The organism is Homoserinimonas sp., assembly GCF_056262345.1.
In genome coordinates this window covers 1-42,707 of the sequence record NZ_JBACFR010000003.1, presented here as the reverse complement: position 1 = coordinate 42,707, position 42,707 = coordinate 1, and the positions used below count along the sequence as shown (strand labels likewise).

40 protein-coding genes and 1 tRNA gene are annotated in these 42,707 nt (G+C 63.6%); 16 read left to right on the top strand and 25 right to left on the bottom strand.

Annotation, left to right across the window (positions count from 1 at the left end; translation table 11 throughout):
- Nucleotides 1-63: 63 nt before the first annotated feature.
- Nucleotides 64-137: transfer RNA gene (locus AC062T_RS00300), tRNA-Gly, on the top strand.
- A gap of 308 nt (nucleotides 138-445) precedes the next feature.
- Here AC062T_RS00300 and AC062T_RS00295 read toward each other — a convergent pair.
- From AC062T_RS00295 to AC062T_RS00275, 5 genes are all read right to left on the bottom strand, one after another.
- Nucleotides 446-3,616 carry a hypothetical protein gene (locus tag AC062T_RS00295; RefSeq protein ID WP_476026281.1) on the bottom strand — a complete coding sequence of 1,057 codons (3,171 nt, stop codon included), beginning with the start codon at nucleotides 3,614-3,616 and terminating at the stop codon, nucleotides 446-448.
- Between the two features lie 528 nt (nucleotides 3,617-4,144).
- Entirely contained in the window at nucleotides 4,145-5,362 is a 1,218-nt protein-coding gene (locus tag AC062T_RS00290) for an acetyl-CoA C-acyltransferase (protein ID WP_108997637.1), read from the bottom strand.
- Nucleotides 5,359-7,416 carry an acetoacetate--CoA ligase gene (locus AC062T_RS00285; protein WP_476026279.1) on the bottom strand — a complete coding sequence of 686 codons (2,058 nt, stop codon included), beginning with the start codon at nucleotides 7,414-7,416 and terminating at the stop codon, nucleotides 5,359-5,361. Before AC062T_RS00285 ends, AC062T_RS00290 begins: the two co-directional genes overlap by 4 nt.
- The gene (locus AC062T_RS00280; RefSeq protein WP_476026277.1) at nucleotides 7,413-8,261 is read right to left on the bottom strand and encodes a fumarylacetoacetate hydrolase family protein; all 849 of its coding nucleotides are present in this window, start codon (nucleotides 8,259-8,261) and stop codon (nucleotides 7,413-7,415) included. The genes AC062T_RS00285 and AC062T_RS00280 overlap by 4 nt, the downstream gene beginning before the upstream one ends.
- 4 nt (nucleotides 8,262-8,265) lie before the next feature.
- A complete protein-coding gene (locus tag AC062T_RS00275) occupies nucleotides 8,266-8,961 on the bottom strand; it encodes a VOC family protein (RefSeq protein WP_199220434.1) in 696 nt (231 codons plus the stop codon).
- Between the two features lie 263 nt (nucleotides 8,962-9,224).
- On the opposite strand from AC062T_RS00275, the gene AC062T_RS00270 reads away from it, so the two are divergent.
- The 5 genes from AC062T_RS00270 (at nucleotide 9,225) to AC062T_RS00250 (ending at nucleotide 14,226) form a co-directional block, all read left to right on the top strand.
- Entirely contained in the window at nucleotides 9,225-10,553 is a 1,329-nt protein-coding gene (locus AC062T_RS00270; protein ID WP_158268802.1) for an acyl-CoA dehydrogenase family protein, read from the top strand.
- A 126-nt stretch (nucleotides 10,554-10,679) separates the two neighbouring features.
- On the top strand, nucleotides 10,680-11,378 hold the full coding sequence (locus tag AC062T_RS00265; protein WP_108518406.1) for a TetR/AcrR family transcriptional regulator: 699 nt from the start codon (nucleotides 10,680-10,682) through the stop codon (nucleotides 11,376-11,378).
- A gap of 107 nt (nucleotides 11,379-11,485) precedes the next feature.
- Nucleotides 11,486-12,271: an SDR family NAD(P)-dependent oxidoreductase gene (locus AC062T_RS00260; protein ID WP_108518408.1), complete on the top strand. Its 786-nt coding sequence runs from the start codon at nucleotides 11,486-11,488 to the stop codon at nucleotides 12,269-12,271.
- Between the two features lie 11 nt (nucleotides 12,272-12,282).
- On the top strand, nucleotides 12,283-12,825 hold the full coding sequence (locus AC062T_RS00255) for a VOC family protein (RefSeq protein WP_476026272.1): 543 nt from the start codon (nucleotides 12,283-12,285) through the stop codon (nucleotides 12,823-12,825).
- A gap of 24 nt (nucleotides 12,826-12,849) precedes the next feature.
- Nucleotides 12,850-14,226: an NADP-dependent succinic semialdehyde dehydrogenase gene (locus AC062T_RS00250; RefSeq protein ID WP_476026270.1), complete on the top strand. Its 1,377-nt coding sequence runs from the start codon at nucleotides 12,850-12,852 to the stop codon at nucleotides 14,224-14,226.
- 36 nt (nucleotides 14,227-14,262) lie between these two features.
- On the opposite strand, the gene AC062T_RS00245 is transcribed toward AC062T_RS00250, so the two are convergent.
- The gene (locus AC062T_RS00245; RefSeq protein WP_158268804.1) at nucleotides 14,263-15,450 is read right to left on the bottom strand and encodes a flavin reductase; all 1,188 of its coding nucleotides are present in this window, start codon (nucleotides 15,448-15,450) and stop codon (nucleotides 14,263-14,265) included.
- A gap of 252 nt (nucleotides 15,451-15,702) precedes the next feature.
- Between AC062T_RS00245 and AC062T_RS00240 the strand changes: the two genes are divergently transcribed.
- On the top strand, nucleotides 15,703-16,344 hold the full coding sequence (locus tag AC062T_RS00240; RefSeq protein WP_108518415.1) for a TetR-like C-terminal domain-containing protein: 642 nt from the start codon (nucleotides 15,703-15,705) through the stop codon (nucleotides 16,342-16,344).
- On the opposite strand, the gene AC062T_RS00235 is transcribed toward AC062T_RS00240, so the two are convergent.
- The 8 genes from AC062T_RS00235 to AC062T_RS00200 all read right to left on the bottom strand — a co-directional run bounded on the left by AC062T_RS00235 (nucleotide 16,341) and on the right by AC062T_RS00200 (nucleotide 25,382).
- The gene (locus tag AC062T_RS00235; RefSeq protein WP_108518417.1) at nucleotides 16,341-17,153 is read right to left on the bottom strand and encodes an ABC transporter ATP-binding protein; all 813 of its coding nucleotides are present in this window, start codon (nucleotides 17,151-17,153) and stop codon (nucleotides 16,341-16,343) included. The genes AC062T_RS00240 and AC062T_RS00235 overlap by 4 nt on opposite strands.
- 1 nt (nucleotide 17,154) lies before the next feature.
- Nucleotides 17,155-19,083 carry a dipeptide/oligopeptide/nickel ABC transporter permease/ATP-binding protein gene (locus AC062T_RS00230; protein ID WP_476026266.1) on the bottom strand — a complete coding sequence of 643 codons (1,929 nt, stop codon included), beginning with the start codon at nucleotides 19,081-19,083 and terminating at the stop codon, nucleotides 17,155-17,157.
- Entirely contained in the window at nucleotides 19,080-20,021 is a 942-nt protein-coding gene (locus AC062T_RS00225) for an ABC transporter permease (RefSeq protein WP_108518421.1), read from the bottom strand. Before AC062T_RS00225 ends, AC062T_RS00230 begins: the two co-directional genes overlap by 4 nt.
- Nucleotides 20,018-20,677 carry a nuclear transport factor 2 family protein gene (locus AC062T_RS00220; protein ID WP_108518423.1) on the bottom strand — a complete coding sequence of 220 codons (660 nt, stop codon included), beginning with the start codon at nucleotides 20,675-20,677 and terminating at the stop codon, nucleotides 20,018-20,020. Before AC062T_RS00220 ends, AC062T_RS00225 begins: the two co-directional genes overlap by 4 nt.
- A gap of 13 nt (nucleotides 20,678-20,690) precedes the next feature.
- On the bottom strand, nucleotides 20,691-21,866 hold the full coding sequence (locus AC062T_RS00215) for an acyl-CoA dehydrogenase family protein (RefSeq protein ID WP_158268806.1): 1,176 nt from the start codon (nucleotides 21,864-21,866) through the stop codon (nucleotides 20,691-20,693).
- Between the two features lie 25 nt (nucleotides 21,867-21,891).
- The gene (locus tag AC062T_RS00210; protein WP_108518425.1) at nucleotides 21,892-23,178 is read right to left on the bottom strand and encodes an acyl-CoA dehydrogenase family protein; all 1,287 of its coding nucleotides are present in this window, start codon (nucleotides 23,176-23,178) and stop codon (nucleotides 21,892-21,894) included.
- Nucleotides 23,179-23,244: 66 nt separating this feature from the next.
- Nucleotides 23,245-23,790: a nuclear transport factor 2 family protein gene (locus AC062T_RS00205; RefSeq protein ID WP_108518427.1), complete on the bottom strand. Its 546-nt coding sequence runs from the start codon at nucleotides 23,788-23,790 to the stop codon at nucleotides 23,245-23,247.
- A complete protein-coding gene (locus AC062T_RS00200) occupies nucleotides 23,775-25,382 on the bottom strand; it encodes an ABC transporter substrate-binding protein (protein WP_108997650.1) in 1,608 nt (535 codons plus the stop codon). The genes AC062T_RS00205 and AC062T_RS00200 overlap by 16 nt, the downstream gene beginning before the upstream one ends.
- A gap of 217 nt (nucleotides 25,383-25,599) precedes the next feature.
- On the opposite strand from AC062T_RS00200, the gene AC062T_RS00195 reads away from it, so the two are divergent.
- A complete protein-coding gene (locus AC062T_RS00195) occupies nucleotides 25,600-26,457 on the top strand; it encodes an ester cyclase (RefSeq protein WP_199220435.1) in 858 nt (285 codons plus the stop codon).
- Between the two features lie 65 nt (nucleotides 26,458-26,522).
- Here AC062T_RS00195 and AC062T_RS00190 read toward each other — a convergent pair whose 3' ends face one another.
- Nucleotides 26,523-27,674, bottom strand: coding sequence for an acyl-CoA dehydrogenase family protein (locus AC062T_RS00190; RefSeq protein ID WP_476026261.1), 1,152 nt, complete (start codon nucleotides 27,672-27,674; stop codon nucleotides 26,523-26,525).
- A gap of 113 nt (nucleotides 27,675-27,787) precedes the next feature.
- On the opposite strand from AC062T_RS00190, the gene AC062T_RS00185 reads away from it, so the two are divergent.
- Nucleotides 27,788-28,648: an NAD(P)H-binding protein gene (locus tag AC062T_RS00185; protein ID WP_476026259.1), complete on the top strand. Its 861-nt coding sequence runs from the start codon at nucleotides 27,788-27,790 to the stop codon at nucleotides 28,646-28,648.
- 27 nt (nucleotides 28,649-28,675) lie between these two features.
- On the opposite strand, the gene AC062T_RS00180 is transcribed toward AC062T_RS00185, so the two are convergent.
- The 4 genes from AC062T_RS00180 to AC062T_RS00165 are packed head-to-tail and all read right to left on the bottom strand — an operon-like array spanning nucleotide 28,676 to nucleotide 33,006.
- The gene (locus tag AC062T_RS00180) at nucleotides 28,676-29,656 is read right to left on the bottom strand and encodes a DUF5050 domain-containing protein (protein ID WP_108518434.1); all 981 of its coding nucleotides are present in this window, start codon (nucleotides 29,654-29,656) and stop codon (nucleotides 28,676-28,678) included.
- 5 nt (nucleotides 29,657-29,661) lie between these two features.
- Entirely contained in the window at nucleotides 29,662-30,558 is an 897-nt protein-coding gene (locus AC062T_RS00175) for a DUF5050 domain-containing protein (RefSeq protein ID WP_476026256.1), read from the bottom strand.
- A 32-nt stretch (nucleotides 30,559-30,590) separates the two neighbouring features.
- Nucleotides 30,591-31,163, bottom strand: a complete 573-nt coding sequence (locus AC062T_RS00170) for a COG4315 family predicted lipoprotein (protein ID WP_476026254.1) — start codon at nucleotides 31,161-31,163, stop codon at nucleotides 30,591-30,593.
- 16 nt (nucleotides 31,164-31,179) lie between these two features.
- The gene (locus AC062T_RS00165; RefSeq protein ID WP_108518440.1) at nucleotides 31,180-33,006 is read right to left on the bottom strand and encodes a peroxidase family protein; all 1,827 of its coding nucleotides are present in this window, start codon (nucleotides 33,004-33,006) and stop codon (nucleotides 31,180-31,182) included.
- Nucleotides 33,007-33,263: 257 nt separating this feature from the next.
- On the opposite strand from AC062T_RS00165, the gene AC062T_RS00160 reads away from it, so the two are divergent.
- From AC062T_RS00160 to AC062T_RS00150, 3 genes are all read left to right on the top strand, one after another.
- Entirely contained in the window at nucleotides 33,264-34,160 is an 897-nt protein-coding gene (locus AC062T_RS00160; RefSeq protein ID WP_476026252.1) for a virginiamycin B lyase family protein, read from the top strand.
- A complete protein-coding gene (locus AC062T_RS00155) occupies nucleotides 34,160-34,744 on the top strand; it encodes a flavin reductase family protein (RefSeq protein WP_476026250.1) in 585 nt (194 codons plus the stop codon). The genes AC062T_RS00160 and AC062T_RS00155 overlap by 1 nt, the downstream gene beginning before the upstream one ends.
- 66 nt (nucleotides 34,745-34,810) lie before the next feature.
- Nucleotides 34,811-35,437 carry an NADPH-dependent FMN reductase gene (locus AC062T_RS00150; RefSeq protein ID WP_108518444.1) on the top strand — a complete coding sequence of 209 codons (627 nt, stop codon included), beginning with the start codon at nucleotides 34,811-34,813 and terminating at the stop codon, nucleotides 35,435-35,437.
- Nucleotides 35,438-35,518: 81 nt separating this feature from the next.
- Here AC062T_RS00150 and AC062T_RS00145 read toward each other — a convergent pair whose 3' ends face one another.
- Together AC062T_RS00145 and AC062T_RS00140 are read right to left on the bottom strand one after the other, a co-directional pair.
- Nucleotides 35,519-36,352 carry a fumarylacetoacetate hydrolase family protein gene (locus AC062T_RS00145; protein WP_108518446.1) on the bottom strand — a complete coding sequence of 278 codons (834 nt, stop codon included), beginning with the start codon at nucleotides 36,350-36,352 and terminating at the stop codon, nucleotides 35,519-35,521.
- Between the two features lie 31 nt (nucleotides 36,353-36,383).
- Nucleotides 36,384-37,259 (bottom strand): VOC family protein, encoded by an 876-nt coding sequence (locus AC062T_RS00140; protein WP_476026247.1) that lies wholly within the window; start codon nucleotides 37,257-37,259, stop codon nucleotides 36,384-36,386.
- 195 nt (nucleotides 37,260-37,454) lie between these two features.
- On the opposite strand from AC062T_RS00140, the gene AC062T_RS00135 reads away from it, so the two are divergent.
- Nucleotides 37,455-37,748, top strand: a complete 294-nt coding sequence (locus tag AC062T_RS00135) for a putative quinol monooxygenase (protein WP_108518449.1) — start codon at nucleotides 37,455-37,457, stop codon at nucleotides 37,746-37,748.
- Between the two features lie 3 nt (nucleotides 37,749-37,751).
- A complete protein-coding gene (locus AC062T_RS00130) occupies nucleotides 37,752-38,708 on the top strand; it encodes a fumarylacetoacetate hydrolase family protein (protein ID WP_108518451.1) in 957 nt (318 codons plus the stop codon).
- Here the strand turns inward: AC062T_RS00130 and AC062T_RS00125 are convergent.
- The 4 genes from AC062T_RS00125 to arsB all read right to left on the bottom strand — a co-directional run bounded on the left by AC062T_RS00125 (nucleotide 38,705) and on the right by arsB (nucleotide 41,706).
- On the bottom strand, nucleotides 38,705-39,406 hold the full coding sequence (locus tag AC062T_RS00125) for an IclR family transcriptional regulator (RefSeq protein ID WP_159078247.1): 702 nt from the start codon (nucleotides 39,404-39,406) through the stop codon (nucleotides 38,705-38,707). The two genes, AC062T_RS00130 and AC062T_RS00125, sit on opposite strands and share 4 nt — an antisense overlap.
- A 31-nt stretch (nucleotides 39,407-39,437) precedes the next feature.
- Nucleotides 39,438-40,121: a GntR family transcriptional regulator gene (locus AC062T_RS00120; RefSeq protein WP_158268809.1), complete on the bottom strand. Its 684-nt coding sequence runs from the start codon at nucleotides 40,119-40,121 to the stop codon at nucleotides 39,438-39,440.
- A 92-nt stretch (nucleotides 40,122-40,213) separates the two neighbouring features.
- Nucleotides 40,214-40,621, bottom strand: coding sequence for an arsenate reductase ArsC (locus AC062T_RS00115; protein WP_108518457.1), 408 nt, complete (start codon nucleotides 40,619-40,621; stop codon nucleotides 40,214-40,216).
- A complete protein-coding gene (gene arsB, locus AC062T_RS00110; protein WP_108997662.1) occupies nucleotides 40,618-41,706 on the bottom strand; it encodes an ACR3 family arsenite efflux transporter in 1,089 nt (362 codons plus the stop codon). Before arsB ends, AC062T_RS00115 begins: the two co-directional genes overlap by 4 nt.
- Before the next feature lie 97 nt (nucleotides 41,707-41,803).
- Between arsB and AC062T_RS00105 the strand changes: the two genes are divergently transcribed.
- Both AC062T_RS00105 and AC062T_RS00100 read left to right on the top strand, forming a co-directional pair.
- On the top strand, nucleotides 41,804-42,154 hold the full coding sequence (locus AC062T_RS00105) for an ArsR/SmtB family transcription factor (protein WP_108518460.1): 351 nt from the start codon (nucleotides 41,804-41,806) through the stop codon (nucleotides 42,152-42,154).
- A 154-nt stretch (nucleotides 42,155-42,308) separates the two neighbouring features.
- The coding region (locus AC062T_RS00100) for a hypothetical protein (protein WP_476026241.1) at nucleotides 42,309-42,707 on the top strand (399 nt) is incomplete at its 3' end.

The following is a 42,707-nucleotide window of genomic DNA, read 5'->3' as shown; positions in this document are numbered from 1 at the left end:
CCCGGTGTGGACGCCGCCGCGGGTCGCTAGTATGGACGAGTTGACCCGCCCACCGGGTCACGCGCGGATGTAGTTCAATGGCAGAACTTCAGCTTCCCAAGCTGATAGCGCGGGTTCGATTCCCGTCATCCGCTCCACTAGTCGGTAATCATCCATCATTGGAATTGATCACCGATGATTGGACTCGTCGCTACTCCAGAACGCTGCGTATCGAGCGGCCTTCTCTGTATCTACATTGTCGGTCGGCAGGTTGAAGTCGCGCAACAGGCCTCCTGCACCAAGAGCCGTGAGGTGGAGCCGCACGACTGGCCCTGCCAGGTGAAGTTCAGGCCGCGCTGCGGGGAAGCGACCAATCAGTTCGCCCACAGTAGGCAGGGCTTTCGTCGGGGGCAAGCGAGGGCCGCCCCGGATCAGTCCGGGACGGCCCTTCGCTTGTGATGTCGTGCTAGCCGTTCAGTGCCCCACGACGGCGGCTGACCATGGTCAGCCATGCGCCGCTGAGCAGCAGTGCAAGCGCTCCGCCCACGGGGAGCAGCAGCTCGGCGCCGGTGAACGGCAGCTCATCAACACCTGCGTCGGCGACATCGCTGGTGCCCGTGATGTCCGTGGCGCCCGTTGAGTCGGCGGCGGCAGGTGTGCCCAGGATGGCAGCAGGAGCCGCGACCAGACCGTCGATGGCGGCCAGCAGTGCGGCTACCACATCGTCCGTCTCCGACCGTGTGACCGGTGCGACCGTGCTGGCGTCCGCGGAGCGAGCCGCGACTGCCTCAGCATCCGCGAGAGCAGCAGCGAACGCAGCCCACGAACTAGCCGTGTACTTCGCCTCAACCAGTCCGGAGCCACCAGCGATGGCGTCTGTCAGGTTGCCCGTCGACACCAAGGTGAATGCCGCGGGGAAGATTCCGTTGACCGCGTCGTTCACCTGCGCCTCGGTGATGATGACGGTCGGGTCAGCGGACTGGGTGAGAAGCGCACGTGCCGCGGTGACGGCAGCGGCGAACGGCGCAAACGACGCCGCCGAGTACTCGGCCTTCATCGCATCGAGGTCGAGCGACGCCATAAACGCCAGGTCGACAATGGACACCAGGGCGTCCTTCGCTGCGTCGACGGCATCGACTGCGTCCGACAGCTGACCGGCTGTGACTGGCACGGTCGCATCGGCGTTGACCAGCGCGGCCAGCGCCGCGAGGGCGGAGCCCATCACGGACGCCGACGCTGCCGTGTAGTCGGCGGCGTCGAACGCGGCCGTCTCCGCAGCGAGCTTCGACGCAGCGGCTTCGGTGTTCACGAGCCCGTTTACCGCGTCGTTCACGGCTGCGTACGCGGCGTCGACCTCGGCCTGAGTGACCGGGTCAGTGGCGTCCGTCGCCCGGTCTAGCAGAGCCGCCGCCGCGGCACGGGCGGAGGTCAGAGCAGCGAACGATGAGGCACTGAACTGAGCCTCGTCGACGTTTGAAGTGCCGTAGATGGTCTTCAGCGGGCTAATGGCGACCAGTGAGTCGATGAACTGGTTGAATGACGAAACGGAGTTGACGATGTGGGAGGCGGAGATGCTGACGTTCGGGTTGTTCAGCGTTGTGCGGAACCCGTCTAAGCCCCTAAGCCAGGGGGCGACATCCGCCCATGAGTGGGCGGTGTAGTCGCTCTCATCCAGGTCCTGTGCCGCAGCGTACGCAGCGTAGAACGGCGCCGCTGAAACTAGGTCGGCGATCGCGGTGCGCAACTGGCTCGCTGCGGCACTGACCTGCAACGCCGTTGCATCGTCGTCACCGAGGACCGCCAAAGCCGTTGCCTCAGCAGAGTCGAACACTGCGACAGAGTATGCCGTGTGATCGGCGAGGTCAGTGGCCGCAGCCGCGTCGACGGCGGTGCGGAGCAGCGACAGGTCAACGAGGTTTGCCGTTGCTGTGTTGAGGTCCGACGTCACCGCCAGAACCTCGGCGGCTGTCACCTCCTCATCAGCGTCCCGCACCCGGTTGAGAAGGTCATTCGCTGAGGCAACTGCCGTGTCGAACGCCCCCTGGGTAGAGACGGTGTTGTCCTTCGACGCGCCGGCAGTAGCGGCGAGAGCGGCGGTCAGCGACGACGCGTCTACGAGAGCGCCTCGGGCTGCGACGGAAGTGCTTGTCGCGCCGATCAGCCCCGACTCGGTGGGTGAGGCGATAGCTGCGGCCAACCGGTCGATGGCGGCGTCCAACTCCGCGACGCTGTACGCCGTGAAGTCGGGGCCGACGTTGCCGAGGGCATCCTCGGCAAGCGCCAGCTCCGCTACTGCGGTGGCCTTCAGCGTGGAGAGGTCCTCAAGGCCGGCCATCGCATCCGTGAGTGCTGCCAACGTCGTTGCGAGCTCGGCATCGGTGACCGTGATGCTCGGGGTGGACGCCGCAGCGAGGAGAGCGTTCGCGTCAGCCAGAGCGGACTGGAACGTGGGCCAGCTGGCAGACCGGTAGTCAGCCTCGTTCAGTGCCTCAGCTTCGGACACCTTTGCTGTCAGCAGTGCGGTGGAGATCAGGCCATTTAGCTCCACAGCGAGGCCAGATGCACTGGTGTCGACATCCCTCTGTGAGACGGGGTCCGCAGCGTCGGCGGTGCGAGCCAGCGTCGCCTCCGCACGGCTGAGCGCGTCAGGGAGGCCGACCCATGACGATGCGGTGAACCGGCTGGCGTTCAGGGTGACGGCCGAAGCCACCATCTCCGCGAGCACCCTCTTCGACACCATGTTCGCCATCGCCGTGTGGTACAGCAGATAGGCCTGGTCGATTCGCGCCTGTGTCACGTTCCAGTCACCGAACCGGTCGTCGGCGAGCAGGAGCTCGGCGTAGTCAAGGTATTCCGACATCGACACCCGAGAGTGGGACGTGAAGTCGGACTCCGAGAGGGTGATGAAGTGGTTGTAGTTGGCCTTCATTCCGGAGATGTCGATCAGTAAGGACGCCGAGAATGTCACACTGTTCGACAAACGATTCACCTCTGACTGCGGCGCATCAGGGGTGTTGAGCACCGTCTGTGCACCCTGCACGTAGGAACGCGTGTTCGACGTGCTGTTGTTGGTCCACACACCGAGAGCGATCTTGGCCTCGGCCGCAGCGATGGACGCGCGGAGTCCACTGAGATCCACCAGTTGCGCCTCGGCGTTTCTCAACTGTGTGACCTCCGAGTCGATCTCGGCCTCGGTCACTGGGGTGGCTGGGTCCTGGGTTTTGGCCAGAAGCGTTTTCGCCCGAGTGGTCTCCGTCAACAGCCATTCCTTGCTGGAGGCGGTGTAGTCCCCGTATTGCTTCGACTCGGCGTCATAGATGGCCGAGGTAAGTGAAGAGGTGCTGACAAGGTCGTCTATCGCCTGTTCAACCGCTGCCTGCGCTGCGAGCTCCCCGGCGGCGTCCTCGGGGAGGACTGCCTCAAGTGCTGCGATCGCTGCATCGGCAGCTGCGAGGCTGTGCGCCGTGCTGGAGGGGCGCAGCGATTCGAGCTGCAACTGCGCGCTATACGCGGATGCCGGGTTGGCATGGGCGACCATAGGTGTCGCCACGGAGGCGACGAGACTGAACGCGAGCGCTACGCCAGCGCAGGCTGCGGCTCGGCGGTGGAGCGGGCGCGGTGCTCTGGAGCTTTGCATGTTTCCCATTTCGATGGCGTAACTGAGGTGCGGCGCTGCGCGCTGGGCCCTCGAAGGGTACGAGGGCAGAGCAAGAAAGGTTCCATTCCCGGCTGCGCTATGCGCGGCAAGCACGACCCCCGTGCGAATTGCGCAAGATCTTTGTCCCCAGACACTTCGGTGCGTACTCACGGCGATCAGTGACGATGCGATTTGCTGGCCAGGCACTGGGTTGAGCTACCGTACCCGGTTCACGCAGACCCTATCCATGTCTCGCCGTCTCCCACGCTGCTGGCTTTTCGGCGCAAGAGCTGGGGTTCACTCGACCATCTGAACACTACCGGGTACCACCGCTGTTGGTGGCCCCAGAAAGGGGGTGCGAACCTTCCGGTCGGGGCGGGGTGTGACGACGAAGACTGCGATCCCGAATCCTTGAGCGAACTCACCAGGCAGTCAAGGCGGGCCGGATGTCGCGCTCCAACTTCTCACCAACCAGGTCGATGCCCGATGCTTCACTGCGCAAGCCCCTGCCCGAATCCCGATGAGCGATCAGGCGAGGCGCTCGATCACAATCGCCATGCCCTGCCCCCCGCCGACGCAGAGCGTGGCCATGCCCAGCGACTGATCGCGCGTGCGCAGGCCATTCACCAGGGTTCCGATGAGCCGGATGCCCGTGGCGCCGAAGGGGTGACCGATGGCGATCGAGCCACCGAAAGGATTAAGTTGTGAGTCCTCATCAACGCCCAATATGCGCGCGCTGGCCACCACCTGGGCGGCGAACGCCTCGTTGATCTCGACGATGTCGAGGTCGGCGACGGAGAGGCCAGCGCGGGAGAGCGCCAAGCGGGATGACTCGACCGGCCCCAGTCCCATGATTTCGGGAGAGAGGCCGCTCACTCCCGTTGAGATGATTTTCGCGAGCGGGGTGAGGCCCTTTCGTTTGGCATAGGCGGCCGAAACGACGACCGCGGCGGAGGCCCCATCATTGAGCGGGCAGGCGTTGCCCGCCGTGACGGTTCCGACGGGGGAGAACACGGGGTCGAGCCCCGCGAGGCTTTCGACGGTCGTAGAGGGCCTGAGGCTGTCATCCGCCGAGAAAAGGGAGCCGTCGGGACGCACGACGGGAACGATTTCGCGCGCGAAGAATCCATTGGATGCCGACTCTGCGGCGAGCCGCTGTGATCGCGCCGCGAAGGCGTCTTGGTCGGCGCGGGACGTGCCCGTCCTGCGCGCGACGTGCTCGGCCGTATGACCCATCTGAATGTAGGCATCGGGAACAAGGCCCCCGTCTCGAGGGTCGGTCCACTCCGCATCCGTGGCCATCAGCTCAGCAGTTCTGAGCGCCGGGGCATCGAACGCGGGGTTGCCGGCGGGCGCGATGAGCCCGAACCGCGACGTCGACTCGACTCCGCCGACGACGTAGGCGTCCCCCTCGCCGGACCGTATGGCGTGGAACGCCATCCGCATCGTCTGAATCGACGACGCGCAGAAGCGATTGACGGTGGTGCCGGGCAGGCTGTCGTGACCGAGCAGCACCGCCACCATGCGGGCGAGGTTGTATCCCTGCTCCCCCGTGGGCTCTGCGGTGCCCAGCATGAGGTCCTCGATGTCAGCAATCTCGACATCCGGCACCTTCGCGAGCACCGCCTCAATAACCTGTCGCGCTAGTTCGTCGCCTCGCACATCGACGAGCCCGCCCTTGCGGGCACGACCAATGGGCGTGCGGCCGAGGGAAACGATGACGGCGTCGTTGTCGTTGAGACTCATGGAGTCACCTTTCGATCAGGGGGCGGTGTCGGTAAATTGCGGTTGTCGATGTCGGCGAGATCGATGCCAGCACCAGCGCGAAACCGTGATGCTCGGGCCACGAACCAGTCGACGGCCTCGGGATTCACAAGCGAGCCTCGATTGACTGCGTCATCCTCTGTGCGCCCGAGAAAGAGCTTCTTGAGGGGAACTTCGATGCGCTTGCCGGCGTGGGTGGTCGGGATGCCCGGGACCTGTTCGATCGTGTCGGGGACATGCCGGGCGCTTGCTCGACCGCGAATCGCGTCCCTAATCTTCTGTTGCATTGCTTCATCGAGTTCGACACCCTCCGATAGCTCGACGAAGAGGGGCATCCAGTAGCCGCCACCGCCAGTCTCGATTCCCAATACGACGGAATTGCGCACACCATCGACCGTGTGCACTGCGGCATAGACGTCGGCGCTGCCCATGCGCACGCCATCGCGGTTGAGGGTCGCATCGGAGCGCCCGTGCAGGATGAACCCGCCGCGCGGAGTGCGGCTGATCCAGTCACCATGCGTCCACACAGAGGGGTCGGATGCGAAGTATGCGGCCTTGTAGAGCTCGCCTTCTCGATCGTTCCAGAAGCCGACCGGCATCGACGGCATCGGCTGGGTGATGACCATTTCGCCGATTTCGTTTACGGCGGCCTCGGTCCCGTCTTCTCTGCGAACCTCAATGGCCGCTCCGAGCGTCGATCCCTGCAGCTCACCCACATAAACGGGCTGCCACGGGTTGCCGCCAATAAATCCGCTGCAAATGTCAGTGCCGCCCGAGTCGCTGCTCAGGTGAACGTCGGACTTTACCGCGTCATGAACCCAACGCCACGTCGCAGGCGAGAGAACAGAGCCCGTCGACATCAGCGTGTGAAGCGGGGCGAGGTCCCAGTCGTGCGCGGGCGCCATCCCAGACTTCTCGACCAAGGACAAGTAGGCCGCGCCGGTGGAAAACATGGTCACGCTGGCAAGCGACGCCACCTCGAATTGGCGATCGGCCCTCGGCCACGTCGGGGCTCCCGAATAGGTGACGACAGCCGCGCCGACGGACAGTGTGTTGACGAGAGTGTTCCACACCATCCATGCCGTGTTGGCTGCGGTGAAATAGCGGTCGCCGGACCCCAGCCCAAATTGGAGCCCCATGGCCTTAGACGCTTCAAGCAGGATGCCGCCGTGCCCGTGCACGATGCCCTTGGGGGCACCCGTTGTGCCGGAGGAGAAAAGCACCCAGAGAGGGTCGGAAAACCCGACCCTCTCGAACTGCAGCTCGGCGGTGGGGAGGCCATCGAGGTCGACCACCTCAGCAGCTGAACCCGGCCGAAGTGCGCGACCCCCTCCCACCAGCAGCACGGAGCGAACACTGGGCAGCTCTGCGGCGATGGTGTTCAGCGCCGGTGTTGTATCGATCCATTTGCCCTTGAAGGTGTATCCAGGGGTGCCGATGAGAACGACGGGTTCCAGGCTACGCAGCCGATCAAGCGTCGCGCTCGGCGCCAAGTCGGGCGAGCTTACCGTCCAGATGGCACCAATACTTGCCGTCGCCAGCATCGCGACAATCGTCTCGGGAATGTTAGGGAGGACGGCTCCCACCCTGTCGCCCCGGGTGACGCCGAGAGCCCTCAGACGTTCAGAAAGAATGGCGACGCGAGAAGCGAGCTCCCGCCACGTCCACTCCTGCACCGAGCCGTCTTCTGAGACGTTGATTACCGCCGCGTGCTCCTCGCGCCCGATCACGTGCCTCAGCACATTCTCGGCGAAATTGAGCCTCGCCTGCGGATACCAGACTGCGCCGGGCATCCGATTCTCCACAAGGGCAGGGGAGTCGTCGAAGCCGTCACCGACAATGCCGAAAAACTCGCGCAGAGCGCCCCAGAAGCCCGCGAGGTCGGTTGTCGACCAGCGCCACATCTGCTCGTAGTCGGCGATCTCGATTCCGCGATGAAGGCGAACCCAGTCACGAAACTGCGTGAGACGAGTGTTCTCCAGCTGCTCTTGCGTGGGAACCCAGGTGACCTCGGGTGCTGGCGAGTGTGCGCTCATCGCGCGATGAAGGAATTTCGCATCGAGCCGATTCCGTCCAGCTCCGTCGTCATGACGTAGCCATCGCGCATGAGGATGCCGCGCGACAGGCCGACACCCGCAGGGGTTCCCGTGAAGATGAGGTCACCCGGCAGGAGCGTCAGCACCTGGGAGAGGCGATGAATGATCTCGGCGACACCGAAGAACATGTCGGAGGTGTTTCCCTCCTGCACGACGAGTTCTCCATCGATGCCAGGGCCCGTGAGAACGGCCCTGAACTCGATGGCGTCGCGGTCGGCAAACTCATCCGGCGTCGCGACAACGGGGCCGAATGGCCCGAACCCGGGGAACGACTTGCCCATGCTGAACTGCGGCACAGGGGGTCGACGCTGCACCGTGCGCTCGGAGTAGTCCTGGCCGATGGCGATACCTGCGACGTGATCCCAGGCGTCCTCGGCGGCAATGCGGTGACCCTCGACGCCGATGACGACGACGACCTCAGTCTCGTAGTCCACGTCATCGCTCGGCAGCTCGATCGTGGCGTTGGGAGCGGCAAGGCTGGAGCGGAACTTGGTGAAGACCATGAGCTCTTCTGGCGCGGGAATGCCCGCCTCTTCGGCGTGAGCCTTGTAGTTCACGCCGATGGCAATGATCTGCGGGGGACGCGGAACCGGGATGCCCAGGTCTGCCTCGTCATAGGCCGAACCCTCTGTCGGGGCGGTCTGTGCCCAGGCGCTGAATTCTTGCCACCGCTCGTAAACATCCATGGGGTCGGGGCCGAAGACACCGCCGCTTGCGCTGGCGATATCAACCGCTCCCGACTCCGTGATGAGTGCGACACGGCCGTTCAGGTTTGCAATGCGCATGGGTTTAGCCTTCCTGGGGCATACCGGGGAAAGGAACACCGTTTGCGAGCGACGGGTTTGCGGCGAGCTTGGCGACCCACACGTCGGGGAACGAAGGATTGGGCACCTCAACAGCGGGCCGGAACTCACCCGCATAGGCGCGCTCGTGGATCTCATCGGGCGATGCGCCCTGTGCGCGGGCTTCGAGGAGCAGGTCGGGGTCGAACTGCGGGCCGAGCTGATCCTCAGCAAACTCTCGCGATGCCCACATCCACTCGGTCGACTTGCCCCAGTCGCGAAAGTTGTCGATCTGGATCTCGATGCCGTTGCCATCGGGGTCGTTGTAGTAGATCGACATCGTCATGCCGTGGTCCATGCAGAACGCGGGCATGATGCCCATGTCACGCAGGCGAGCGTAGTTGTCGAGCCACGCGTCGAAGTCTTCGTATTCGAATGCCGTGTGGTGCAGTCCAGCCGTGTGCGGCTTGTCCACGGGAGGCTTGGTGCCGGGAATGCGCAGCAACGCGATGCGGTGGTTCGCTTCGTCGTTGGTGAGCCACGCAGCGTGCTCCGAGTAGAACACGGGCTGCAGGCCGCAGACCGCTTCATAAAAGCGAACCATCGGGTCGATCTCCATGGTCATGAAGGTCGCGTGATGCAGCTTCGGAACACGGATCGGACGCGGGCGGGGGGTTCGTGAATAGACGGACAGCTCTGTCACTGGTTTCTTCTCTCTGTGATCGGGATGCAACCGGTCAGGCTGCGAAGGTGAGTGTGTCGACGCGAGGCACCCCGTAGGCATCGCGGTGGAAAATCATGGGCTCACGCTCAGAATCGACGTCTGCCGATCAAGCATGGTCCCTCCAATGTCGCCGGTTCCCTTTTCTTAAGCTGAACTGTACCGTACAGTTTGAAAGATGCAAGGTCAACACGTGTACCCGTGCCGACCGCGCATCCGCGGAGACAACTCAAAGGAGACCAGCCGTGCCCAGCCAGACCCCGACAATCCCGACTGAAATGGACGTCGAAATCGAGCCCATCGCCGGTCGATATCTGACACCCGTGGGCCTGGCGATGGCGGAAGGCGTGAGTGCCCTCCTCCCCACTATCCGCGCGCAGGCCCCTCAGGCAGAGCGCGATGGCAAGCTGTCGGCCGAGGTCATCCGCGGACTTACCGACCTGGGCATCTATAAGGCAGTTGCCCCCATCGAACATGGCGGATTCGCCCTCGGCGCGCGCGATCTCGCCGAGATCGCAATGGCCCTCGGGCGAGCCGACGCGTCTGCAGGATGGAGCTTCTTCGTAGCCTGCAGCCTGCGCATGGTGAGCTCATTCCCCGCACCCCTCGTTGAAGACCTCTACAGTCGCGCCGCCGACCACTCGGGCCCCACGGCCGCGGGCGGCTCAACGTTCGCCGCCATCACCGGCACCGCAAGCCGAGTAGAGGGAGGGTGGCAGGTGGAGGGCAAGTGGACCTACACCTCCGGCAACCATGACGCCGCCTGGATATTCGGCGGGGTCTCGTGGCACGACGGCGAGCGCGGCGGCCACGCCATCGTCATGATGGACCCCGCAGGACTCGAGCACCTCGACGACTGGCACGTCTCCGGAATGGGCGCCTCCGACTCAAACTCCGTGGTCACTCGCCAGCCAATGTTCGTTGCTGACAAGCACTTCGTCGATCTAGCAGACCTTCCCCTCCACATGAACTCGGTAGCTTCACGATTCACTGGGCTCGCCTACCAGGCGCGGGCCCGTGCGTCGATGCTCACGGTCGCTACGCAGAACATCGCGATCCTCGTCGGCATGGCCGAGGGTGCCTTCGATGTCTTCGCCGACCTAGCGCAGAAGCGCAAGCCCTTCAGCCCGCCCTACCCAACGATCGCCGAAATGCCGTCGGCGCAGGTGGCCGCGGGCAAGGCGAAGGCGAAGGTCAATGCCGCGAAGGCGATCCTCCTGCAGTACACCGACCAGATCGACCACTTTGCAACTCACGGCGGCGACTTCAGTGCGGATGCCGAAGCCCAGGGGTCGATGGACCTCGCATTTGCCGGGAACCTGTGCCAGGAGTCAATCAATCTCGGCCTTCAGATCATTGGCTCGTCGGCGATGGCCCTCTCGAACCCGCTCCAGCGCTTCTCTCGCGATGCCCAGGTCATCCTGTCGCACGGGGCACTGCGCATTGAGTCGCTAGCCGAAATCACGGGCCGCCGCCTCCTGGGCCAGGCACCGTTCGACATGTTCGCAGCCGGCCTGCAGAATAAGGCTCCGACGCCGCCGACACCTTCTTCTCATTCCATACGTTCCGAGTGAGCGGGGCGAGGGTGCCGGCGCGTCTTTTGGCCGCCGGCACCACCGCTAGAGGCGGTCACGTACGTGCGCTTCATCCCATGGCCCTCCGCCTCATAAACTTGGACTGAACTGTACAGAGGAGAAGTCATGCCGCAGGTACGCTCGCACGGCAAGAGCACGAAGCGGGATGCGATCCTTGCCGCCGCTGCAGAACTGCTCCTTGCCAACGGCTTCGATGGCACGTCAATGGATGCTGTCGCAGCGAAGGCCCAGGTCTCGAAGACCACGGTCTACGCCCACTTCTCCGACAAGGTCAAGCTCTTTCACGCCGTCATGGTGCACGCCTCGTCCACCCTCATTCCGAGCCTTCATGATGCGCTGGATCTGATCCCCAATGTCAGCAACGAACAGCGGCTGACGGTTGCGCTGACAGAGGTCGTGCGCGCGGCAACCGCCGCGGAACTCATCGCATTCTTTAGAGTGCTCATCGCCGAGCACGAGCGACGCGTAGAGCTTCACGGCGTTCTCGACGTCGCCCGGGTCGACTCAGGCACGCCAACGGTGGTCCAAATTCTCTCGCCGTTTATTGTGGCCGTGGCAGAAGAACGCAATATGAAGCTCGCCGATGCAGACCAGTGGTCGATATTCCTTCTCCGGCTCGCGGCCCCCACACTGCAATTCGACATTCTCACCTCCGATTTCACGCCCAGTGACGACCTGATTCGAATTCATGTCGAGTTGGTCGTGCGCGTCTTCTTGAACGGGGCGTTCCCTGCAGGACAATCCGAGGCCACACTGCCCGCGGGGTACGACGCGTATCCGTGGGGCCCGGCCTTCGAACGCTGATCCGCCCAGTTGAGCCACAAGGCCTGCGCTCATCGGCGGAAAAACCCCGGCTTCCGCTATTCGGAATACCCACCCACGTCTACCGCCCGCACGGTGGAATATGAGATATGCCTGAAACCGTCACCGCCGCGGACCTCTTCTCCCTAAAGGGACAGGTGGCGATCGTGACGGGCGCCGCATCGGGAATCGGCCGGGCATCCGCCGAACTGCTCGCCTCAGCAGGCGCAACCGTAATCGCAGCGTCACTGCCCTCCGACCATCCGGAGGTGGCCGCCGAAGAAGCTCGGCTCCGCGGTCTCGACGTCGAATCATTTGCCTGCGACGTGACCGACCAGAAACAACTCTCGGCGCTCGTGAAGCATGCTCTCGACCGACACGGCCGCATCGACACGGTCTTCTGCAACGCGGGTGTCGCTCTCGATACCGGGCCGCACACCGTCGGAACCGACACCGAGCTCGACCTCATGTTCGACATCCACGTGAGAAGTGTCATCAGACTCGCTAACCTCACGCTCCCGGTAATGGCCGATCAAGGCGGAGGCACATTCCTCATCATGTCGAGTCTTTCGGGGGTTCGAGGCAACAGCTTCCTCGGCCAGTATGGGGTCACCAAGGCGGCCAACGCTCAGCTCGCGCGCAACCTCGCCGTGCAGTGGGGTGCCCAGAACATCCGCGTGAACTCGCTCTCCCCCGGGGTCATCGCAACCGCCTTCGCCGAGCCCATTACCTCGAACCCGGATGCTGCGGCTCGTCGACTCGCAAAGACACCGATGCAGCGCTTCGGAGAGCCGTACCATGTCGCCGGAGCCGTCGTATGGCTCGCATCCAAAGCCGGGTCATTCATGTCAGGGCAGAACATCATCATTGACGGCGGGACGGTCATCAGCGATTGACCGGATCACCCTTGGCACCGCGACCCCCGCTGCCGATACAGCCCGTCGGCTCGGTTTTCCAGGTCGCCTATACGTGCGCGGATGCCCGCGAGACGGCACTCGCATGGACCGCGAGTCTCGGCATCGGGCCGTGGACCGTTCGGGGGCCATTCACCGCACCCGGTGCGCTCTACCGAGGCGAGCCCTACCGCGCCGAGTTGACGGTCGCCCGCACATTTGACGGCGCTCTGATGATCGAACTAATCCAGCAGCACGACGAAGAGCCCTCGATCTTTCGCGACAAAACCACCGCAGAGGGATATGGCTTTCACCACGTCGCCGTCGCCACGAATGATTTCGATACCCGAGCCCGATCTCTGAGCGAGGCCAGCGGGCAGGCGGTGTTCGAGGATGTGCTTCCCACGGGCGCGCGCGTAGCCTTTTTCGACGGTGCGCCGGGCCAGCCGGGCATGGTGGAGCTCGTAGAACTTACGTCGGCGCAGTCCGCGTCGTACGACAGCCTCCGGGAACTCTGCCGCACCTGGGACGGCACAGACCCCTGGCGCAGGCTCTGACCTCCACGAACAGAAAGAACCTCCATGGCGATCAGCACCATCAACCCCACAACAGGGCGAATCGAAGCCGAATTCGCCGCCCATGATGCCGCCGAAACCTCGCGGCGCATCACCGAATCGGCGGCAGCATTCGCAGCACTGGGCGAAACATGCTTCGACGAGCGCGCCGAGTGGATGCGGGCAGCGGCTTCTCTGCTCGAGGCGGAGTCTGAGGCGACTGCGCGGCTTCTCACCAGCGAGATGGGAAAACCGATCTCGCAGGCCAGAGCCGAGGTGCTCAAGTGCGCCCGCGCTCTTCGGTTTTACGCCGATAACGCGAGCACCTTTCTCGCCGATGAGCCGGTCGCCGACCCTGCCATCGTTGCGGCCCAGCGTGCCGTAGTCACCTACCGGCCGCTTGGGGTAATCCTCGCGGTCATGCCATGGAATTTTCCACTGTGGCAGGCCATACGCTTCGCCGCTCCTGCGCTCATGGCCGGCAACACCGCCCTTCTCAAACACTCATCGAACGTTCCCCAAACCGCTCTCTACCTCGACGCCCTGTTCGAGCGCAGCGGGTTTCCTTCCGGCTCCTTTCGTGTTCTGTTCATCGGCGCCGGCGACGTTGAATCTGTCATCCGGGATGCACGAGTGAAGGCTGTGACACTCACGGGCTCGGAGGGTGCCGGTCGCGCCGTCGCCGCCATCGCCGGGTCTGAGGTCAAGAAAAGCGTGATCGAGCTGGGCGGATCGGATCCATTTATTGTCATGCCCAGCGCAGATGTGGAAGCCGCGTCGTCGATCGCGGTGAAAGCGCGCTTCAGTAACACGGGGCAAAGCTGCGTCTGCGCCAAGCGCTTTATCGTGCACACCGATATCTACGACGAGTTCACGCGCCTATTCGTTGAGAAGACACGAGCGCTGAACGTCGGAGACCCGATGGACGAGTCGGTTGAGATCGGCCCACTGGCCACGGAACAAACCCGCGAAGATATAGCGGCGCTGGTCGACGACGCCATGGCCAAGGGCGCGAGCCTGCTTGCGGGAGGGCATCGTCCCGACCTCCCGGGATGGTTTTACGAACCGACCGTGCTGAGCGATCTGACGGATGATATGCGCATCGTGACCGAGGAATCGTTTGGTCCCGTTGCATCCCTCTATCGGGTAAACGATCTCGACGAAGCGATCACAATCGCTAACCAGACAGAATTCGGGCTCAGTTCCTCGGTATGGACGAACGACGCCGCGGACGAGGCGGCGTTCATCTCACGCATCGAGGCGGGGGCCGTCTTCGTCAACGGGATGACCGTCTCGTTTCCGGAGCTGCCCTTCGGCGGAATCAAAAACTCGGGTTACGGTCGCGAACTGGGGCGCCACGGCATCCGGGAGTTCACGAACGTCAAAACCGTCTGGAAAGGCTAACGGCGCTGCCGCACGGCCGAATAGCGCGCGCTGTCGTCAGGAGCGGCCTCGTGGCCCTCTGGCGATGACGTGCGAAGCCGCATCAGCCGCGGCGATGAGAGTGTCGGCGAAGGCGTTGAGAGCATCCTCGTCGGCAAAGGGGCCAAGATCGCTCACGGTGAGCACGAGCGCAACCTGGCCGTGTTCATCGAAGACGGGAACCTGCACGGCGGCGATGTCGCTGAGCGTCAAGATTGAGCTCGTGCTCACAATCGTCTGGGCTGCGTATTCGCTCCAGATCTGCGCGTACGACTCGCGCTCGGCGCTCGGATCTGTAATTGTGCCGATAAATCGGGCCGTGAGGTCTTGATCGACTGATACGCCAAATCCTCGGCGGCGTATTGCTTCGAGGCGAGCTTCAACCTGGCGGCGGTCGACGGCACCAACCAGGTGCCGCGCACGTTCCATCCAGAACGATCGCACCCGCTCGTGCGCCCACGCCGCGAACAGTGGCTCAACCGGTGCGGCGAAGGGAAGGGATATTCCTATGGCTCGCAGCGGGCCGGTACCCGGGGGGCTCTCGCCGGGCGCGACCGGCGCACTAGGCACCATTCCAACGACGACAACCGAATCACCGACCAAAGCCGTGACGGCGATGTCACGGCTCAACCGACTGGCGATGGGCGCGAGCACCTCCGCCGCCGCCTGCGCTGCCGCCAGCCGGTCACCGATCAACCGCGCGTCAACCGCCTCCGCAGGGATGGCGAAGGCGCCGAAGCCTCCGCGACGATAGAGAAGCGGAGAACCGATATCGGATGTGCTCACGCCGAAATCCACGACGGCACCGACAACGAGCTGGTGGTCTCCGTGACGTTGCACAGACTGCGTGCGAGCCTCAAACCAGACGACCGCGTCGTCGAGGCGGATCAGGCCGCTGTCTGTCGTCGTCAGACCCGATTGTTCATAGCGACCCTCGTCTTTTCGAACGAAGGAGCGCAGGAGGCTGTCGTGGGAGTCGGCGAAGACGCTCACCGCGAATCGGTCGGCGCCAACAATCGACTGAAAGGTCGACGACGAGTCGTCGCCGAAGTAACCCACGAGCGGTGGATCCTGGCTGATCGCCGTGAAACTGCCGACGACCATGCCAACGGGAGAGCCGTCGGGCAGTTGTGCGGTGACGAGCGCGACACCGGTCGGGTATTCGGCGAGTACTGCCCTCCATAGCTCCGATGCTTTCAGCGACATCGTCATGCCTTTCGCTCGCGCCCCATCCGGCTTTTTCCGAGGATGACGCTGCGCCGCGTATCAGTCGCTCAAGCATCGTCTATTGCCCGCGTGCATCAGGCAGGCGTTTTCTAAACTGATCAGTACAGCGTCACACCTCAGGTTCCATCAGTGTATTAGACAAATACTAAACCGTTTCGTTTTGCATGTCCCGTGGTGCACGAATGCGACAGTGGGGCTAGTGTTGAAAGAAATCGACACGAAGGGCTCCCGATGACTGCTGTGCAACCGACTCCGAAGCGCGCCGCGCCGCGGTCTCGAGGAGCGGAGCGTAAAGAGGACATCCAGCGCGTCGTTCTCGAGCTCGTTGCCGCCCGAGGCATCGAGGGGGTTACCGTCGACGCGATCGCGGCGGCGGCGAAAGCCTCCAAAGCAACGCTGTATCGCCGGTGGCCCACAAAAACCGATCTCATCCGCGAGGCAATCGAGATGTCATTCGGCGGCGATCGGCCGCACGATCCGGGCGACCTGGGTTCCCTTCGACTAGAGCTTCACGCGGTGCTCAGCGGCGCCGCTCGGATGCTCCGCGACAATCGCCGGCTCATCATCGCTCTCATGGATGGCGCCCAACGCGACGCAACCGTTTTTCGGCTCATGCGCCAAGAGACTCAAGAAAACGTGCGCGAGGCAACCCAGCGCCCGCTCCTCCGCGCAATCGCCCGCGGCGAGGTCGGCCCCGACGTGAACCCTGACCTCGTCACCGATATCGCCTTGCCGATCATGCACCATCGCTCAATCTGGAATGAGCCGATCGACGACCGTTTTCTTGATCACCTGGTCGACAACGTGTTGATGCCCCTCGCGAAGGCAGCCATGCCTGCTGCCTCCCGCAATGAAGCGCCCTCCGCGGTCTAGCCCACCCCGTGCAGTGAGCTGAGACTCTCTGCGCGCCCGACTCCGGGGTGAGCGGTTGCGAGCATCGCCGCAACGAGCTGCTGCGTGTAGGGCTGTGAAGGATTCCGCACGACGTCATCTGCCGGTCCGCACTCCACGAGTCGACCCTTCTCGAGCACAGCGATGCGCTCCGACATATAGCGAACGACTTCGATGTCGTGACCGATAAACAAATACCCCAGCCCCGTGTTGCTCTGCACCTCACGGAGCAGGTTGAGCACCTGGGCCTGCACAGATACATCTAGCGCCGTCACCGGCTCGTCGCACACGACGAGGGACGGCTGGCTCATCATGGCCCGTGCGATGGCTATGCGTTGCCGCTGTCCGCCCGAAAATGCCGCAGGAAAGTTGTCTTCTGTTCCCGCGGGCAGGCCCATCCTGCTCAGCAGGCTCAGCATCCGTCCCGTGCGTGCGGCGTCACTGCGCGGGATCCCTTCGAGAAGCGTGGCCCCGATGCGTCGCACGGGGTTGAGCGTGCTGTTCGGATCTTGGAACACCGCGCGAATGTGCGAACCGAAGGCACGGCGACCCCGCGCACTTAGGGCCGTCAGCTCGGTGCCGCGAAAGAAGATTCGGCCTGACGTCGCGGGAACCAACCCCAGAATCGCCCGGCCGATCGTTGACTTGCCCGACCCGGACTCGCCCAGAAGGCCGAGCGTCTCTCCTTCAGCAATCTCGAAGCTCACATCATCCACGGCACGGTGACGGCGAGCGCCCGACCCGTAGTCGACAACGAGGTTCTCAACCACGATCAGCGGCACATCTGACATCTCAGATCCTCTCCGTCAGCACGACGCTGACCGGCGCGACATACAACTCTTCGGCGAAAAGACAGCGACTCTGCTGGTCGACCCCGACCTGCACCAGCGGAATGTGAGATTGGGTGCACACGGGCTTCGCAATAGGGCACCGATCAGAAAATCGGCACGCAGCGCGGTGGGAGCCCGGGGCGGCAACCTGGCCCGCAATCGATGGCAGCGGCTTCGACCGATCAGAGTCTGCCTTCGGCCTGCATTCGAGCAGCGCGTGAGTGTAGGGATGGGCGCTATTCACGAGGAGATCTTCAAGCCGACCCGATTCTGTGATCTGACCCGCATACATAACGATCGCGCGATCGCACAGATAGTCGACAACATCCCAGTCGTGGCTCACAATCAGCAGCGCCATCCCCGTCTCGCGCTGCAGAGAACGGAGCAGGTCGAGAATGCCCAGCCTGATGGAAGCATCGAGCGCTGTCGTCGGTTCATCGGCGATGAGCAAAGCCGGCTCGCCCGCGATAGCACGAGCAATGGCGACTCGCTGGGCGAGGCCGCCCGAGAGTTCGTGCGGGTAGCGCCGGCCGACCACCTCGGCGTCTGCGATCTGCACCCTGCGGAGCAGCTCAAGAGCCCGGGCCTTCGCTTCGGCGCGGCTGACCCGATGGTTGAGTCGCACGATGTGGGCGAGCAGATCACCGACACGCATCGACGGCTCCAGTGTGCCCATCGGGTCCTGAAAGACGTAGGCGACGGATCCGCCCCGATACGACTGCAGGGGCTTGCCCTCAAGGTCCAGAACGGCCTGATCGCGAAAACGAACGCCGCCACCAACTGTTCTGCCTGCGGCCGGCAGGATGCGCGCGATCGCGCGGGCCACGGTCGACTTGCCGCAGCCGGATTCCCCGACGAGCCCGACCGCTTCACCCGGGCCGATGTCGAAGCTCTCGCCGTCGACGACCAGCACGTCACGGCCACCCGCCGAATACTCGACTTTCAGGTCACGCACGGCGACGAGGGCCGATCCCGGCTCAACCGGCAGAGATGGTTCCGTCTTTCTGCGACGCCGAGACACCCCGGTCCACGGATCGACCGTCGCCTCACGCACGGTGTCACCGAGCACGGTGAGCGCCAACACGGAGATCGCGAGCACAACCCCGGCGACAAACATCGGCCACTGCGAGCGAGAGAGCACGAGCACTGCGTCTTGAATCATGCCACCCCACGTGGGGTCTGGCGGCTGCGGTCCGAATCCGAGGAATGCGAGGCCCACAGTGAAGGAGATGCCCAACGCGGCTATGAGAGTCGCCTGCACGAGCAAGGGGCCGACAATGCGGGCGAGGATATGGGTTGCCATAATCCGCACGGGCGAAAGCCCCGCTACGCGTGCCGCATCCACGAAGTTCTCATGTCGGACAGCAATGACGGCACCACGAACGTTGCGGATGACGGGAGGGCACATGAGCACACCCAACAGCGCCATCGCCACCCAGAACAGGCCGTCGAAGACGCTCAGGATCACGATCGTCATGATGAGAACGGGCATTGCAAGGCCGATGTCGGCGATCGTTGCGATGGCGCGATCCCACCAACCCCCCAAGTACCCGGCACAAATGCCGAGCGGGATGCCGAGAGCGAGAGACACAAAGAGAACGATTCCGGCGTACCCAAAGGAGGGGATGCCCCCGAAGAGCAGCCGGCTCAACAGATCGCGGCCCAGCTGGTCTGTGCCGAGCAGGTGCTCAGGGCTCGGGCCGGCGAGAGACCGCACAAGATTGATCTCGTTCGGCCCGGGAATCGGCAAGAACGGCGCCATGAGGCATGCGCCGATGATGACGAAAAGCACTGACGCGGCCGCGACGGCCAGCGGTCGGCGCATGAGCCGCGAAAACGGCCCACGAACGGGCTTCGGTCGCGGGAGGGCAAGCGATCGGGTCGTCATCATGTTGTCCGCGCTTTCGGGTTGAGCCAGCCATATGCGATCTCTACGAGAAAGTTGACGATGACGACCCCGAGGCAGAGCACGACGACCACGCCCTGGATGACGGGAAAGTCACCGGTCTGCGCCGAACTCACGACAAGGCTGCCGAGCCCGGGGAGAGAAAATACCGTCTCGGCGAAGACCGTGCCGCCGAGCATTGCGATGAAAAACACTCCGACGAGCGTGACGATAGGGATTGCCGCATTGCGCAGCACATGCCTCCAGATAATCCGCCTCTCGGACATGCCGTCAGCGCGAAGGGCCGCCACGAAATCCTTAGCAAGCGATTCCTGCATGGAATCCTTTGTCTGCTTCGCGATGCCCATCATGGGGGCGGCAACGAGCGTAGCGACGGGGAGAACGAGCGAGTGCAGCCATCCCTGAATCGAGTGTGCTGGAGTGATGTAGCCGGTGGCCGGAAACAGCGGTGCTTGGATCGCGAACCACGTAACGAGAAGGAATCCGAGCCAGAACGGGGGAACAGCCGAAGCAACCACTGCCACCCACTCGAGCACGCGACTAACCCAGCCGCCTCGCAGCGCCCCCACCATACCGATCAGCAGGCCTCCAACGGTGGAGACGATCAGGGCGAAGACAACGAGGCTCATCGTGACCCCGATGCGCTGGCCAATCGTGGCCATCACGGGTTGTGAGGTGAGCAACGACTTGCCGAGATCGCCCTGAAATGCCGAAGATACCCAGTTCCAGTACTGCACAAGCAGTGGCTGGTCGAGGCCGAGCTGGGCCCGGACTTCGGCAAGCCGCTCGTCAGTGATCGAGTTACCGAGAACCGTCGCGGCGGGATCCCCCGGCGCGACCGCAATGAGAAGAAAGGTGAGAAGCGAGACGATTACGAGCAGCGGCACCGCAAGCGCAAGGCGCCACAGGAGCAGACGGATCACGGAATTGGCACCTCGTCATCCCCAACCCAGGTGGCATAGGGCTTCGGCGGCACCGGCACGAGCTGCGGTGCTCGCTCCACACTGTACTTCGTCTCGAACGAGATGGGTTCGTCGGGGCGGCCCGGCCCGTTGGGGATGGGTGGCTCCGGCGGAACAGGGCTGTCGACGACGCTCTTGCCGACTTCACTCGCCCACGTCTGATAGACGTGAAGATGCCAGATCTTCCACCCTTCGCTCGTGCGAAGGAAGTCGACCGAGTAGGTGCACCAGTACCAGAACTCGATGCGAGGGTTGCCCTCCACCCAGAAGAAGCGATGCACCTCGTGGCCGGGGGAGTTCCACACGGCCTTAGCCGTCTTCGCGTCGCCCGCGACCTCGATAATCGGCGTCGTGAGCGTGTGTTCGACGAGCTCACCTCGGCGGTCGGGCCTGGTGAGTTCCTTCTCGAAAGTCACGCCGAAGCAGCGGTGGGCAGCATCCCGCCCACGCCAGATTCCCGCGGGCATTTCGATGAGCACGTCGTCGACGTCTGCGAAGAGCTCCACAATGTCAGCGTTGCGGTAGGCCGAGTGGAGGTACTCGTAGGTGCTCATCACGTTCTGTATGGCCTGGGCGGCTTCGAGCCGTTCGATGCGCAGGCGGAGATCTTCGTCCACAAACAGCTCCTTCTCAGTACATCGCCTCGGCGTGAGCCCCGAGGCCCTGACCGAGAAGAACCCGACCCGCGAGCACTTGAGCGTGCCGCCAGTCGAGGGTCGTGTGGTTGCGCATGACGAGCGTGTTTCGCGCAATTCTGTCGTAGTCGGCGCCGTCGCGAAGAACGCTCGCCCCCGCCGCCTGAATGAGCGTGTCAACAGCCTTGAATGCCTCAACACCGCTTGCCGCAACATCCAGGTTCAGCTTCGCTCGCTCATCCATGGAGGGCTCTGCTGTGCCGGGAGCGTAGAGCCGCTCGGTGCGGCTTACCGCGTCATCGAGCAGGAGTCCGGCAACCAGGGCCTCCTGTGCTGCGCGGCCATAGGCTGCGTGCGCCTCAGGCTCCTCAAGGTACGGAACCCCGCTGGCCGGTCGGATGCGCTTCGCCATCAACTGAGGGAAGAGCTCAAGCGCTCCCTCAGCAGTGCCAACGGCGACGGCGCCGTGAATGAGGGACAGCACGCGATACATCGGATATTGCAGGGCCGCATAGGAGGGGTAGAGGGCAGCCCCGTCATTCTCCCGCGACGAATACTTGATGAAGTCGGTCACCCGATGCTGCGGTATGAACACATCGTCTAGTACGAAGTCGGTGGAACCGGTCGCTTTCATACCCGGAACGTGCCAGGTGTCGAGAACCTCGCCATCCGCAACTTTCGAGATCACAGCGAGAGGGCCTTCGGCGCCCGCCGCAGCGACGACTATCCACTTCGAATGCAGCACCGCTGATGCGAAGCGCCATCTACCCGTGACTCGGTAGCCGCCGTCGACGGGCACCGCGGTACCCGGGGGCGCTGCAACGGCCGCGGCGAGCGCGGGACCGTCGGCGAATACCTCAGCCTGAGCAGAGGCGTTGAGCCGAGAAAGCAACCATTCGTGGGACATGAGAAATGCGGCAACCCACCCAGCCGATGCGTCGCCCCGCGAGAGAGCGCGCACAATGTCGATGAAGGCGCTGAAACCAATCGCCGAGCCGCCTGTTTCTTTCGGCCGCATGGCCGTAAAGAACCCCGCATCGCGAAAAGCCTCGATCTCTACGTCGGGAAGCCTGCCGATGCGCTCGGCCTCGTCAGCATGTTCGCGCAGAAGCGGCACGAGCGCCACGGCTCGAGACACAAGTGTGGCCTCATCGACTGCAGTATCAATCACAACAAATCCTCTGTATCGGACGAAGCTACGGGATGCTCGGCAGACCACCGGAGAACGTCGGATCAAGGTTGCGACCGAGAGCATCCTTGCCGGTGAGTTCTGCGAGCGGATCGAAGCGGATAGCACCGTGTGACGCGAGCACCCGCAGGTCTCGATGGGCTCTCTGGATCGGGTTGCTCAGCAACGCGACAGACGAACCGAGCGCCTCTTCGAGGTCGGCGATCGCGTCGCGGCACAGACGAATCGCAAAGATGAGGTCCATATGCGTGCGCGATGCCTCGGTCGCTGTGAAGTCGAGGCCCTCGAGGCTGTTCCTGTCGATGCCATCCGCGATGCTCTGCACAACGGAGCGGGCTGCATCGATGGCAGCCTGCGAGCGCCCGACAACGATCTGGGTGCCCGGTGAGTCTGCGATGGTCGCGTACGGAAGGTTGAACGGTGTGCGCTTGGGCGCCGAGCTGAGGAACGACTCCAGCGCCCCCTCCGCGAGGCCCAGCGCGACTGAGGCAAGGTTAAGAGTGATCGCAACGATGCGGGCTTCGCTCGGCCAGCCGAACGCGAGGCCGGCAAACCTTTCGTGCAGTCCGTTCATGCGGTCGGGCATCTCGTGCAGGTCGAAGAACCGATCTGTGGGGATGAACACATCATCGTCAGCGACAATCGAGTTGCTTGCCGTGGCCGACATGCCGGTGACGTTCCAGTCCTCGATGATGCGACACGTCGAGGTCGGCAACAGGGCAAGGCCGCGGCTGGGCGTGCCGTCGGGTTTCACATAGTCGGCACCAACCATCGCCCACGTCGCTGTTCGGCATCCGGTCGCAAAGCCCCACTTGCCTTTGACCTTCCACCCGCCCGAAACGGCGTGAGCGGAGCCGACCTGACGGGCAAACACGGAGGCCCCGACGAGACGCGGCCCGGGAACGTCGGCGGACGACGCGAAGACTTCTGCCACAGCTTCGTCTGAGTAGGCCGAAACTAGGTTGTGGTTCGTCGCGGCAGCCTGCGCGAGCCAACCGGCCGAGCCGTCACCGCGGCCGACGGCCTCAAGCACCTCAACGAGGTCGCGGGCACCGGATGCTGTTCCGCCATATTCGATCGGTGTGCCGAGATCCCACACACCGATCTGCTTGAGCTGACGGTTCACTTCGTCGGCGAGCCCGCGCCCCTGTTCTGCTGCGGGGCCGAGCTTCTGCATTTCTGGCACAAACTCGAGCACCTCGTCGCGCATACGGCGCCCGGTGTCGGTGAGCATCGAGCTCGGCGTCAGCGTGTCGCGAGCCGACAGCTGCTCAACCTTGACTGCTTCAGTCACGTTCTTGTCCTTCTTGCTTGAGGTGCGGTGAGATCTCTCGACCTCGCGCCGGTCGGTGGCGCGGGTTCAGTCTTGGATGGCGCCGGGGGGCGGTGAAGCTGCGCTCCAGTGCTCGGTCATCCGCCCGCCTCCCACTCGAAACATCGTGGGGATGTTGCGGCGGGAGCCATCTGGGTTGCTTGCTTCGAGCAGAAGCGCCGCAATGTCGCCCTCGACGACAACACAGACGGGCATGGGCGGCCAGAGGTCGATGCCGGCCGCAGCTGCCCCCTTGAAGAATCTCGCCAGCGGCTCGCGGCCGTCGGTGAGGTGGGCGTCGTGCTGCTTGTAGCCTTCGTCGATGAATCGTTCGAGGAGAGCATCGATATTGCCCGCGATGTCGCCCGTAGCGACAACCATGGCCATCTGCCGCTGAAACTCGACAGCGATGCGCTTGACTTCGCGAACCTCGGGGTCGTCGGCTTTGATCAGCTCTTCTATGAACTGCTCGTCGTCGACCCAGCTGCGAAAGAAGCCTGGGTCGGCGATCGTCGCCAAGGGCCCTGCGAATGTGTAGGGGGGCAGGGCCGCCGGCGTTGCAGCGGCCCGTTCCTCGCTCAGTTTCCGCTCCACGATTCTCCCTTGTTGGGGGAGATGGGGTTGGGCTCCGGCGTCAGGTACGACGCCGGCACGCTCTTCACTCCGGGCTGAACCGCGGTCAGACGGGGAACCGATATCAGTGTCACGGACCACTGGATCTCATCAATCGCTTCGGTGACCTTCACGAGAAGCTCGTCCTGCTCGTCGGCCGGTGCCGTGACTGCCGCGGTGAGGGCGTCGGTGACGCTCATCGGCAGGGGCTCGCCGTTGGGGTTGATGGGGCCGACCCCCGACATGCTGCCTGTGACGTGTCCAAAGACGTTCGCGCCACCGGCGTTGTAGATGTAGGCGGGGAACCCTCCGTCCGTAAGGATCTTGCCCATGAGGGCGGTGAAGGGGTCATCGTTTCGCTCAAGCGTCACGTTGATTCCCAAGGCCTGCAGTGCTCCCTGCACTGCTTGGCCGAGAAGGTTGCCCGGGTCCATTGCCGACGGGGATGTCACGACGAGGTCGAATCCGTTGGGGAAGCCAGCCTCGCTCAGCAACTGCTTGGCCCGGTCGAGGTCATACGCGTAGGGGTCTTCTCCCGTGTGCCCGGGAAGGCCGGCGGGTGTCGCCGAGCTCGTGGGCGTCGCGAATCCGGCGTAGAGCGACGAGTTGAGATCGTCTCTCGGGATGGCGTGCGCAATTGCCTGGCGAACGCGGACGTCTGCAAGGGGCCCCTCCGTGCGATCGCCGAAGACGAGCATCGCGGTTCCGGATTCACCGATTCCGAGGGCACCCTTTGACATCTGCATGCCTGCTGACTCTGCCTGGCCCGCAAGTGGCGCTAGGAGGGAGACCGCATAGGTGACCTGTCCGCTCGTGAGTGCGCTACCCAGGGCCGAGGGGTCAGAGAACGGCTTGATTACGACGGTGTCGTAAGTGAGCGTCTCCGGTGCGAAGTAGTGCGGGTTTGGCACGTAGGTGTACTCGGTGCCGCTGGTCGACTTCTCCGGGTCAAGCTGGTACGGGCCCGCGCCGTTGGTTGTCGCCTCGATCGACTCGGGGTCTGCGGTGGCGGCCGGGGCCGTGATCATCGCGAATGCGCTGTCCTGGTTGAGCAGACTGAGTGCGTACGACTGCGGCACGGGGTTTTTGAACGCAATCTCGACGGTGTCATCGGCGGTAGCCGTCACCCCTGCGATCTGCGTGCCGTACTGCTGCAACTTCGGCGACATCGTCGTGAGAAAGCGCACCATTGAGTTCGCCACAGCATCGGCATCGACCTCGGTGCCATCGCTGAACTTGGCATCGGAGCGCAGCGTGAGCGCGATCGATGTGTTGTCTGGGGCGAACTCCCATGACGACGCCAGGTATGGTCCGTACTCCCCACCCGCGGTCTGGTAAACCGGGGTCGCATAGGCGAACTGGTTGTACGTGGGCAGGTTGGAGTAGATCGGGTCGAACTTGCCGACATCCTGCGTGACACCGACGATCAGTGCCCCGTCTGTGCTGGACTCAGACGGCCCCGTGTCAGCGGCGCAGCCTGCGAGCATCAACGACGCGCTGGCAAGAACGGCTGTGGTCCATCGGATGCCGCGGCGGCTTGGCCCGCTTTGGCGTGCGTGTTGCAGTGACTTCATTGTCTACTCCAGGGTTTGACGGATGCGATTTCTGCGCGGCGGTAGCCGTCGCGGGTCAGTCACCGCAAGTGTGTACTACACCGGACTGTTCTGTCAACGAATGTCGTTGAGAACGTAGTGTCCTCGCGCAACTTCCCCGTATTTACGGGGAAGAATGGCCATCGCTCCTCTCAATGAGGTAGCGTACGCAATCGTACACTTACTAGAGGAGCGCATGATGGCCAACCCCGACTACCTCGAATCAAACAAGCGCCTGGTTCTCGATTACTTCCACGACGTCGTCGCGTCGTTCGATATCCGTCCGTTGCCGCGATTCATTGCCGAGAACTTCGCCCTGCACGGCGCCGATGATCTCGTGGGGATCACGTCATTCGAAGAGATCCTCCTGCGGGACTTTGCCGGAGCCGACCCCCTCGCGCCGGAGGACGTGAAAATGATCCCGCCGGCGTTTGTCATCGCCGAAGGCGACCTCGTCACGATCGCCTTTTACATGCCCATGGCCGATCCCGACGTTCCCGGGCAGCACTACGACTACTTCGGGTTCAACACGTACCGGGTCGAGAACGGCAAGATCGCCGAGCGCTGGTCGAACGAGCATCGTTACGCCCGCCCCCAGTTTCTGCCCCAGGCCGCTTTCGGCAAGCACCCAACGCAGCCTCAGCTTGTCGGCGAGACAGATCTCGAAAAGAACAAGCAGCTTGTCAGCGATTTCTACGATCAAGTATTTGGCACCCTCAGTCCCGACCGCGTGAAGGATTTCGTGGCCCAGGATTACCTTCAGCACTCCTCTCACATGCCTCAGGGCCTCGCTGGGCTAGAGGCCTACGTCTCGGAACTTGCGGCGCAGGCTCCCGAGCTACCCGAGGGAGCAGCCCCCGGCAGCCCTCCTGCGCCTGCCGTACTGCATGCCGAAGGCGACATCGTCGTCATCGCGGCCCAGTTGCCTCAACCGCTGCATGATGAGCCGACGGGCAGCTGGAACTACTTTGCCTACGACGCCTACCGCGTCCGAGACGGAAAACTCGCGGAGCACTGGAGCGGCATCGACAAGCACGCTCGACCGACTCACCCCTAGACAACCGGGCACTCGTTAACAGGCGCCTCCCCGCACACTGCAGGGAGGCGCCTCACTGCGCTCCGCTATTGTGCCGGGGGCTCGTTCGAGCCCAGCAGACCAGATCCATGGCGCGTCCATGCGCTGTCGTTAAGGGTCGCGTGTTGCGCGAGCGTCAGGATGTCGCGGAGTCGGCGCTGCAACGGAGCATCGTCGAATATGCCGCGAGCACCATTCGTGCGAAAACACGTCTCGACAACGTCGATGCAGGCATCGACAACCCACGCGCAGCTGGCCGCGGCGCTTGTCATGAGCTGCATAAAGTCGGTCTCGTCATCGACTTCGCGCAGGGCGGCAGCATCCTCGCGGATGAGCGCCCGAGCCGCGCGCAGGGTTGTCGCCACGCGGCCGATCCGATGCTGAGCCACGGGGTCGTCGGCGATGCTTGTGCGGGCAAGCGCCCTCGTCCTTGCCGACGCTGAGGCTGCAACATCGTCCAGCGCGCCCTGGGCAACCCCGATTGCGATTGTTGCGAGCTCATAGCCGAACTCGATGAGCGGGTATCGGGTGATGCCGGCAACGCTCGGCACCGCTCCGCCGAGATCGAAGGTGAACTCGTCGGCGACAAATACGCCAGCGAGCGCGAAATCCTGGCTGCCCGTGCCCCTCATTCCGAGCGTTTTCCAGGTGTCGATGATCTCGGCCACGTCCTTCGGCAGCACCATCGCCCGCATCGACGGACGACCGCCAGCACCGATCACCGGTTCGCCGTCTTTGACGACAATGCAGTTTGCGAACAGAAAATCCCAGTTGTCGCATCCGCTGGCAAAGCCCCACCGACCGTCGACGAGGTAACCACCGTCAACGACGGTTGCTCGCCCCTGGGGGCCGAACGCCCCTCCGATCGTGACGTCTGGGTTCTCGGAATGCAGTTGGTCAAACGTCGACCGGGAGAGCCAAGAGAAAACGGCAGGGCTTTGGATGCCGATGGTGGTGGCCCAGGCCAGCGACCCGTCGATTCGCGCGAGAGCCTCGATGACGTCGAGCACCTCGTCCGAGGTAGCTTCGAGCCCGCCATGGCTCGCCGGCAGCAGCAGGCGGTAAAATCCGGCCTCGCGCAATCGGTCGTGGATATCCGCGGGCACGCGCTTGGCGCCCTCGAATTCCGCGATGCGGTCACGGAGTTCATCCGCAAGTCCGTTCACCGCGGCGAGCACGGTCGCTGCACTCGTGGTCATACTGGGCGCGTCTATCATCGCGATCCCTTTCCAAACGGCATCGTCGCCGCTTCATGAGAGGATAAGTTGAACTAAACGGTATCGTACCGTTAGGCGTCGGCATAAGGAGAGATATGAAGCTGTTGATCACGGGTGCGTCGGGCAAACTCGGTCGGGCGACGATAGACCATCTGCTCCGCCAGGTAGACGCTGCGGATCTCATCCTCGCCACCCGCTCGCCGCAGACGTTGGCCGACTATGCAGCGCGAGGGGCCCGCGTAGTCGAAGCCGATTTCACCAAGCCAGAGGGGCTCGCACACGCCTTCGCCGGCGCCGATCGCATGCTGCTCATCTCGACGGATGCGCTCGGTCAGCGCGAACCGCAGCACCGCGCAGCTATCGAGGCGGCGGTCAGCGCCGGCGTTAAGTTCATCGCATACACCTCGTTTCCCTCCTTTGGAACAGACGACCCGCTTTCGCTCGAGCACGCGGCCACCGAGCAACAGCTTCGGGAAAGCGGACTGCAATGGTGCGTCCTGAAGAACTTTCCCTATGCAGACAATGAAATTGACGCCCTGCGTGAGGCGCTTGAGGCCGGCGAGATCGTGACGAGCACGGCGGCGGGCGAGACAGCATTTGTCTCGCGCGACGACTGCGCCGCGGTTGCCGCGGCAGTGCTCACGGGCACGGGGCACGAGGGGCGCACCTACGACGTCACGGGGCCCGAGCTCATCGATGCAGCACGGCGGGCGCAGATCTTCACAGAAGTGGGCCAGCAGCCGATCGCGGTTCGCCATGTCGACGACGCCACGGCATCGCAGGAGCTTTCGGCGAAGAGCGGCCTGCCCCTTTTTGTGGCCCTCGATATTGTGAGCAGTGTTGCTACGGCGACCCGCAGCGGAGTATTCGCTGTGCAGAGCGACTCGGTCGAACGACTGACCGGCAACCCTGCCACCCCGCTGCGAGCCGTCCTCGAGCACGCCCGTCATCACTGACGGTCGGCCCTCAGGGCCGTGGGCGAGTCACCACACCGCGAGGCCGCCCGGCCCATTCGCACCCGTGATGAAACTCTGGTTCACGTCTGCGCCGTCGAGGGTCGCGCGCCCGATGGTGCCGTTGTTGTTGCCCCAATAGATGTAGCTGCCGTCGACGGCGAGACCGGCTGGAAAGTCGGCTCCGCCGATGAAGCGGTAGTTCGCGTTGGTTCCGTCTTTATTGACGCGGCCAATCGCGTTCTCCTGCATATTCGACCAGTAGATGTAGTCGCCATCCACTGCGAGCCCCACCGGCAGCGGCGAGAGAACGAACCCGCTCTGCACGCCCGTGTTGATGAGAAAGTTCTCGTTCACGTCTGTGCCGTCGAGCTTGGCCCGGCCGATGGTGTTGGCGACATTGGTCCAGTAGATGTATTCGTTGTCGACGGTTACGGCGTTGGGCATCCGCACTCCCACGTCAAACGAAATGAACTTCTGGTCAACCTCAGTGCCGTCAAGCTTGGCCCGCCCGATTGACAGCGTTCCATTGTTAGCCCAGTAGACGTATTCGTCGCTCACCGCGATTCCCACGGCAAAGTAGACGCCCTCCGAGATGAACTCGTGGTCAACTTCGGAGCCGTCGAGCGTGGCCCGTCCGATCTGATTTTTGAGGATGTTCGTCCAGTAGACGTAGTCACCCCGCACCGCGACACCGCTCGGAAATCCGATCTCAGAGACGAGGCTCTGGTTGACCTCAGACCCATCGAGACTCGCCACGCCGATCGTGTGGGCTGTCGCCTTAAGCGCCTCGTTCTTGAGGATGCCGTTGTTGGCCCAGTAGATGTGGGTCGCCACATGAGGCGCCTGTTCTTGCTGAGGGCTGGAGACGGGCGCTGGCTCTTCACTTGCACGGGGAATTTCTCCCGAGCCACAGCCCGCCAGGATCACCACCACTAGAGCAGAAACGCCCAGGCCAACGGAGCGTCGCCAGCCGCGAGAAATGCGAGAGGGAGATGTTGCGCTTCTCATAATCCTCACCACACCGCTAGTCCGGCAGGGGCATTAGCGCCGGTGATGAAGTTCTGATCCGCGCCGGAACCATCCAACTTCGCCCGCCCGATGGTGTCGCTGTTGTTTGCCCAGTAGATATAGGTGCCGTCGACGGCGAGGCCAGCCGGAAAGTCTGCTCCCTCTATGAACTTCTTGTTGCCTTCGCTGCCGTCCAAGTTGGCCCGCCCAATCGCGTTGTCCTGCATGTTCGACCAGTAGATGTAATCGCCGTCCACCGCCAACCCGATCGGCACGGGCGAGAGGATAGTTTCGCTCTGAGCTCCGATATCGGCGATGAAGTTCTCGTCGACCTCTGTGCCGTCGAGCTTCACCCGCCCGATCTGATTGACCCAGTTGCTCCAGTACAAATATTCGCCGTCGACGGCCAGGCCGTTAGGCACCTGGATGCCGTCAATGAAGAATCCGTTGGGCTCACTGCCGTCGATCTTGACCCGCCCAATCGAGTTCGTGCCGTTGTTCGACCAGTAGATGTAGTCATCGTCGACCGTGATGCCGTTGGGGAGCCTCACTCCGTCTGTGACGAATTTCTTCTCCACCTCGGTGCCGTCGAGCTTCGCCCGACCGATGGAGCCCTCTTCGATGTCGGTCCAATAGACATACTCGCCTCGTGCGGCGATGCCGCTGGGAAACGTGATGCCTGAAACCAGACTCTGGTTGACGGTGGCCCCGTCGAGGGTCGAGACTCCGATTGTGTGGTCGGTGGCCATAAGCGGGTCGCTCTTGTGGATGCCGTTGTTGCCCCAGTAGAGGTGGGTCGCGACATGCTCGGCCCCCTCCCCCTCCTGTGGTGCTCCAGCGCTACACGCCGCCAGAGAGATGGCCAACAGAACGGATGCCATTCCCGCGACCACGCGCGTCACGGGGCGAGTCATCGTCGATCTACTGCGACCGATCACTGAACGGCCGTTCCGTCTGGGGCTACGATCGACCACTTGCCCTCACCAAAGTTGCTGTTCAGGCCGTGACCCCCCGCTGCGCCAGCGGAGTTGTCGCCGCCGAAGCTATACAGCGGAAAACCGTTGATCGTGAGCTGCTCGAAGCCGTCGTGGCTCCACACGGCGAACTCGCCCGAAATGCCCTCCCCGACCGCGAGCGCCGCAAGGTCGCCCGTTACGGGAGACCAGAAGCCGAGGCACTCGGGCACGTTGCACTGAGGATCCGCCACGCTGTCGTCGGTGAGGAGGTACACAGAAAATCCGCGATCATCGACCAGCGCTGTCACCCCTCGCCCGTCAGCGAGAGTGACCGTTGCCGCCTCAAGCGCTGTCGTCAGCAACTCTGCCGGCGCCCCACCCGGCGGCACCTGGCCCGGTCCGGGAGCGGGAGCGGGAGCGGCCGAGGATGACGGCTTTGCGCTCGGCTTTGCGGAGGAATCTGTCGCGCTTTCTCCCGCAGAGCAGGCGGTGGCACCCAGCAGCACTGCCGTGGTGAGCAGTGCGGTAGTCAGAATCTTGTGAATCGTCATTTTCCGTTTTCTCCTGTCAGCGGTAGACACCGGGCTCGACGACCCCGGCGTAGTAAAGGAAGTTGGCGTGGCTGTAGTCCCGACTGCCGGCGATCTGGCTCTGGCGGTCGGGTCCGAACTTCAGATCGGTTCCGAGGAAGGGTTCAAAATCTGGTTCCTGATTGAGATAGCTGCGGGCGTCATCCCGCATCAAACCCAGCAAGGTTTCGGCCACGATTCGCCCACCGACTGGCCCGAGTGAGAGGCCGTCATTGACGATGTCGGCTTCGGCGAGCTCGTAGTACCACATGGGTGTGGCGGTGGCAAACGGTGCGTAGACGCTACCGATCTCCTGGAGATCCGCCTCGCTGAGGGGGTCGACACCGAGTTCGCGCGCTACGGACTGCCCCGACGGCAGCGCCCAGGTGAGCACGCGCAACAGGTTGCGCTGAGGGAGCGCGGCCTTCTCGACCTCGGCACCTCCGGGGATCGCAGCACTCGGCAGCGTGTAGAGAGTGGTGGTGATCTTGGGGTTGATCTTTCGGTTGTGGAGCACCTGCCCGTCGCCGAAGTCGAAGTAGGACTGCCAGCCCAAATAGCGTCGGGGCGCGGCATACCCGCCGAGCATGTCGGGTCGGTCGAAGCTGCTCGCATCGTGGAACCGAGTCATCGGGATCGACGCATCGAAGGTCAAGCCGTAAAAGGGCGCCTTGTTGGGGTCGCTACTCGCCCCGGTGCCGCTTGAGAAATTCGCGCGGTATGACGGGTCGGTCTGGCTGTGGCCGAAGCGGTAGGAGCCGGAGCTGAACTCGATGGGCATGTAGGCGTTTCCGCGCGGCGGCTTATAGAAGCGGTTGCCCTTTCTCAGCACGTCGCGAACGAGAGCGCTGCCCACCACCTGCGGAAGGTGTTCGTTGACGATGAGCCAGTGGTAGTGCCACAGCACGACCTCACGAGCCACAAGGTAGCGCTCCTGGGTGTTCGACAGGTCTGCTTGGCGAGCAGTGGGGAACGCCCGGAGATCGAAATCGTCTAGATCGTCGAGCACTCGGTTGTATGCCTGCATGTAGGCCACGGTGAGGCCCTCGAGCATGAGGGTCTGAGAATTGCGGCCGTCTGCCTTGTGCAGGGTCGACGTGCCATCCGCGTTGGCGGTAAACGGGAACATCTCGTAGGTGCCGCCGCTGCCGATCTTCATCCTGGCCGCAGCGTGCTTGCCCTCTCCAGCGCCGTAGAGCATGGGGGAGCCGCTGGGCCCATCTCCGAAAACCGTGTCGAGGTCGAGAGCTGGCGTCACCGCGTTATTCGTGAGCAGCGGATTGGCCGGCGCCCCAAGAACAGAGGTTGCGTCAAAGGTGATGTCGTGGTCGATGAGCTGCCCGAAGAACGTCGAACCGTGGGTCTGTGTGGGGTTGAACGGGCTGCGTCCCCGCGGGTTCGACGGCGTTGGGCTGCCGTTGACCGTTGGGTCGAGCAGCAGCCGCTCCGCTCCTGCAGAAAGGTCGTCCTTGGCATCCATGATGCCGCCCTGCGCGCCCACCTCGAGAAGCGCCTTGCGAACGGTGTCGTCGGGATGCGCGAACGGCTCTCCACGAAGACTCGGCAGCATAATGCCGAACTTGCGGGCGCTTTCGGGGACGCCCTTCGCTGCACTGATGGCAAGGTTCTGCGCGGGCGTCGGTGACGGTGCCGCTGACAGCCCTGGGACCCCGTTGTTCGCAACAGCCAACGCGGCGATACCAGCACCGCCTGCGGCAACTCCAATCCCCATTACCTTGAGGAACTGGCGCCGCGACTTGCCCTCAGCCGCCTTTGGGGTGCTGTCTGGTTCTACGCCGTCGTCATGCTGCTTCTCGCCGACCATTCGGATCCTCCTCGATCTCGTTGCGCCGCTGTGGCTGGCAACAACACCCCGGGACCGCGGGCTGGGCCAGCGCTGGCCTCGTGCAAGACAGTACCGTATCGTATCCTTGCCGCCAATAGCGCGGTCTACACCGACAGGGCGCGTCACTTGCGATTCAACAACGGGCCGCTTTGAAAGCGGTGTACCGTACGGTACTGTACGGGATGGCACAGGGTAGTGCCCCCGCCTTCGGGCGATCACTGAGACGGAGAAGCGAGATGACGGTATCCCGGATCCAACCAGGCCGCAGGGGCAAGCGCGCCCTCGCGGCAATACTCGCCGTGGGAATTACCGTGACGCTGGCGGCGTGCAGCCCCGACGCGGCAAGTTCCCCGTCGACCGAGCGCATCTACTGGACGAACAGTGGCACCGAGGTGGGGGTCCCGAACCGCGACGAGGCGGTCAACACGATCGGCATCGCCAACCTCGACGGAACGGACGTCGACCAGGAATTCATCACGGGCGCCAGCTTTCCGATCGGCGTAGCCATCTCGGGCGAATACCTCTTCTGGAGCAACGGTGACCGCAACACCATCGGGCGGGCGAAGCTCGACGGCACCGAGGTCGACCAGGAATTCATGACGGACCTGAGCTCACCCGCCGGACTCGCCGTCGATGACACGTACCTCTACTGGACCAACGCGAGCCACAACTCGATCGGCCGCGCTGCGCTCGACGGCACCGACATCAATGACACGTTCATCACCGGCAATAACTTTCCGAATGCAATGGCCGTAGACGGTGACTACGTGTACTGGACGAACAACGGCAACAACACAATCGGACGCGCGAATATTGACGGTACCGAGGTGAACCAGGAGTTCATGACCGACATCAACGCGCCGGCAGGGCTCGCCGTCAATGACTCGCACGTCTACTGGACCAGCCGCAACGACGGCACGGTGGGACGGGCGAACCTCGACGGCACCGACCAGGAGCCGAGCCTGATCACCGGCGCTAACACTCCCCCTGGTGTTGCTCTCACTGACTCACACCTCTACTGGACAAGCAGCGATGGCACCGTCGGACGAGCGAACCTCGACGGCTCGGATGCTAAAGCAGACTTCATCACCGGCGGCGATGGTCCCGGTGCACTGGTGATTCTCCACGACTGATGGCTGCCGCATCCATGAAACTCGCCACCGCACCGAGCTCCGCCGAACACACCGTTGGCACCGGCTCTTCACACCTCAACGGAGGCCTCTCGGCCGATGACTTCAAACTCGCGTTTCGAAACCATCCGGCCGGAGTCGCTGTCATCACCGCCGACTGCGGTGACGGCCCCGTGGGCTTAACCGCCACGTCGGTCTTCTCCATTAGCGCAGAGCCACCGCTCCTTGTCTTCTCACTATCCTCGGCATCCTCAAGCGCCCCGACAATCGCTCAAGCGGAGACGGTCGTCGTGCATCTCCTCACCGCCGAAGAGCTATCTGCCGCGCGGCTTTTCGCCACCAGCGGTGTCGATCGCTTCGCCGACGGTGACAGCTGGAGTCGGCTTGCCACGGGTGAGCCCTATCTGCTCTCGACTAACTCCTGGATTCGGGGACGAATCGTAGACCGCATGCTCGCGGGGGGATCGACCGTCGTCGCAGTTCACGCGCTCGAGGCGCGTCTTTCTCCCGACGCCGAACAAGATCCGCTGGTCTATCACAACCGCACATGGCACCGACTGGGTGACCATTCTGTGCTGACGGACTAAGCGCAACGCACCACCCGCCCCCGCACCGAGGGGCAGGCTAACGGCCACATTCTTTGAAAGGAAAACATGCCAAAACTACTCATCGTGATCGCGAGCACCCGACCCGGGCGCGTCGGTCTACCGATCGGCAACTGGGCAGCTGAGGGCGCCCGCGCTCATGGAGGTTTCGACGTCGAGGTCGCCGATCTCGCGGACCTTGCACTGCCGTTCCTGGACGAACCCGGCCACCCGCGAATGGGCCGCTATGAACACGACCACACGAAGGCGTGGAGCGCAACGGTCGACAGCGCAGATGCCTTTCTGTTCGTGACTCCTGAATATAACTACGGCCCGCCCGCGAGTCTGCTCAACGCCATCTCGTACCTCTTCTGGGAGTGGGCTTACAAGCCCGTTGGCTTCGTGAGCTACGGAGGAATCTCTGCAGGACTCCGCGGCGTTCAGGTGCTCAAGCAGATCGTCACAACCGTGAAGATGATGCCGCTATCCGACGGGCCATCGATCCCCTTCGTCGGGTCAACTATTCATGACGGTGAGTTCGCGCCGTCGCCGATCGTGGCAGAAACCCTGCCGTGGCACCTGGACGAGATCCTCCGCTGGACCAACGCACTGGAGCCGCTTCGTCAGCAGGTTCCGCTGCTCCGGCTCGAAATGCCGCCAGGAGCTCCGCCCCGCCCTCCGGTTCCCGCGGCGTAGTCTTCTCAACTCACAAACACAGGAGGGGCCCGGCTGCTGCCGGGCCCCTCCTTTTTGTGCCGCGTTTATTCGCACTCCGTTTTAGCGGAACGTGGTTCGCATCTCACCGACCCCCTCAACCCACGTGGTCAGGAGCTCTCCCGCCTTGAGAAACCGCTTGGGGTTCCGAGCGTTGCCCACCCCACCGGGGGTGCCGGTAAAGATGATGTCGCCGGGGTAGAGCTCCACCACGCCAGAGAGGTGCTCGATGAGAGCGGGCACGGAGAAAATGAGCTTGCCCGTGCGCCCGTCCTGCATCACCTCTCCATCGATCCGGCATCCGAAGCTCAGGTCGTCGGGGTTGGATAGCTCGTCGATGGTGACGACCTCTGGTCCGATCGGGCTGAATCCCTTGAATGATTTGCCCAGGCTGAACTGCGGGGGGTGCGCACCCAGCTGCAGGATGCGCTCGGACAGGTCCTGCCCGATCGTCAGGCCAGCGACGTAGTCCCAGGCGTTCGCCGCCGAGACGTTGAGCGCGGATCGGCCGATGACCACAACGACCTCGGCCTCCCAGTCGGTGTTGCCTCCCTCCGGCAGGTCGACCTCGGAATACGGCCCCGTGATGCTGTAGGGGTACTTGGTAAAGACCGCGGGCACCGGCGAAACCCCAACGGGGCTCTCGTCGACGTGCGACTGATAGTTGAGGCCGATGGCGAAAACCTGACGGGGGCGCGGAACCGGGGGCCCCCACACGCTCGCCTCAGGCACGGGCGACCCCCCTGATGCGCCCGCCGCCCATGCGGTGAAGTCGTCCCACTGGTCATACACGTCGTGGATGTCAGCCGAAAATCGGCCGGAGCTGGCCTCGGCGATATCGAGCCAGCCGTCTGTTGTCTTCAGCATCGCGCGGGAGTCAATGTTTGCAATACGCATGTCGCTCTCCTTTTCTGTGGAAGGCGCTAAGTCAGCGCGAAAGCAGGCCGCAGCCCGCAGTGGTCATGAGCACGGGCATATTGCCGTCCCACCGGTTGAGCCAGTTGAGGTCATCGGCGTCCCAGACGATTTCGTCGCGCTCCTTGTCGTAGATGCGCTCGAGATCGGTGTAGAGCTCGATGACCGAGCCGTTCGGCTCCTGGTAGTAGCACGCGATGTTGTGCCCGGCACCGTGTCGAACGGGCCCCCAGATCAGACGGGAACCGGAGTTTGCGAGCCGGTCGCCCAGCTTTCCCAGGTCGGCAATCGACTGCGTCTCCCACGCGTGGTGGTGAAGACCAGTCCAGTCGCTCTTGACGAGGGCGATTCCGTGGTGATCGGGGTTGCAGCGAAGAAAGAATCCCTGGTCTACACCGATGCGGTCGGAGACGCGAAAGTCGAAAACATCAACGAGGAACCGCGCGAAGGCGACGGTGTCGATCGCGCGCACGGTGATGTGGCCCAGCCTGTCGGGACCGATGCCGCCAGAGCGATGATCGTAGCGGCTGGGCCCAAGGTGAACGTGAAAGGTGAAGCCTTCTGGGCCGATGAAGGCGAAGCCCGCCTCAATGAAATCTTCGATCGGCTGCTCAGCGAGCACGCGGTAGCCCCGCCGATCGACCTTCGCCCTAATCGCATCGATCTCGTCGCGGTTCGGAGCAATAAGACCGAAGTGGTCAGCTCCGTCGGTCTCGGAGGCCGTGTAGATGAGGTCCCGAGTGCCCGTTCCTGAGCTGAAGTACGCCTTATCCTTTGTGGTCTCAAGCGGCGTCAGCCCGAGGATCTTCTCCGCATTCTCCATTGACGCCCGCAGGTCGCGCGTAGCGAGGGAGACATAACCAATCTCCGAGATCGAACCAATCGCCATTCCTGAGTCCTCTCAATAGGTCGTGGCTTGGCGCGGCTGCGCCCGCACGGGTCCTTGCGCCTATTAACCCGAAGATTCGCGACCGCGGGCCGAGTGCTTCCGATATTCGGAAGCACTGGCGCGCTTCACGACCCGTCAGAGTTGGATGAAGTCCGATGTGATCGGCATAGATCGACCTAGCGAAGTGGACTACACATGGCATTCATCTGCAGTGCGACCTGGACAGCCAAAGCCGGCGAAGAGCAGACCGTGCTCGACGCCATCGAGAACCTGGCACCGGCCAGCCGAATGGAGCCGGGGAACCTCTACTACCAGCCCTATCAGGATCCGTCCGACCCCAGCGTTTTTCGCATCTTTGAGGTGTACACCGACGAGGACGCCTTCAAGGCGCACGGCCAAACAGAGCACTTCGAGAAGTGGGCCCTCGGACAGGCGATCCCCGCGCTTGCCTCCCGCGAGCGTGAGTTCTACGAGACGCTGAACGCTTAACCGATGCGCGTCGCTCGCTATCAGGAGGCAGATTCGGTGCGCGTCGCCCTCGTCGAGGGCGAGTTGCTGCTTCCCCTGCCTCCCGGCACCGAGGTGCTCAGCGTATTGACGGCCTCGCCGACGGAACGTCTCGCGATTCGCGCAGGCGCAGAAACGGCGATACCGCTCGATCGAGCGTCGCTCATCGCACCGCTCGACCCTCCCGCCATGCGTGACTTCGTCACCTTCGAACGCCACGTCCAGGGCGTCCACTCGTCAGTGGGCGGCGGCGCGGCCGGAATCCCCGACGCCTGGTACGAGGCGCCCGCATTCCTCTTTATGAACCCGCACTCGCTCACCGCTCCGTTTGGTGAGGTGCCAATGCCGCCCCACACCCTGGCCATGGACTTCGAGCTGGAGGTCGCGGCGATCGTGGGGCGCACGGTGCGCGATGTCGACCCAGACGACGCAGAATCTCTCATTGTCGGATATGCGATCTTTAACGACTGGTCCGCCCGCGACATCCAGCGCCGCGAAATGCAGGTCAACCTCGGCCCCAGCAAGGGCAAAGACTTCGCGAACACCCTGGGCCCCTGGATCACCACCCCGGATGAGCTCGAACAGTGGAGGGTCGGTGACCGATTTGACCTTCGCATGGAGGTGAGGGTCAACGACGAACTCATTGGCGAGGCATCGCTGGCCGAAATGGGGTGGAGTTTTGCGGAGCTGCTCGTGCATTCATCCCGCGACGCGTGGGTCGGTGCTGGCGATGTTCTCGCGACGGGCACCTGCGGCGGCGGGGCGCTCGCCGAATGGTGGGGCAGGCGTGGCGAGCAGTCGCCGCCACCCCTCGCCGTGGGCGACGTTGTGACGATGACGGTCGAAGGGCTCGGCACGATCTCGAACCAGATCGGACCCATCCGAAGCCCGGGGCACCGCGTGCCGGCGGCCCGCCCCCTGAGTCCGGCGCCAGGGGCTTAGCTACTCTCCAGTGACGCGGCGATTCGCCGGGCCGTGACCAGAACAGACGGAATATGTGACCTGGCCGTCTGCGCATCCCGAGCCACCAGCGATACTGCTCCTTTAATTCCCTCTCGCCCTCGGATGCACGCGGCGAGAAGAAGCCGCCCTTCGCCGTCGGGCATCATCGCGGCACCCGTCTCCCTCGCCTCTCTCAGGGCACCGTGAAGATCTAGGCGCGCACGTTCGTCGAGCACCGCACCACACTCCTCGACGATTGCCGGCGTTGACTCCGCGAGCACAGAGATTCCCGCTGCCGACGAGACGAGAGAGAGCCGTTCGACGCGGCCGGTCCACTCTGCTCGCGGCGACTCCGACCCAACAAGGCGGTCCACAACCACGAGCCGCCCACCGACGAGCTGCGTCAATTCCACCGTGCCCCTCGTGACCGCGTGAAGGTCCTGCAGATATCGGGCGGCGGCGGTGCGAAACTTTTCGGCTCTCTCGTATCGCCGGCCAAACTCCCACAGGGTCGGGCCAATGCGCAGACCCGCGGCTCCCGCCCGCTCGATAAAACCTTCCGCGAGCAACTCGCTGCACAGCCGGTGCACTGTGGTCAGCGGCAACTCCGTCGTGTTGGCTATTTCGGTCAGAGTGACCGGAAACGGTGCCTCCGCGAGAACGTCAAGCACCTGAACGGTGCGACCGATCACCGACACGGCAGACTCCCGCCGCGAGGCTTCAGAGACTTCACCGCGACCCTGTCTCTGTTTCGCTGCCTTCGACGCTGCGCATTGTGCCGTCAAGATGCGCTCGAAGGGTGGCGGCAGCGGCGTCGGGGCGACCGGCGAGCACGTGCTCGAGGAGTTCACGGTGTTCACGATCCACCGTCTCTCGTCGGCTTTCGGTCATCGCTTTGACCGACAGCTCCCGATAAATCTCGGCCTCGTCTCGGAGTGACCCGACCGTGACAAGGAGGCGGTCGTTGCCCGCTTCAGCACAGAGAACTTCGTGAAATCGCGTGTGCGCTTCACGCCACTCGTCCGACAGTGTCGGCTGCTCCACGTCGACGCCCGCCACCGCCAAAGCATCGAAGGCAGCCTGCACGGTGCGCACCCACTCGGCGGAGCCGTTCACTGCGGAGAGACGAACCGCCTCACCCTCAAGCAGCTGGCGGATCGCGGTGAGCTCGCGCAGATCGCGAAGCGAGGTCGAGACCACGTGGAACGAGCCGGTGTCAGACGCCACAACGAGGTGCTGGTCAACGAGGCGAAGCAGAGCTTGCTGCGCCACGCTCATCGACACGTTCAACGCCTCGGACAGATCGGCTACGACCACCTCTCGCCCTGTGCCCAAACGCCCGCGCACGATATCCGCCCGAACGGATTCCACCACGTCTCCCACATCCGCTCCCTGGCGACTTTCCCATGTCATGCGGCCAACCCTAGCGGCCATCATCCGCGACACTTCCGTTATTCGGAATAGTCGCCTGGCGCAGGTCTGACCCGACACCCAAGGTCGGCAACTCAGCGCGACGGCAGCAGCTCCGCGAGCAGCGCTTCCACGCGCGCCTTGATGTCGTCGCGAATGGGGCGCACCTCGTCGAGGCTTTTGCCCTTGGGGTCGTCGAGCTGCCAGTCGTCGTAGCGCTTGCCGGGAAAAATCGGGCAGACATCTCCGCAGCCCATTGTGATGACGGCATCCGAATCGCGCACCTGTTCGGTCGTCATGAGCTGCGGCACGCCCTGCGAGATGTCGATGCCTTCTTCGGCCATCACCTGAATGGCGACGGGGTTGATCTCGGTGGCCGGCTCGGAGCCACCCGTGCGCACGTCGACCGCGCCATTCGAGAGGGCGCGCATGTATCCGGCGGCCATCTGCGAGCGGCCCGCGTTGTGGACGCAAACGAAGAGAACGGTGGGCTTGTCGGTCATGATGCAACTTTCTCGGTGAGAGGGGCGGGGGTGTCTGCGGATGCTCGAAAGAGTCGACCGCGCAGCCACAGCGATACATAGACGAGAGCGACGAGCACGGGAACCTCGATGAGAGGGCCGACGATTCCGGCGAGGGCTTGCCCGCTGGTGGCGCCGAAGGTTCCGATGGCGACGGCGATGGCCAGCTCGAAGTTGTTGCCCGCTGCGGTGAAGGCGAGTGTAGCCGTGCGCTCGTAACCGAGCCCCACAAGGCGCCCGAGCCCGAAGCCGAGGAGGAATGTCACCACGAAGTAGGCGAGCAGGGGCAGCGCGATGCGGGCCACATCCCACGGCCTGTCGATAACCTGCTGCCCCTGGAGGGCAAAGAGCATCACGATCGTGAGCAGCAATCCGCCGACCGCGAGCGGGCTTATGCGGGGAAGAAACTTCTGCTCATACCAATCGCGCCCTCGAGTCTTTTCGCCGATTCGCCGCGAGAGATATCCGGCGAGAAGCGGGATGCCGAGAAAGACGATGACGCTGAGCGTGATCGCCCAGAACGAGAACTCGACGGAGGTTGTCGGCAGACCGAGCCAGCTCGGCAGCACCTGCAGGTAGAACCAGCCGAGCGCGCCGAACGCGCCAACCTGAAACACCGAATTGATGGCGACGAGAAACGCGGCGGCCTCGCGGTCTCCGCAGGCGAGGTCGTTCCAGATCATGACCATGGCGATGCAGCGCGCGAGCCCCACGATGATCAGTCCCGTGCGGTATTCGGGCAGGTCGGGCAGAAAGATCCACGCGAGGGTGAACATGAGCGCTGGCCCGACCAGCCAGTTCATGACGAGGGACGAGATCATCAGGGTGCGGTCTCGGGCAACCGCGCCAGCATCCGAATATTGCACCTTGGCGAGCACGGGGTACATCATCACGAGCAGGCCGACGGCTATAGGCACCGAGACCGAGCCAATCGTGAAGGCGTGCAGAAACTTGCCAACTGCGGGCGCGAACACGGCGAGAAGGAGTCCGGATGCCATGGCGGCGATAATCCAGACGGGGAGTAGTCGGTCTGTGGTGCCGAGGCGGGCGGGGGCCTGCGTGGACATTCGTTCCCTCGATGGTCGCTGCGGTGAATATCGATTACCGTCGATACAAACTATCCGGCTATATCGACGAATGTCAATGTAGTGGCAAGATAGGAGCATGTCGCCCACCGAGCTGCTCCCCCTCACCGACGTCATCGCATGCTGCGCCCCGATCGCGCGGGAGGCGATCAGCGCCGAAAACGCCGAGAAGCTCGCCCGCTCACTCAAGGCCGTCGCCGACCCGTCGCGCATCCGCATCATCTCCCTCGTGGCATCCGCCAACGACTCCGAGGTGTGCGTCTGCGACTTCCTGGAGCCCCTCGGCCTGGGCCAGCCGACCGTGTCGCACCACCTCAAGATTCTCGTCGAAGCGGGCATACTCACCCGCGAGAAGCGGGGCACGTGGGCCTATTACCGCCTGGTTCCCGGCGCGCTCGATTCACTGGGCGCGCTGCTCACAAGCGCATAGGCGAGCAGCACTAGCCGCAACGGCGATTGCTGTCCGCCTGCCGTGCGGCGACGAGTGTGATCTCCATCGTGGCCGCATGTAAATAATTCTTGACATGCTCCGCGCGCGGTGCGATGCTTCCGATGTAAAGAAAACCTGACACTCGGAGGTCATCATGGGCTACGGCGAACGCACCATCTGGGCGCAATCGATCAGCAGCATCGTTTGCAGCATCGTCTACTTCGCGATCATCATCCCGCAGCTCGGCACGAGCCCCGTCGACCAGATCGACTGGATCGCCCCCATGCTGTGGACCATCCTCGCGTCGATCATCCTGTCGATCGTGCTGAACATCGTCGCGGGCATCATCGTCGGGATGCGCGATCGCGAGAGCGCGGGCACCTCCGACCAGCGGGATCGGGAGATCGGGTGGTTCGGTGACCGTGTGGGTCAGGCGTTCCTTGTTATCGGCGGCGTCGGGGCACTCGCCCTCACGATGCTTGGCGCGGATTACTTCTGGATCGGCAACACGCTCTTTCTCGGCTTCGCGCTCTCCATGCTGCTCGGCAGCGTG

Bases quoted from the DNA above. Each gene is read 5' to 3' on its own strand.
- AC062T_RS00140 (WP_476026247.1), bottom strand. From the start codon at position 37,259: ATGGCGATTGGTTCGATCTCGGAGATTGGTTATGTCTCCCTCGCTACG.
- AC062T_RS00165 (WP_108518440.1), bottom strand. From the start codon at position 33,006: ATGGTCGGCGAGAAGCAGCATGACGACGGCGTAGAACCAGACAGCACC.
- AC062T_RS00265 (WP_108518406.1), top strand. From the start codon at position 10,680: ATGCCGCAGGTACGCTCGCACGGCAAGAGCACGAAGCGGGATGCGATC.
- AC062T_RS00120 (WP_158268809.1), bottom strand. From the start codon at position 40,121: ATGACATGGGAAAGTCGCCAGGGAGCGGATGTGGGAGACGTGGTGGAA.
- AC062T_RS00135 (WP_108518449.1), top strand. From the start codon at position 37,455: ATGGCATTCATCTGCAGTGCGACCTGGACAGCCAAAGCCGGCGAAGAG.
- AC062T_RS00185 (WP_476026259.1), top strand. From the start codon at position 27,788: ATGAAGCTGTTGATCACGGGTGCGTCGGGCAAACTCGGTCGGGCGACG.
- AC062T_RS00190 (WP_476026261.1), bottom strand. From the start codon at position 27,674: ATGACCACGAGTGCAGCGACCGTGCTCGCCGCGGTGAACGGACTTGCG.
- AC062T_RS00130 (WP_108518451.1), top strand. From the start codon at position 37,752: ATGCGCGTCGCTCGCTATCAGGAGGCAGATTCGGTGCGCGTCGCCCTC.
- AC062T_RS00260 (WP_108518408.1), top strand. From the start codon at position 11,486: ATGCCTGAAACCGTCACCGCCGCGGACCTCTTCTCCCTAAAGGGACAG.
- AC062T_RS00230 (WP_476026266.1), bottom strand. From the start codon at position 19,083: ATGATGACGACCCGATCGCTTGCCCTCCCGCGACCGAAGCCCGTTCGT.
- AC062T_RS00285 (WP_476026279.1), bottom strand. From the start codon at position 7,416: ATGAGCGCACACTCGCCAGCACCCGAGGTCACCTGGGTTCCCACGCAA.
- AC062T_RS00150 (WP_108518444.1), top strand. From the start codon at position 34,811: ATGCCAAAACTACTCATCGTGATCGCGAGCACCCGACCCGGGCGCGTC.
- AC062T_RS00195 (WP_199220435.1), top strand. From the start codon at position 25,600: ATGGCCAACCCCGACTACCTCGAATCAAACAAGCGCCTGGTTCTCGAT.
- AC062T_RS00170 (WP_476026254.1), bottom strand. From the start codon at position 31,163: ATGACGATTCACAAGATTCTGACTACCGCACTGCTCACCACGGCAGTG.
- AC062T_RS00250 (WP_476026270.1), top strand. From the start codon at position 12,850: ATGGCGATCAGCACCATCAACCCCACAACAGGGCGAATCGAAGCCGAA.
- AC062T_RS00115 (WP_108518457.1), bottom strand. From the start codon at position 40,621: ATGACCGACAAGCCCACCGTTCTCTTCGTTTGCGTCCACAACGCGGGC.
- arsB (WP_108997662.1), bottom strand. From the start codon at position 41,706: ATGTCCACGCAGGCCCCCGCCCGCCTCGGCACCACAGACCGACTACTC.
- AC062T_RS00295 (WP_476026281.1), bottom strand. From the start codon at position 3,616: ATGCAAAGCTCCAGAGCACCGCGCCCGCTCCACCGCCGAGCCGCAGCC.
- AC062T_RS00160 (WP_476026252.1), top strand. From the start codon at position 33,264: ATGACGGTATCCCGGATCCAACCAGGCCGCAGGGGCAAGCGCGCCCTC.
- AC062T_RS00105 (WP_108518460.1), top strand. From the start codon at position 41,804: ATGTCGCCCACCGAGCTGCTCCCCCTCACCGACGTCATCGCATGCTGC.
- AC062T_RS00200 (WP_108997650.1), bottom strand. From the start codon at position 25,382: ATGAAGTCACTGCAACACGCACGCCAAAGCGGGCCAAGCCGCCGCGGC.
- AC062T_RS00155 (WP_476026250.1), top strand. From the start codon at position 34,160: ATGGCTGCCGCATCCATGAAACTCGCCACCGCACCGAGCTCCGCCGAA.
- AC062T_RS00145 (WP_108518446.1), bottom strand. From the start codon at position 36,352: ATGCGTATTGCAAACATTGACTCCCGCGCGATGCTGAAGACAACAGAC.
- AC062T_RS00290 (WP_108997637.1), bottom strand. From the start codon at position 5,362: ATGAGTCTCAACGACAACGACGCCGTCATCGTTTCCCTCGGCCGCACG.
- AC062T_RS00245 (WP_158268804.1), bottom strand. From the start codon at position 15,450: ATGTCGCTGAAAGCATCGGAGCTATGGAGGGCAGTACTCGCCGAATAC.
- AC062T_RS00235 (WP_108518417.1), bottom strand. From the start codon at position 17,153: ATGTCAGATGTGCCGCTGATCGTGGTTGAGAACCTCGTTGTCGACTAC.
- AC062T_RS00280 (WP_476026277.1), bottom strand. From the start codon at position 8,261: ATGCGCATTGCAAACCTGAACGGCCGTGTCGCACTCATCACGGAGTCG.
- AC062T_RS00240 (WP_108518415.1), top strand. From the start codon at position 15,703: ATGACTGCTGTGCAACCGACTCCGAAGCGCGCCGCGCCGCGGTCTCGA.
- AC062T_RS00180 (WP_108518434.1), bottom strand. From the start codon at position 29,656: ATGAGAAGCGCAACATCTCCCTCTCGCATTTCTCGCGGCTGGCGACGC.